The organism is Rhizobium sp. 01T444, assembly GCF_056398305.1.
The window spans coordinates 56342-114012 of record NZ_JBFTPD010000025.1 but is presented as its reverse complement, the minus strand read 5'-3'; the positions used below and the strand labels follow the sequence as shown (position 1 = coordinate 114012).

48 protein-coding genes and 5 pseudogenes (2 of these 53 running past the window's edge) are annotated in these 57671 nt (G+C 58.8%); 34 read left to right on the top strand and 19 right to left on the bottom strand.

Translation table 11 applies throughout. The features are described from left to right. Nucleotides 1-16, bottom strand: partial view of an aspartate aminotransferase family protein gene (locus AC1DTN_RS27430; RefSeq protein WP_477923418.1) — the 5' portion only. 1370 nt of this gene lie to the left of the window's left edge; only the first 16 of its 1386 coding nucleotides appear in the window; the start codon lies at nt 14-16; its stop codon lies beyond the left edge, outside the window. A gap of 437 nt (nt 17-453) precedes the next feature. On the opposite strand from AC1DTN_RS27430, the gene AC1DTN_RS27425 reads away from it, so the two are divergent. Continuing rightward, nucleotides 454-1128, top strand: coding sequence for a GntR family transcriptional regulator (locus AC1DTN_RS27425; protein ID WP_477923417.1), 675 nt, complete (start codon nt 454-456; stop codon nt 1126-1128). 256 nt (nt 1129-1384) lie between these two features. Here AC1DTN_RS27425 and AC1DTN_RS27420 read toward each other — a convergent pair. From AC1DTN_RS27420 to AC1DTN_RS27405, 4 genes and pseudogenes are all read right to left on the bottom strand, one after another. Next, nucleotides 1385-2424 (bottom strand): annotated as a pseudogene (locus tag AC1DTN_RS27420) (IS3 family transposase). Between the two features lie 782 nt (nt 2425-3206). After that, complete coding sequence (locus AC1DTN_RS27415) at nt 3207-4136, bottom strand: electron transfer flavoprotein subunit alpha/FixB family protein (protein ID WP_477923416.1); 930 nt, start codon at nt 4134-4136, stop codon at nt 3207-3209. 27 nt (nt 4137-4163) lie between these two features. Next, entirely contained in the window at nt 4164-4913 is a 750-nt protein-coding gene (locus AC1DTN_RS27410) for an electron transfer flavoprotein subunit beta/FixA family protein (RefSeq protein WP_477923415.1), read from the bottom strand. 35 nt (nt 4914-4948) lie between these two features. Further along, complete coding sequence (locus tag AC1DTN_RS27405) at nt 4949-7390, bottom strand: GcvT family protein (RefSeq protein ID WP_477923414.1); 2442 nt, start codon at nt 7388-7390, stop codon at nt 4949-4951. Between the two features lie 95 nt (nt 7391-7485). Between AC1DTN_RS27405 and AC1DTN_RS27400 the strand changes: the two genes are divergently transcribed. Continuing rightward, nucleotides 7486-8421: a LysR substrate-binding domain-containing protein gene (locus AC1DTN_RS27400; protein WP_477923412.1), complete on the top strand. Its 936-nt coding sequence runs from the start codon at nt 7486-7488 to the stop codon at nt 8419-8421. Nucleotides 8422-8433: 12 nt separating this feature from the next. On the opposite strand, the pseudogene AC1DTN_RS27395 reads toward AC1DTN_RS27400, so the two are convergent. Then, a pseudogene (locus AC1DTN_RS27395) lies at nt 8434-9492 on the bottom strand (NAD(P)/FAD-dependent oxidoreductase); the annotation flags it as partial. A 113-nt stretch (nt 9493-9605) separates the two neighbouring features. Between AC1DTN_RS27395 and istA the strand changes: the two are divergent. The 3 genes and pseudogenes from istA to AC1DTN_RS27380 form a co-directional block, all read left to right on the top strand. Then, on the top strand, nt 9606-11126 hold the full coding sequence (gene istA, locus AC1DTN_RS27390; protein WP_477923410.1) for an IS21 family transposase: 1521 nt from the start codon (nt 9606-9608) through the stop codon (nt 11124-11126). Further along, nucleotides 11116-11769, top strand: a complete 654-nt coding sequence (locus tag AC1DTN_RS27385; protein ID WP_477923409.1) for an ATP-binding protein — start codon at nt 11116-11118, stop codon at nt 11767-11769. The genes istA and AC1DTN_RS27385 overlap by 11 nt, the downstream gene beginning before the upstream one ends. Nucleotides 11770-11853: 84 nt before the next feature. Further along, nucleotides 11854-12411: pseudogene (locus tag AC1DTN_RS27380) on the top strand (SAVED domain-containing protein); the annotation flags it as partial. 51 nt (nt 12412-12462) lie between these two features. Here AC1DTN_RS27380 and AC1DTN_RS27375 read toward each other — a convergent pair. After that, entirely contained in the window at nt 12463-13602 is a 1140-nt protein-coding gene (locus AC1DTN_RS27375) for an RHE_PE00001 family protein (protein WP_477923408.1), read from the bottom strand. Between the two features lie 188 nt (nt 13603-13790). Between AC1DTN_RS27375 and AC1DTN_RS27370 the strand changes: the two genes are divergently transcribed. Further along, nucleotides 13791-14939 (top strand): site-specific integrase, encoded by a 1149-nt coding sequence (locus AC1DTN_RS27370; protein WP_477923406.1) that lies wholly within the window; start codon nt 13791-13793, stop codon nt 14937-14939. 31 nt (nt 14940-14970) lie between these two features. Here the strand turns inward: AC1DTN_RS27370 and AC1DTN_RS27365 are convergent. Then, nucleotides 14971-15137, bottom strand: a pseudogene (locus AC1DTN_RS27365) (VOC family protein); the annotation flags it as partial. A 253-nt stretch (nt 15138-15390) separates the two neighbouring features. On the opposite strand from AC1DTN_RS27365, the gene AC1DTN_RS27360 reads away from it, so the two are divergent. Together AC1DTN_RS27360 and AC1DTN_RS27355 are read left to right on the top strand one after the other, a co-directional pair. Beyond that, nucleotides 15391-16833: a DUF7125 family protein gene (locus tag AC1DTN_RS27360; protein ID WP_477923405.1), complete on the top strand. Its 1443-nt coding sequence runs from the start codon at nt 15391-15393 to the stop codon at nt 16831-16833. Between the two features lie 37 nt (nt 16834-16870). Continuing rightward, complete coding sequence (locus AC1DTN_RS27355; protein WP_113325381.1) at nt 16871-17236, top strand: response regulator; 366 nt, start codon at nt 16871-16873, stop codon at nt 17234-17236. A gap of 360 nt (nt 17237-17596) precedes the next feature. On the opposite strand, the pseudogene AC1DTN_RS27350 reads toward AC1DTN_RS27355, so the two are convergent. Continuing rightward, nucleotides 17597-17855, bottom strand: a pseudogene (locus tag AC1DTN_RS27350) (hypothetical protein). A gap of 1026 nt (nt 17856-18881) precedes the next feature. Between AC1DTN_RS27350 and repA (AC1DTN_RS27345) the strand changes: the two are divergent. The 5 genes from repA (AC1DTN_RS27345) to AC1DTN_RS27325 all read left to right on the top strand — a co-directional run bounded on the left by repA (AC1DTN_RS27345) (nt 18882) and on the right by AC1DTN_RS27325 (nt 23836). After that, the gene (gene repA / locus AC1DTN_RS27345) at nt 18882-20084 is read left to right on the top strand and encodes a plasmid partitioning protein RepA (protein WP_113323008.1); all 1203 of its coding nucleotides are present in this window, start codon (nt 18882-18884) and stop codon (nt 20082-20084) included. 78 nt (nt 20085-20162) lie between these two features. Next, entirely contained in the window at nt 20163-21158 is a 996-nt protein-coding gene (repB, locus tag AC1DTN_RS27340) for a plasmid partitioning protein RepB (RefSeq protein ID WP_477923403.1), read from the top strand. Nucleotides 21159-21311: 153 nt separating this feature from the next. Next, nucleotides 21312-22559 carry a plasmid replication protein RepC gene (gene repC, locus AC1DTN_RS27335; RefSeq protein WP_477923401.1) on the top strand — a complete coding sequence of 416 codons (1248 nt, stop codon included), beginning with the start codon at nt 21312-21314 and terminating at the stop codon, nt 22557-22559. A 529-nt stretch (nt 22560-23088) separates the two neighbouring features. Then, on the top strand, nt 23089-23571 hold the full coding sequence (locus AC1DTN_RS27330) for a hypothetical protein (protein ID WP_477923399.1): 483 nt from the start codon (nt 23089-23091) through the stop codon (nt 23569-23571). Between the two features lie 61 nt (nt 23572-23632). Further along, nucleotides 23633-23836 (top strand): cold-shock protein, encoded by a 204-nt coding sequence (locus tag AC1DTN_RS27325; RefSeq protein ID WP_113184684.1) that lies wholly within the window; start codon nt 23633-23635, stop codon nt 23834-23836. Between the two features lie 145 nt (nt 23837-23981). Here the strand turns inward: AC1DTN_RS27325 and AC1DTN_RS27320 are convergent, their stop codons facing one another. The 4 genes from AC1DTN_RS27320 to repA (AC1DTN_RS27305) all read right to left on the bottom strand — a co-directional run bounded on the left by AC1DTN_RS27320 (nt 23982) and on the right by repA (AC1DTN_RS27305) (nt 28411). Continuing rightward, on the bottom strand, nt 23982-24248 hold the full coding sequence (locus AC1DTN_RS27320) for a DUF2934 domain-containing protein (RefSeq protein WP_477923397.1): 267 nt from the start codon (nt 24246-24248) through the stop codon (nt 23982-23984). 527 nt (nt 24249-24775) lie between these two features. Continuing rightward, complete coding sequence (gene repC, locus AC1DTN_RS27315; protein ID WP_477923394.1) at nt 24776-25996, bottom strand: plasmid replication protein RepC; 1221 nt, start codon at nt 25994-25996, stop codon at nt 24776-24778. Nucleotides 25997-26153: 157 nt separating this feature from the next. Next, nucleotides 26154-27131, bottom strand: a complete 978-nt coding sequence (gene repB, locus AC1DTN_RS27310) for a plasmid partitioning protein RepB (RefSeq protein ID WP_477923393.1) — start codon at nt 27129-27131, stop codon at nt 26154-26156. Nucleotides 27132-27202: 71 nt separating this feature from the next. Further along, nucleotides 27203-28411 carry a plasmid partitioning protein RepA gene (gene repA, locus AC1DTN_RS27305; RefSeq protein WP_113325036.1) on the bottom strand — a complete coding sequence of 403 codons (1209 nt, stop codon included), beginning with the start codon at nt 28409-28411 and terminating at the stop codon, nt 27203-27205. Between the two features lie 326 nt (nt 28412-28737). On the opposite strand from repA (AC1DTN_RS27305), the gene AC1DTN_RS27300 reads away from it, so the two are divergent. From AC1DTN_RS27300 to trbI, 11 genes are read left to right on the top strand one after another with little or no spacing between them, the layout of a single operon-like run. Beyond that, entirely contained in the window at nt 28738-29400 is a 663-nt protein-coding gene (locus tag AC1DTN_RS27300) for an acyl-homoserine-lactone synthase (RefSeq protein ID WP_477923390.1), read from the top strand. A 9-nt stretch (nt 29401-29409) separates the two neighbouring features. Beyond that, nucleotides 29410-30369 (top strand): P-type conjugative transfer ATPase TrbB, encoded by a 960-nt coding sequence (gene trbB, locus AC1DTN_RS27295; protein WP_113325034.1) that lies wholly within the window; start codon nt 29410-29412, stop codon nt 30367-30369. After that, nucleotides 30359-30724, top strand: a complete 366-nt coding sequence (locus tag AC1DTN_RS27290; protein WP_477923389.1) for a TrbC/VirB2 family protein — start codon at nt 30359-30361, stop codon at nt 30722-30724. The genes trbB and AC1DTN_RS27290 overlap by 11 nt, the downstream gene beginning before the upstream one ends. Then, the gene (locus AC1DTN_RS27285) at nt 30724-31023 is read left to right on the top strand and encodes a conjugal transfer protein TrbD (protein ID WP_477923438.1); all 300 of its coding nucleotides are present in this window, start codon (nt 30724-30726) and stop codon (nt 31021-31023) included. The genes AC1DTN_RS27290 and AC1DTN_RS27285 overlap by 1 nt, the downstream gene beginning before the upstream one ends. Nucleotides 31024-31030: 7 nt before the next feature. Next, nucleotides 31031-33460: a conjugal transfer protein TrbE gene (locus tag AC1DTN_RS27280; protein ID WP_477923387.1), complete on the top strand. Its 2430-nt coding sequence runs from the start codon at nt 31031-31033 to the stop codon at nt 33458-33460. Then, a complete protein-coding gene (gene trbJ / locus AC1DTN_RS27275) occupies nt 33447-34241 on the top strand; it encodes a P-type conjugative transfer protein TrbJ (protein ID WP_477923385.1) in 795 nt (264 codons plus the stop codon). The genes AC1DTN_RS27280 and trbJ overlap by 14 nt, the downstream gene beginning before the upstream one ends. Before the next feature lie 56 nt (nt 34242-34297). Next, on the top strand, nt 34298-35464 hold the full coding sequence (gene trbL / locus AC1DTN_RS27270; protein WP_477923383.1) for a P-type conjugative transfer protein TrbL: 1167 nt from the start codon (nt 34298-34300) through the stop codon (nt 35462-35464). 11 nt (nt 35465-35475) lie between these two features. Continuing rightward, on the top strand, nt 35476-36132 hold the full coding sequence (gene trbF, locus AC1DTN_RS27265; protein WP_113184696.1) for a conjugal transfer protein TrbF: 657 nt from the start codon (nt 35476-35478) through the stop codon (nt 36130-36132). 14 nt (nt 36133-36146) lie between these two features. Then, the gene (gene trbG / locus AC1DTN_RS27260; protein WP_113325028.1) at nt 36147-36977 is read left to right on the top strand and encodes a P-type conjugative transfer protein TrbG; all 831 of its coding nucleotides are present in this window, start codon (nt 36147-36149) and stop codon (nt 36975-36977) included. A 1-nt stretch (nt 36978) separates the two neighbouring features. Continuing rightward, nucleotides 36979-37410, top strand: a complete 432-nt coding sequence (locus AC1DTN_RS27255) for a conjugal transfer protein TrbH (RefSeq protein WP_477923380.1) — start codon at nt 36979-36981, stop codon at nt 37408-37410. Nucleotides 37411-37421: 11 nt separating this feature from the next. Next, a complete protein-coding gene (gene trbI, locus AC1DTN_RS27250) occupies nt 37422-38711 on the top strand; it encodes an IncP-type conjugal transfer protein TrbI (RefSeq protein ID WP_477923378.1) in 1290 nt (429 codons plus the stop codon). 1182 nt (nt 38712-39893) lie between these two features. On the opposite strand, the gene AC1DTN_RS27245 is transcribed toward trbI, so the two are convergent. From AC1DTN_RS27245 to AC1DTN_RS27235, 3 genes are all read right to left on the bottom strand, one after another. Continuing rightward, nucleotides 39894-40283 (bottom strand): hypothetical protein, encoded by a 390-nt coding sequence (locus tag AC1DTN_RS27245; RefSeq protein ID WP_162748140.1) that lies wholly within the window; start codon nt 40281-40283, stop codon nt 39894-39896. A 161-nt stretch (nt 40284-40444) separates the two neighbouring features. Next, nucleotides 40445-41149: an autoinducer binding domain-containing protein gene (locus AC1DTN_RS27240; RefSeq protein ID WP_162736584.1), complete on the bottom strand. Its 705-nt coding sequence runs from the start codon at nt 41147-41149 to the stop codon at nt 40445-40447. A gap of 117 nt (nt 41150-41266) precedes the next feature. Further along, nucleotides 41267-41947 (bottom strand): response regulator transcription factor, encoded by a 681-nt coding sequence (locus AC1DTN_RS27235; RefSeq protein ID WP_162748139.1) that lies wholly within the window; start codon nt 41945-41947, stop codon nt 41267-41269. Nucleotides 41948-41992: 45 nt separating this feature from the next. Here AC1DTN_RS27235 and AC1DTN_RS27230 point away from each other — a divergent pair, with 45 nt between their 5' ends. Continuing rightward, the gene (locus tag AC1DTN_RS27230) at nt 41993-42862 is read left to right on the top strand and encodes a winged helix-turn-helix transcriptional regulator (protein WP_477923376.1); all 870 of its coding nucleotides are present in this window, start codon (nt 41993-41995) and stop codon (nt 42860-42862) included. 14 nt (nt 42863-42876) lie between these two features. Continuing rightward, on the top strand, nt 42877-44280 hold the full coding sequence (locus tag AC1DTN_RS27225) for an amidohydrolase family protein (protein ID WP_477923375.1): 1404 nt from the start codon (nt 42877-42879) through the stop codon (nt 44278-44280). 14 nt (nt 44281-44294) lie between these two features. Here the strand turns inward: AC1DTN_RS27225 and AC1DTN_RS27220 are convergent, their stop codons facing one another. The 3 genes from AC1DTN_RS27220 to AC1DTN_RS27210 form a co-directional block, all read right to left on the bottom strand. Next, nucleotides 44295-45641 carry an MmgE/PrpD family protein gene (locus tag AC1DTN_RS27220; RefSeq protein ID WP_477923373.1) on the bottom strand — a complete coding sequence of 449 codons (1347 nt, stop codon included), beginning with the start codon at nt 45639-45641 and terminating at the stop codon, nt 44295-44297. Then, on the bottom strand, nt 45629-46708 hold the full coding sequence (locus AC1DTN_RS27215) for a Rossmann-fold NAD(P)-binding domain-containing protein (protein ID WP_113184706.1): 1080 nt from the start codon (nt 46706-46708) through the stop codon (nt 45629-45631). Before AC1DTN_RS27215 ends, AC1DTN_RS27220 begins: the two co-directional genes overlap by 13 nt. 401 nt (nt 46709-47109) lie before the next feature. Beyond that, nucleotides 47110-47505 (bottom strand): helix-turn-helix domain-containing protein, encoded by a 396-nt coding sequence (locus AC1DTN_RS27210; protein WP_113184707.1) that lies wholly within the window; start codon nt 47503-47505, stop codon nt 47110-47112. A gap of 750 nt (nt 47506-48255) precedes the next feature. Between AC1DTN_RS27210 and AC1DTN_RS27205 the strand changes: the two genes are divergently transcribed. From AC1DTN_RS27205 to AC1DTN_RS27170, 8 genes are all read left to right on the top strand, one after another. Then, nucleotides 48256-49011: an ImuA family protein gene (locus AC1DTN_RS27205; RefSeq protein WP_113184708.1), complete on the top strand. Its 756-nt coding sequence runs from the start codon at nt 48256-48258 to the stop codon at nt 49009-49011. After that, nucleotides 48932-50446, top strand: a complete 1515-nt coding sequence (locus AC1DTN_RS27200) for a DUF6504 family protein (RefSeq protein ID WP_477923371.1) — start codon at nt 48932-48934, stop codon at nt 50444-50446. The genes AC1DTN_RS27205 and AC1DTN_RS27200 overlap by 80 nt, the downstream gene beginning before the upstream one ends. Continuing rightward, nucleotides 50443-53742, top strand: a complete 3300-nt coding sequence (locus AC1DTN_RS27195) for an error-prone DNA polymerase (protein WP_477923370.1) — start codon at nt 50443-50445, stop codon at nt 53740-53742. Before AC1DTN_RS27200 ends, AC1DTN_RS27195 begins: the two co-directional genes overlap by 4 nt. A gap of 65 nt (nt 53743-53807) precedes the next feature. Next, nucleotides 53808-55040, top strand: coding sequence for a tyrosine-type recombinase/integrase (locus AC1DTN_RS27190; RefSeq protein ID WP_003551148.1), 1233 nt, complete (start codon nt 53808-53810; stop codon nt 55038-55040). After that, complete coding sequence (locus tag AC1DTN_RS27185) at nt 55037-55957, top strand: tyrosine-type recombinase/integrase (RefSeq protein WP_477923368.1); 921 nt, start codon at nt 55037-55039, stop codon at nt 55955-55957. Before AC1DTN_RS27190 ends, AC1DTN_RS27185 begins: the two co-directional genes overlap by 4 nt. Next, nucleotides 55954-56949: a tyrosine-type recombinase/integrase gene (locus tag AC1DTN_RS27180; protein WP_003551142.1), complete on the top strand. Its 996-nt coding sequence runs from the start codon at nt 55954-55956 to the stop codon at nt 56947-56949. Before AC1DTN_RS27185 ends, AC1DTN_RS27180 begins: the two co-directional genes overlap by 4 nt. 409 nt (nt 56950-57358) lie before the next feature. Continuing rightward, the gene (locus AC1DTN_RS27175; RefSeq protein WP_003551140.1) at nt 57359-57562 is read left to right on the top strand and encodes an OB-fold nucleic acid binding domain-containing protein; all 204 of its coding nucleotides are present in this window, start codon (nt 57359-57361) and stop codon (nt 57560-57562) included. Then, nucleotides 57559-57671, top strand: the 5' end (the start) of a protein-coding gene (locus AC1DTN_RS27170; RefSeq protein WP_003551138.1) for a GNAT family N-acetyltransferase. It continues 340 nt past the right edge of the window; the window shows 113 of its 453 coding nt (coding positions 1-113); its start codon is at nt 57559-57561; the stop codon falls past the right edge of the window. The genes AC1DTN_RS27175 and AC1DTN_RS27170 overlap by 4 nt, the downstream gene beginning before the upstream one ends.

Below are 57671 nucleotides of genomic sequence, written 5' to 3'. Positions count from 1 at the left end.
AGAGCTCTGCGCTCATGGTCTTGTTTCTCCTTCGGGATTTTCCGCAACGCTGCGGAGCCGGGAGCAGCAGATGCGAGCATCCGCTGCAAGCATGTTTGTGATGATAACCACCGCGAACGAGGGTAATGCTAGAGGCGACGATGGCGACTGCGTTTCGCGTTCGATGTCGTGAGCTCAGCACCGGTGGCAATCCGGCATGATGGCCTGGACGAACGCAAATCGAAGCCGATTTCAGCAACCCGTCGGTGCGGTTCCGATCTATCGCGACGGTGCGAATGGACAAAGGCAATCACCTTCAGACGCTCTAAGGGGACCCTGTTAACGCAAGAGCATCCGCCGGGGGAGCGGAAGTATTTGTTCGGTGTTATAACAATCTAGCAATGCCCCGTCATCTTTTTGCTGTCAAGGCACTTGTTTGATGATATGACAAAATCCGTGCAGTCGGAGAGTCCCTTGGCTACCTATGAAGTTTCGTCCAGAGGAGCGCGCACGCCCGATCTCTCGCCCGTGTCGCGAGAAATGCTGCACGAACAGATTTACGTCATGCTGAAACGCAACCTCATGATGGGGCGCTTCACACCGGGCCAGAAGCTTCCCCTGCGCGGACTGGCCAAGAGCCTCGGCACGAGCCTGATGCCGGTTCGTGATGCACTGCAAAGACTAGAAAGCGTCGGAAGTGTGGTTTCCATGCCGAACCGCACAATGATGGTCCCGACGTTCAGCAGTAAGCAATTGAGCGATATCTGCACGCTGCGCACGATCCTCGAAAGTGCCACTGTGGAACGCGCCTGTGGCAGTCGCACCGACGAGGAACTCGCCCAGTTGCAGGTACATGTCGCCGATATTTGCCGGTCTGCGGAAACCAACGATATCGACCTCTTCCTGGAGGCCAACTACCATTTCCACATGTTGATTGCCGCCATGAGCCGTCTGTCATTTATCGGACAGCTGCTCGAACCGCTCTGGATGCAGATCGGGCCATCGGTTCGCCACTCCGTACCTGACCAAACCCTTTTCCAGAGCGCTGCCCAGAACCACAAGAATGTTTACGACGCGATCGTTTCCCGAAACACAAAAGTCGCCGTTAAAGCGATGAAGAAAGACATATCAGAAGGGTACAGCTTCTAGTGGCGTGAACCCTCGGACTGGGCAAAGCCCTGGGCATGAGAGGGGCGGAGCAAAAGTCGGCCACGGTAGTGGCGGGATAATTCTGCTGCGGGCGGAGTAAAATCCGGCCACATATTTCTCTTCTGCAATGAACGCAGGAGGGATGGGGACGGAACAAGAGCTGCTCTAAATCGTACGGTAGGGTTGAACGGAGCGTGAACTTTCGTCGCGGACCCGCGGTAATCGCCCCGTTTTTAACGGGTCCGATCAGTAGAATTTACGCTGCCATTTTCAGTTTCTGCCTCGGCGTGATGCCGCCAATAGCCATATTGGGTCGGTCATTGTTGTATGTCCAGAGCCAGCGTGTGGCGTGATCCTGCACCTCCTTGATGGTATCGAATATCAAGCATCCCAGCCATTCATGCCGAACCGTGCGGTTGTAGCGCTCGATGTAGGCGTTTTGCTGCGGCTTGCCCGGCTGGATATGGGCGATGGTAATGTTTCGCTTCTCGGCCCACGCCACAAGCGTGCCGCTATATATTCCGGGCCGTTATCGACACGAATTATATCCGGCTTGCCTGGCAACGAGAAATCGACCTCGATGCCAAGCCCCTCACGGTTGAAGTCATCGATGACGTTCAAGGTCCGGAACGAGCGGCCGTCGGCAAGCTGATCGGCCATGAAATCCATCGACCAGGTCCGGTTTGGGTGTTCCGGCACGGCCAGCGGTTCGGGACGCTCTCGAACCAAACGCTTCCTGGGCTTGATCCGAAGGTTCAATTCCAGTTCGCGATAGATGCGGTAAACCCGCTTGTGATTCCAGGTGAAGCCCTTGATGTTACGAAGATAAAGGAAACACAGGCCGAAACCCATGTCTTCCTGGCTGTCGTCAGACGCAGCAACCAGTCGGCAATGTCTTCGTTCTCGCTGTCGAGCTTGCGTCCATATCGATAGCACGTCTCGCTGATCGAGAACGTCCGGCACGCGAGGGCCACTTTGATATTATGCTTCTGGACCGCTTGCATGGCCATCTCCTTGCGTTGAGACGGCCTCAGAGCTTTTTTCCGAGAGCTTCCTTCAAAAGATCGTTCTGCATGCTCAGTTCCGCATACATCTTCTTCAGTCGCCGGTTCTCGTCTTCCATGCTCCTCATTTGGCTGACCATGGACGCATCCATGCCGCCTAACCGGGCCCGCCACTTGTAAAGCTGGCATCGCTCATGCCATGCTCCCGGCAAAGCTGTGCAACCGGAATGCCGTCCTCTGCCTGCTTCAGGATTGCCATGATTTGCGCGTCGCTGAATCGTGAAGTCTTCATCGGAATCTTCTCCAAAATCTTTGTGAGAAAATTCTACTTTTAAGCCCGTTTAGTTTGCGGGGGGATTACCCCGCCTCATGGTCTGGCGGCTTGTAGCAAGCTTCCTGGCGACGGCTGAAACGCTTAGCCCGGCGGTGAGTTCGGCGCGCGCGTCCTGTTTCTGCTTTCCGAGACTGCCAGCATCGGATGATTTGAACCGAGTGCTCAGCGTTTCCTCAGAAACGAACGTCGTAGAGAATTGGCCTTTCCTCATTTCGCGCAATAGTGCTCGGCCATCGTGAAACGGTCGTTACGCCTCAGCGGGTAACGGGCCAACACCTTCGCGACTATCATATTGGCTTGCACTATCTTATCGTAGTCGACTCGGATCATGATTGGAAAGCAAGTGCGCACCCATAAACCATCGATGATTTATTGATCCCAAAAACTGTAGAGTGGTTCAACTCCCATTTCTAAAGTTTGCGGCGGCTTGCTAGCTTCGCGGTGGTAGCGCAGCGACCATAGATCTACTGCCTACCACTGGCTCGATTTAGTCGCTCCGCTAGTCTTGAAACATATGCCGAGCGACGGGGAAGCCTATTGGTCTTATTCACCCGTCATAAATAAATGGTGCTTTGGGGCGCTGATGAGGCCGCATACTCATTTTGAAACATTGATGTGAGTTTGATGAACGCCTTGAACGGAATCGAACGATCGACCGTCCGTATAGCGTTCACCTTTGAAAAGCTTGTGAAATAACGGCGGCGGACGTTGCACGGCCTTTGGTTACATTGCCAAAAAGCTTAGAGCGCTTTTTCGAGTTCCGGCAGGATATCGAAGAGATCGCCCACCAGGCCGTAATCCGCCACCTGGAAGATCGGGGCTTCCTCGTCCTTGTTGATCGCGACGATGACCTTTGAGTCCTTCATACCGGCCAGATGCTGGATGGCGCCGGAGATGCCGACCGCGATGTAAAGCTGCGGAGCGACGACCTTGCCGGTCTGGCCGACCTGCCAGTCGTTCGGGGCATAACCAGCATCGACGGCAGCGCGCGATGCGCCGACGGCAGCACCCAGCTTGTCGGCCACCGGCAGGATGACTTCCTGGAATTTTTCCGACGAGCCGAGCGCCCGGCCGCCGGAGATGATGATCCTGGCCGAGGTCAGTTCGGGACGATCCGACGAGGACAGCGCGTCCTTGACGAAGGTCGAGAGGCCGGGGTTTGCGGCAGCGGAGATCGTTTCGACGGATGCCGAGCCGCCCTCGGCAGCCGAGGCGAAGGATGCCGTGCGCACGGTGATCACCTTTTTCGCTTCACCCGACTGTACCGTCTGGATCGCATTGCCGGCATAGATCGGCCGCTTGAACGTATCGGCCGAGACGACTTCGGTGATTTCCGAGATCTGGGCGATGTCGAGCAATGCTGCAACGCGCGGCAGAACGTTCTTGCCGGTCGAGGTGGCAGCCGAAATGATCGTGTCGTAGCTGCCTACGAGGGAAACGATCAGCGCGGCCAGCGGTTCAGCCAGGTTATTGGCAAGGTCGTCGCTTTCGGCGAGCAGAACCTTGGAAACGCCGGACAGTTTTGCAGCGGCGTCGGCCGCAGCCTTTGCACCCTTGCCGGCCACCAGCACATGCACGTCGTCGCCGATCTTGGAGGCAGCCGTCAGCGCCTTGGCGGTCTGGTCGGAAAGCGTTGCGTTGTCGTGGTCAGCCAGAAGAAGAATGGCCATGATGTTAGTCTCCTTATTCTGGGGCTTTTAGAGGACGCCGGCTTCGTTTTTCAGCTTGTCGACGAGTTCGGCGACCGTCTTGACCTTGATGCCGGCCTTGCGGCCCGAGGGCTCTTCAGTCTTCAGAACTTTCAGGCGCGGTGCGGTGTCCACGCCGAAATCGGTCGGGCTCTTCTTGTCGAGCGGCTTCTTCTTKGCCTTCATGATGTTGGGCAGCGAGGCATAGCGCGGCTCGTTCAAACGCAGGTCGGTGGTGACGACTGCCGGCAGCTTGATCTCGATGGTCTGCAGGCCGCCATCGACTTCGCGGGTGACAGAGGCCTTGCCGTCGCCGATCTCGATCTTCGAGGCAAACGTGCCCTGCGCCCAGCCCAGGAGGGCGGACAGCATCTGGCCGGTCTGGTTCGAATCGTCGTCGATCGCCTGCTTGCCGACGATGACCAGGCCGGGCTGTTCGACTTCCGCCACTTGCCTGATGATCTTGGCAACGGCCAGCGGCTCGACCTGATCCTCGGTCTCGACCAGGATCGCCCGGTCGGCGCCCATGGCCAGCGCCGTGCGCAGCGTCTCCTCGGCCTTGGCCGGGCCAACGGAGACGACCACGACTTCCGAAGCCTTGCCGGCTTCCTTCAGGCGCAAACCCTCTTCCACCGAAATCTCGTCGAACGGGTTCATCGACATCTTCACATTGGCAAGCTCGACACCGGAACCATCCGGCTTAACCCGGATCTTCACGTTGTAATCGACGACACGCTTGACGGTGACCAGAACTTTCATGGCAGCATACCTTTCCCTTGGCCGCTTCGGGCAACTTACATGCGACCGCGAAGAGCCTTCGGATCGTAGGGCGATTCCTCAATGACGCGCGCCTTACGCATTTCGCCAAGAATCGGGACGTCAAGCTCTGTTCCCGCAACACCCAGTTCGACCGGCAGCAGCGCGAATGCGACGTCATGACCGAGTGTGTAGGCATAACCGCCCGAGGTAATGCGCCCGACGAGTTTGCCTTGATGATAAACCGCTTCATGCGTCATCGAACTTGCTCCGTCGGTTTCGATCGCGATCGTGAACGAGCGGCGAGCAATGCCCTTTTCCTGCTCACGCAGTAGCGCATCGCGGCCGATGAATTCCCCCTTGTCGAGGCGGATGAAGCGGTCGAGACAGCTTTCGAAGGCTGTCAGCTCCGGATTCATGTCGCGATACATTGCCCGGTAAGACTTTTCGAGGCGTAGGGATTCCAGTGCCTGCAGGCCGATCAGTCGCAGCCCATGCGCCTCGCCCGACGTCAGAACAGCATCGAGCAAGGACCGTTGGTAGCAAAGCGGGTGATAGATCTCCCAGCCGAGTTCACCCTCATAGTTCACGCGAAGCAGCCTGACGTCGCTGGCAAGCCCTACATTGCCTGTTCGGACGCTGAACCATGGGAATGCTTCGTTCGACAGATTGATCTCCGTCAGCGATTGCAGAACCTCGCGCGCCTTCGGCCCCACGATTGTGAAGCAACCCCGTTCATTGGTGACATTGCGCAGTTGCACGCTGCCATCCTTCGGCAGAAGCTTCGAGAGGTCGTCGAAATTCCAGCGTTCGGCACGCGGTGTTGAGATCATGTAGAATGTTCCGTCAGCCAGGCGGCAGACGACGTATTCGGCCTGAACAGTTCCCTTGGATGTCAGGTGATGGCTGAGATTGACGCGGCCGGTTGCCGGCAGGCGATTGGCAAGAATGCCGTCGAGCCAACGTTCGGCTCCCGGACCGGCGACCTCAAATTTCGTCATCGGCGTCATTTCGACGAGGCCGACGGCATTGCGGACCGCATGGACTTCCTCGCCGACATATTTGCCCTTTTCCGTCCAGCGCCAGCTGTTCTGGTCTTTGGCCTCCACCCCCGCCGGCGCAAACCAGCTGGGCATTTCCCAGCCGTTCAGCACGGCCCAGACGGCGCCGCGTTCGCTCAGGCGGTCATAGGAGGGAGCGGTTTTCTGCGGCCTGGCCGCGGGGCGTTCCTCACCGGGGTAGTGCTGCTCGGCATGGGTGCCCCAGGCTTCACGGACCTTTTCGCGCGTCCAGTTCTTGTTGGCATAGTCGCCGAAACGGCGGGGATCGAGTTCCGACGTATCGACGCTGTTTGCGCCTTCGACAATGCGTTCCGAGAGGTAATAGCCGATTGCACCGCCCCAGAGGATGCCACCGGGTACGCCTTCGGCGATCCAGACATTCTCAAGTCCCCATGCTGGGCCCATGAGTGGCAATTCGTCTGCCGTCATCTGGAAAGGCCCGCGCACATTCGCCTTGATACCGACACGACCGAGCGCCGGCACCATTTCGATCGCACGCTCCCAGTTCCAGGCGACGGAATCGAAGTCCTCTTCAAGAAGGTCGGCACCGAACCATTCGGGAACGCCGTTCTCGGCGAACAGCTTGAGATGCTCGGTGCGCTCGTAGGGGCCGAACATTAGTCCATCGCCCTCTTCGCGCAGGTAGCCTTCGAACCCCTCTTCCCGTAGGATCGGCATTTCCGGCAATCCCTGACGCTTGCGCTCCACCACTTCTGGAACGGCATCGGTGATCCAATACTGATGAACGATGGGAATAGCGGGAATCTCCAGACCCAGCATCGCACCGGTCTGGCGCGCGTAATTGCCGGTTGCCGAAATGATGTGTTCGCAGATGATTTCGCCCTGATTGGTGATGATCTTCCACTCGCCACCCGGCAGCCGCTCGAACCCCCGAACCTCAGTATTGAGATGGATTTTCGCGCCCCGATCGCGTGCGCCCTTGGCCATGGCCTGCGTCACATCGGCCGGTGCGATATGGCCATCGTCGGGATGGTATAGAGCTGCCAGCATGTTTTTGTTCTCTTCAAGCAATGGCCACAGCGCTTGCGCTTCCGCCGGCGTGACCAGCTCGGCGCGAATGCCCTGTACGGCGGCAACGCTCATGTAGCTCTTGTACTCGTCAAGACGGTCCCGCGTGTTGGCGATGCGCAGCTGTCCGCATTTATGCCAACCGACATGCTGCCCCGTTTCAGCCTCAAGCCCTTCATAGATTTCTATCGTCTTGGAAATCATCCGGCCGATGTTGATGCTGCGCGCATAGGACGGGATCAGGCCTGCGGCATGCCAGGTCGATCCGGCCGTCAACTGCGTCCGTTCCAGCAGCGCAACGTCCGTCCAGCCACGTTTTGTGAGACCGTAAAGAATGGCAGCACCGACACAACCGCCGCCGATCACGACAGCCCGAGCATGAGTTTGCATGAAAGATGTTCCCTTGACTGAATTTATCCGACCCTACAAATGCGCGAAGCCATTGTATGCTTGCTAAAAATTGCTTCAGGGCATAACTTCAGATTATGCACCGACTCCGTTCCCTTGTGCCTTCGGCCAACTATCTGTTCGCCTTCGAGGCCGCCGCACGCCGCAAGAGCTTCACAGCCGCGGCTCAGGAATTAAATGTGAGCCAGCCGGCCGTCAGCAAGACAATCAGGCTGCTTGAGGAAGCCACCGGTCTGAAGCTGTTTCGGCGGGAGCACACACGCCTCGAACTGACCGCCGAAGGGCAAAGGCTCTATAAGGAAGTTCAAGAGTCCTTCGACCATCTTCACATGGTGATTTCCTCGTTGCAGCGGAAACATTCCAGCGACATTGTCCGCGTCTCCTTCTCGACTTCCTTCGTTCAGCTTTGGCTTCTACCGCGGCTGAAGGATTTCAAGGCACAACATCCCCATGTCTCACTCCGCATTGAGGAAAGCAGTCGCGATGATCAGGACCTGATCGAGGAGGATATCGATGTGTCGGCGCGGCTCGGAAACGGCAAATGGCCCGGCATCCTCGCGTGGCATTTTGTGACCGAGGAAGTCTGGCCGGTCTGCAGTCCGGCCTACCTGGCAGAGCACGGTCCGATCGAACACCCATCGCAACTGCTCGGCCATACTCTGCTGCATTTCGAGGAACGGCATCGCTCCAGGCTTGGCTGGCACGAGTGGCTGGAACGTCAGGCCGTTCCGGTCGGCAAGCTCAAACAGGATTTCGTGTTTACCGATGCCGTCAGCTCGATCGAGGCCGCCGTGTTCGGCCAGGGCATTGCCCTTGGCTGGAAGCATCTCGTTCACGATCACATCAAGGCCGGACGCCTGATCTGCGTGCTGCCTGAGAACTACCGCTCCGGTCAGTCCATCCACATCATCATGCCGGCGCAACGCCCCCCGAAGCGAGGCGCCGAGCTTTTCCGCGACTGGTTGATGGAACAGGGCGCCGACGATGCCGTCTTTACCGATCGAGCAATGTGAAGCGGTGCAATCTCAAAACCGCTCCCCGGCGAAATGCGCGATCTGCGCGCCCGTTTCGTAGTAGGCTTCCTTCATTCCACGAAACGAAGGTTCCCTGATATCGGACACCGGGAGAGGCAGCTCGTCTTCGCCGATTTCCCTCAGGATAAGCTGCGCCAGCGTACGCCCGAACACAGTACCCGGTGCTATGCCACGGCCATTGTAACCGGAAAAGCCGACCACATTCGGGGCGAACCGGTGAAAACGCGGTAGGGCGTTGTCGGTCATGCCGATCTTGCCATACCATTCGCACTCGAATTCCACCTTGCCGAGTTGAGGGAAAAGCCGGGCAAGAGAACGTCTCGCCCATGCCTTGTGGACGGCCACGCCGCCGTGGCGCAGGGCGCCCACGCTGCCGAACACCAGCCGGCCAGTCTGGTCCCTGCGGAACGAGGAGAGAATTTCCTTCGTATCCCAAACGCCCTCGCGGCCCGGGAGAATGCTGTCCAATACTTTCGTCGGCAATGGCCGTGTGGCGAGGTTAAAATAGGGCAGATGCACCTGTTCGCGCCGCACGCTTTCCCAGGGACCGGTGCTGTAGGCATCGGTGGCCACCACGACCCAGTCCGCGGTAACGGACGCTTTCGCAGTCGCGACCGTCCATCCGCCTCCCACGCGCCTAACGGAAACGACGCGTGACGAGGCGTGCAGGATCGCACCCGCCCGAACGGCGGCATGGGCCAGCCCGCGGACATAGGCAAGTGGCTGCAGCGTTCCTGCGCGCTTGTCGAGCAACGACCCGGAATAGGCGGCACTGCCGACCCGGGCGGCGGTTTCAGCAGCGCTCAATAGCGTCACGGCTGCGCCGCGCTTTTGCCACTGGCTGGCGCGAGCGATGATTTCCTTCAGACCCGCCTTGCCCACGGCACAGTGCAAGGTGCCGTTGCGCTCGAGCTCGCAAGCGATGCCATGCCTGTCGATCAATTCCATCACGACTTGCGGGCCGTTCCCGAGAAGGTTCAGCAGCCTTTCGCCATGCACCTCGCCCAGTTCTCCTGGAAGATCGTCCGGCATCACCCACATGCCGGCATTGTGTTGGTTTCCACGCAGAACTGAGCCGGTTAGGCGCATAATTTCCATTGAGAATTGAGCCATGTGAACCTTCCCCCAACGCGGTGAGCGACGGGGGCAACGGAGTGAACCACATGGGACTTTTAAACATCATCCGTCGGATGAAGCTGCGCGAGAAGCAGTCGATCCGCGAGATCAGTCGGCATACCGGTTTGTCGCGTAACACGATTGCGAAGTATTTGAACGCTGGCACGATCGAGCCGACGTTCACGGTACCGGAGCGACCGAGCAAGCTTGATCCTTTTGCCGACAAACTGGCGGCCTGGCTGAAGACCGAGGCCGGGAGGTCGCGCAAGCAGCGCCGAACGCTGAAGCAGCTTCATGCCGATCTGGTGGTTCTCGGCTTTACCGGCTCCTATGGTCGGGTTGCCGCCTTTGCCCGTGAGTGGCGGGTTGAGCAGCAGACGACTGGCCGCGGCATATTCGTTCCGCTGTCTTTCCGTGCAGGCGAAGCATTCCAATTCGATTGGAGTGAAGATTATGCCGTGATCGGCGGCGAGCGCACCAAGCTTCAGGTCGCACACATCAAGCTATCGCACAGTCGGGCGTTTCTGGTCAGAGCTTACCTGCTGCAGACGCACGAGATGCTGTTCGATGCCCACTGGCACGGGTTCCGGGTATTCGGCGGCGTACCTGGTCGCGGCATCTACGACAACATGAAGACGGCGGTCGACCGCGTCGGTCGCGGCAAGGAGCGGCAGGTTAACGTCCGCTTCCAGGCGATGACGAACCACTACGTTTTTGCGCCAGAGTTCTGCAACCCGGCTGCAGGATGGGAGAAGGGCCAGGTCGAGAAGAACGTTCAGGATGCCCGACCACGGCTGTGGCAACAGATGCCGGACTTCCCAGATCTGGCGGCGTTGAATGATTGGCTGGAACAGCATTGCCAGGACCTGTGGCGAGAGACGGCGCATGGCACCTTGTTCGGCACGATCGCAGATGTCTGGGCTGATGAGCGGGCAGCGTTGATGGCGTTGCCTACGGCATTTGACGGCTTCGTCGAGCAGAGCAAGCGCGTCTCGCCGACATGCCTGATCACCTTTGAGCGCAATCGTTACAGCGTGCCTGCTTCTTTTGCGAACCGACCCGTCAGCCTGAGGATTTATCCCGAGCGACTGGTCGTTGCGGCCGAGGGCAATATCCTTTGCGAACATGTGCGGATCATAGAACGCAGCCACGACAAGCCACCACGAACGATCTACGACTGGCGGCATTACCTTGCCGTCATCCAGCGCAAGCCCGGTGCTTTGCGCAATGGCGCACCTTTCCTGGAATTGCCACTGGCCTTTCGGCAACTGCAGGACCAGATGCTCCGCCGCCCCGGCGGTGATCGCGAGATGGCCGACATCCTCGCTTTGGTGCTTCATCACGACGAACAGGTTGTCGTCAGGGCTGTGGAACTGGCTCTGGATCAAGGCGTGGCGACCAAGACGCATGTGCTGAACCTGCTGCATCGGTTGATCGACGGCAAGACGACCGACGGTCCCGATATCGACACGCCACAGGCGCTAACCTTGCTGCATGAACCCAAGGCCAATGTAGAGCGCTATGACGGTCTGCGGGTCCGGATCGTAGGAGGTCGTCATGCGTCATGATCCTGCCAGCGCCGCCGTCGTCATCATGCTGCGTAGCCTGAAGATGTATGGCATGTCTCAAGCCGTCACGGACCTGATCGAGCAAGGTGCTCCGGCTTTTGACGCGGCCGTGCCGATCCTGTCCCAGTTGCTGAAAGCCGAGATGGCCGAGCGTGAGGTCCGGTCCATCGCCTATCACATGAAGGCTGCTCGCTTCCCGGCCTACAAGGACATCTCCGGATACGACTTCGCCGCCAGCGAAATCAACGAAGCGACGGTGCGCCAATTGCACAGATGCGAGTTCATCGACGGGGCGCAGAATATAGTGCTTGTCGGCGGACCGGGCACAGGAAAAACACATGTCGCGACCGCCCTCGGTGTCCAGGCGATCGAGCATCACCGCCGCAAGGTCCGCTTCTTCTCGACCATCGAACTGGTCAACGCGCTCGAGCAGGAGAAGGCTAAAGGCAAGGCAGGCCAGATCGCTGACAGCGAATGGGCAACGGTCTTCGGCGACGCCAAGATGACGACGGCTCTTCTCGACCGTCTCACCCACCGTTGCCACATCCTTGAAACCGGGAACGACAGCTTCCGCTTCAAAGCCAGCTCGGCCGCCGCAGCGCAAAAGAGAGGAGAAAAAGCCAGTCACTTGACCAGAGCCTGATCAAAAAACCATACTTAGAGGTGGCTCACTTCTCGGTGGAAAAACCGGCTCAGTTCCGCGTGAAAACCAACAGCCCAGGACGTCACGCTCGTTTACGGCGGCCTGACGCCTGTCCCGCTCACATTCCTCACCGGGATCATGTTCGACGACGAGGGCCGAATTGTCGTCATGGACTGGGACAGGGCCGCCGAAGCATGGCGAAGCCTTGACGGTGCGGACGATGGTCAGCGGTTCCACCTCGAAGGCGTCGATGGCGTCGGGAATGCGACTGAAGTCGTTCTTGCAGTCTCCGTTTCTTACCAGATTCGGTCGGAGAACATTGCCACGACATTCACTCATCCTGTGGTGAGGTTGTCGATCCCCGATCTGAATTCGCCACACTGGTCTCAGGCAAAGCAGAGCGCCTTGGCTAGCCAGTTTCTCGAAGCGGCGAAGGCACTCGAAGCGCGCGGAGTGACCACCATCCATCTTCTGCTCGCGGCACAGAACAGTGTGGTCTTCAATCTGGGCCGCCGCTATGACAAGAGAAACCTCCCAAGCCTGATTGCATACCAGTATGAGGCAGGTAACGAGAAGAAGTATCCATGGGGGGTTCGGATGCCCATCGGTGGTGAACCGCTGCCATCTATCGTGAAAACTTAGGTGACATAGCGCAGCGCCTACAAGACGCGCTATCCGTCAGAAGATGTATGTTTAGACAATCCCCCATGCCCGAAACCTCCCCCTCCCTGTCATCTCCCGCAAACCGAGCTCCAAAACAATCCGCCGCGCCGCCTGTGGCGTCATCTCGAGCGTCCTCGCTACCATTTTTGCCGACACCAATGGCTTCGCCATCACCAGCTCAACCAGTTCCGGCAATTTCGAAGACGTACGGCGCCCGTCCAGCTTCCGCTCCATCATCTTTTTGGCCAGCGCCAACCGGTCATGTTCTTTCATGCCGATCTCTGCGGCCGCGATCAGTCCGTGGGCGATGGCGAGCAGCCTCGTCTCCCTATCCCGATGACGGCGCCGATCGACGGGAATGGTTTTGAGGCCAAGATTGATTGCCGCAAGATGCGCTCCTGAGGTGACACCGGCCTGGCGCAGGATCGACGCGGCCAGTAGCCGGCCGAGCCAGGGCGCGTGCTGCAGCACCGACAGATCGTTCCAGGCATCCAGGGCGACGATGGCCTGCAACACCGCCGGCAAATTTTCGGCCTGACGCAACACAGCGCGCCATTCCTCGAGCCGCGCGTCCTCATCCCAGTCGAGATCGTAGATCATCGGATCTTTCTCTTGGCCGCCGCCACGGCCGAGCCGCGTTGCGTTCTCGATCGCAGCTTCGGAACGGGCCAGGACAGCATCAATGGCGGCATAGTCGACGCCGGGTAAATTCTCCGCGTCATCACCATCGTCCCCCTCCCCTTCCGGATCGATGGCGACCGCTGGCCGAACGACGCCGGCCCGCTCCTCCACCTCCGCGCCGACCGGATTGATGTCCGACGTCTGTCGCAAAGTTCGGATACCCTCTGCCGATAACGCCCAGCCGGGGAGATGGGCGGCAATGCGCCGGCGGCTGCGCAGAACGTCACGGGCGATTGTCAGCTCGTGGGTGGGTGTGCGAATATCGCGGGTGTCATCATGGAGGACGAGGTCTTCGAGATGGACGAGTTCGCCGTCGATCCACAGCGAGGCGCAGGCGTCGGTGAATTGGGATCGCTCGATCCAGCCTGCGCCGACAGGCGAGCGGGCGACGCGCTCATCGAGACGCGTCAATTCGATACCGGCGTCGAAAGCCGGCCGCATCAAGGCTGCCATGCTGATTTTATCGAGATCGTAAGCCATTGAAATCATGGTAAATGATTTCTTACGCGAACGCTATCTTACTATTAGGGTTCCCCACATGATATGATGGCGGGTTCGCGTTCTAACCATCGATAACCAACCTTTATCGATGGTAGTTGATCTGGAGTCGCAAATCAGCAAGAATCGGGGCAAATCACGGTCTCAGAGGCCGCCGAAACCGTCTTTTTGGAGCGCTTGTGGCCAAAGCGAAGACTTCACTGACCGCCGTCGAGCGCCGCGCCGAAGAACTCGACACCATTGCCGCCATGCTGCCAATGGAGCGCCGCGACGAACTGGCCGAGCTGCTCACCGACCAGGATGTGGAAACACTGCGCCATCTCGTCAACCAGGGCATGGGCGACAACACGCTGCGCGCCCTGACTTCGGATCTCGCCTATCTCGAAGCCTGGGGCATGGCCGCCACCGGACGCTCCCTGCCTTGGCCGGCGCCGGAGGCGCTGCTTTTGAAATTCGTCGCCCACCATCTCTGGGACCCGCAGCGGCGTGAGACCGATGCCGATCACGGCATGCCGGCCGACGTCGCCGAGAACCTTCGGCGCCAGGGTTTTCTCAAATCCGCTGGTCCGCACGCGCCGGCGACGGTGCGCCGGCGGCTGGCGAACTGGTCGACGCTGACCAAATGGCGCGGGCTCGATGCCGCCTTCGCCTCCCCTGCCCTCAAATCCGCCATCCGCCTGGCCGTGCGCGCGGTCCCCCGGACCCGGCGCCGCAAGAGCGCGAAAGCCGTGACCGGCGATATTTTGGCAAAGCTTCTCGCCACCTGCTCAACCGACAGCCTGCGTGATGTCAGGGATCGCGCCATCCTGATGGTCGCCTTTGCCTCCGGCGGCCGGCGGCGCAGCGAGATTGCCGGACTGCGACGCGAACAGCTGACCGACGAGCCACCGATCGAGGTGCCCGACGGCCCTCCCCTCCCCTCTATGGCCATCCATCTCGGCCGTACCAAGACCACGACCGGCGAGCAGGACGACGTCGTCTATCTCACCGGCCGACCAGTTGAGGCATTGAATGCCTGGCTGGTGGCGGCGAAGATCGACAGGGGGAGCGTGTTTCGGGCGATCGGGCGGTGGGGCACTGTGTCGCGGCGCCAGATCGATCCGCAGTCGGTCAATGCGATCCTGAAGCAGCGGGCGGAGATGGCAGGGTTGGACAGTGGGGATTTTTCTGCGCACGGACTACGATCGGGGTATCTGACAGAGGCCGCCAACCGCGGTATTCCGCTCCCCGAAGCGATGGAGCAGTCCCGTCATCGATCGGTTCAGCAGGCTTCCAGTTACTACAACAGCGCCGCGCGCCGGACCGGCAAGGCCGCGCGGATGCTGTAAGGCCATACTTCGATAAAGGTGTTAATCACACTCATTTCGTCGGTTGTGTCCGTGCGGTGAGTCTGTTCCCGTTCGGATCGCAAAAGTAGGCGACAAAGGCGCCGTTCGGACGTTCCGCAGGCGGGCTCTTGATCGCTGTGCCGCAACACGTGACACCAGCCTTGTGAACGCTAAAACATGATCCTGGCTCGCCGCGGCGCGTCGGCTTATCCGCTGCTGCGACAGCATCAGGCACCTGGAAGCGTTCGTTTCCATCGCTATCGCCGCTATTGGTTCTGTCTGTCATCGGCGGTACGTATCCTGGTATGTCATAAAATTAAGCTAACCCAGCTACAACGGAAACTCGCTCCCCACCTCGAGAAATAAACCCTTTTGTGGGGGCCCGACTGTTGCAAAATGGCGTGACGGTTTTACGCTGCGGCCGACCTTCACATCCTGGACGACCATCGCGATGAACGAACTTCCGAGACTATCAACCGGCATTTCCGGTCTGGACACCATCCTTGGAGGCGGCCTTGTCGAGGGCGCGTCCTACATCATCCAGGGCCATCCCGGTGCGGGCAAAACCATCTTCGCCAACCAGACTGCCTTTGCCAACCTTTCGCGAGGCGGCAAGGTGCTTTACGTGACACTTCTGGCCGAAACCCACGATCGGCTGTTTCAGTCGCTCGGGACGCTCGAGTTCTTCGACACCGCCCAGCTCGGGACCTCAATCACTTATATCAGCGTCTTCCAGACGCTCAGGGATGAAGGCCTGTCTGCCGTCGTGAGCCTGATCCGCCAGGAAATCGCCAGAAAAAAAGCCACGCTGCTCGTTTTTGACGGCCTTTTGAGCGCCCGCGATCGCGCCGATACACAGCTTGACGTCAAAACCTTCATCGCCGAAGTCCAGACCCAGGCAGCATTCGTCGGATGCACCGTGCTTTTCCTCACCAGCACCCGGATTACGGAAGATAGCCCCGAACACACCATGGTCGACGGCGTCATAGAGCTCAAGGATGAGCTATCTGGTGTCAGAGCCGCACGTCGGCTGCAGGTCAAGAAGTCGAGAGGAAGTGCCGCTCTCGGCGGCTACCACCAGTTCGAGATCACCTCGGCCGGCATGACCGCATATCCACGCATGGAAGCAATGCTTGCACCGATGGTTGCTGCGGATGATCATGGCTCTCCCCCTCCCCTCTCGAGCGGCACAAATGGGCTGGATCGGTTGATGGGTGGCGGCCTGCCTCGGAGCTCAGTCACGCTTATGTTCGGTCCTTCCGGCTGCGGAAAGACCGCAATGGGCCTCAACTTCTTAAGCCAGGCAAGCAACGAAGAGCCTGGACTACACTTTGGTTTCTACGAAACGCCGGAACGCCTGCGGGCCAAAGCCAGTGCCTTGGGCGTCGATCTCGATACGCCCCTTAAGTCCGGCGCCTTGGAAGTGATCTGGAACCCGATGACCGAGAACCTGCTCGACAAGCTCGGGCACCGTCTCCTCGATGCGATCTGGAGGCGCGGCGTCAAGCGCCTGGTGATCGATGGTTTGGGCGGCTTCGAGCGCGCCGCCGTCTATCAACCGCGGCTCGTTGAATTCTTTGCAGCGCTTATGAACGAGATACGCAGGCTTGGAGTTACCACTATTGCGACCTGGGAACTTCGGGATTTGTTTGGCCCGACTGTGGCGGTCCCGGGCTCGGACATTTCAAGCCTCCTGGATAATCTGGTGATGCTGCGCCATGTAGAGATCGACTCGCGGTACAAGCGCACCATATCGGTGCTCAAGGTCAGGGATAGTGCCTATGAGCCGGTCATTCGGGAGATCGAGTTTGGACCACATGGGATAGCGGTTTCCGCACCGCTCGAGGCCGTGACTGGCGCAGCCACCGGCGTGGCGACACCCTCACGGAATTGATTTTGACGTTTGGCTGAAAGAGCATGAGCAGCAGCAGATGCCATTGATCGTAATCGCCGAGGACGAGTTTCTGATCGCTGACGTTCTGGCCATCATGCTGGAAGATGCCGGTTACGAAGTCGCCACGGCATCACACGGCAGGTCAGCCCTGGCTCTCGTTCGCGAAAAGCGTCCTTCGCTGGTAATTACAGATTTCATGATGCCGTTGATGACCGGGCTTGAACTGGCTCACGCAATGCGTGGGGATCGGGAGCTCGCGCACATTCCGATCATCCTGACGAGTGGAGCACAGGGAAGCATCGGTCGCGCCAATCCAGACGTCTTCGATGTCGTCCTCGACAAGCCCTACAACGAGAAGAAGTTGATCGCAGCAGTGAAAGCGCTCCTGACGGAACCAGATTGATCAGGAGCAAGATGCGGATTTTGCATCAGAAGGCGGAACAGGTTCCCCTGCCGGGTGTTGTGAGCCTATGACACAGGAAACTGAAAGAGACTTAGCAAAGATCATCGGGCGCTATGCACGCGATCCCGTTGCCGCGCGGCAACTGCAAAGGCTTAGCGTCTTCTCGCTTCCCGCGGACTCGACGGCGATGTTTCAAGGATTGCTGAAGAAGTTGGAACAGAGGGAGCGAGCTCAGTCGGGTGCTTCTACCTGACGTCATGCGCTCTGCGGCCTCCACGCAACCGAAGAGCAGAGCAGCGCGCCGCCATCAGGACTGGCTGTCAGCGGGCACAGATTGAGGCTCGTGTACCCGCCAGTCCCTCACACCAAACGCCTGATCGGAAACCTGTCCTCGCCGTAGTGATGAAGCCGAGTATGATGGCGCCTGCATTAACCACCGTACTCTCAAAGGCTCGTCCTTTTGATCGTGATGGGCGTCAACCGCCCTAACGCCGCAAACGTCGCGGGTTTCCTTGTCGAGTTCGCCTTCCTTGAGGGCCCGCTGCACAGCGAGGTGCGCTTCGTACTTGCCAGGGTTGACTCGGCGCCAGTTCGCCTGCCGGGTGTCGGTTTTCAGCATTGTACAAACGCCCTTTGTCAGTCCTTGCAAACTCTGCACCACAAGGTGGCCCGTTTCAAAAAGCGGCACGGGCAAGCCGAGAGGCGGACCCAATTTTATCGCTTTATTATCCCCGGTCTCGGTGTGTAGCTCTTAAACATTGTCATCACCCGATCCCGGGACACGATGGACGGCCGGAGCATGCTATGATCCCTCTATTCCCTTGATCTTCCCGTACTGCGCGGAGGAAAGCCCAACCGATCGCGACGATAGCTGCAACGCGATGGTGGGACGTCGACTGAGTTCCTATCCCACCATTCACCGAAGCCGCATCCAGGTCCCACGGTATAAGCCAGCGCTCGTCCTTCGCATGGTCCTCGGCAAAATCCAGGAGCAAAGGCTGACGGAAAGCATCAAGGCGTCGCTAGACATCCTCTCTGCCACAGCCATACGACTCGGTCGCTGATACCATTTCTCCAGAACTGAACGGAGACGATCGTTTGCTGCAGAGTCGCCACTATTCGCGCTCTGGCGCGGGTCCGCAACAATCGTTCGATCATGTCGTCAGCCGCCCATGGCGAGAAATCCTTCCAAGGAGGGCCGCCTCGCTAGCAATCACTGTCCTCTATCTGGCAGCCAATGCCACGCCCATTGCCCCGATAAGACGATCATCAAAAAATATGAGATCGGTGGGTCTTGAGCCATCCCGACGAGACAAGACCGCGAACGACAAAGCTCAATGCGGTGAGAGTGTAAAAAGTGACATTCTCGGCCATTGTCTTAACGCCGCCAGCGGTTTCCCTGAGGCCTTCCCCACTGGCGAAGGCTGGCTGTACCTTCCGAGTCCAACTTGACAGCCGTGCAAAATTGCACTTTTCCACGCGAAATCAGAGGGATACGCCGAGCCAAGGTCGTTTTTTCGTGGCCTCAATTCGCCGTTAAGGCTCTGTTAACTAAAAACAGTTTGCCGAACAGGTAGAATCGCCGGTATTAATAACGCTTATTGAGCTGCGTTTGAGCTAAAAGCGTTATTCTGGAATCGGCTGTATGAACATGGAAATCAACATCGAGGCATCGGATTTCGATCAGGAAATTCTCCAGCAGGGAGAATTGATTTCTGACAATTTGAACATGCTCCGATTGGAGCAATATCCGCCAGACGCAGAAAAAGGTCTACGCTCTTTCTCGCTGGCTGAAGTCGCAGATTATCTCGGCGTCACTCAAAACCACATTAAGAAGCTCCACCTCGAAGGCAAGGGGCCAGTTCCTGCGACAACCTCGTCCGGCCGCAGAACCTACACTGCCGTGCAGATGCTGGAACTGCGCCACTTCCTCGACAAGAACGGGCGCAGCGATTTCAAGCGCTATGTGCCTCATCGCAGGGCAGGGGAGCCGTTGCAGATCGTCTCGGTCGTCAATTTCAAAGGCGGCTCCGGCAAGACAACAACGACTGCCCACCTCGCTCAATATCTGGCTCTTACCGGTCATCGTGTTCTTGCCATCGATCTCGATCCCCAGGCATCGCTGACTTCACTTCACGGCATTCAGCCTGAGCTCGACAAAAATCCGTCTCTCTTCGAAACGCTCCGTTACGACGACCAGCGCAAGTCGATCAAGGAAATCATCCAACCGACGAACTTTCCCGGGCTCGACATTATCCCGGCAAATCTTGAGCTGCAGGAATACGAGTATCAGACGCCACTTGCGGCATCGAACAAATCGTCCCCGGAGGGGAGGTTGTTTTTCACGCGCATTTCCAGCGCCCTCAAAGAAGTCGATGATCGTTACGATGTGGTTGTGATCGACTGCCCTCCGCAACTCGGTTATCTTACCCTGACCGCGCTGACGGCCTCGACCTCCGTCCTCATTACCGTCCATCCGCAGATGCTTGACATCATGTCGATGAGCCAATTCCTTCTCATGCTAGGCGGGATCCTTGAATCGATCAAAGGAGCAGGTGCACGCGTCAGGCTGAACTGGTTCAGGTACCTGGTCACACGATATGAACCGACCGATGGCCCCCAAGCTCAGATGGTCGGTTTCATGCAGGCCATGTTCTCGAAGCGCATGCTGCAGAACCACATGCTGAAATCCACCGCCATTAGCGATGCCGGCATTACGAAGCAGACGCTTTACGAGGTGGAAAAGAATCAGTTCACGCGATCGACCTACGACCGCGCGCTTGAGTGTCTGAATGCGGTCAATGGCGAAGTCACAAGCCTCATCCACAAGGCATGGGGGCGCAAATGACGGGACCTTTTGACAGCCGTGCAGAAGCGTTAAATCTATCAGCAAATCATCGACTTGAAGGCGTTAGGGAGGCAAACAATGGCTAGAAACCATTCTTTGGCAAAGTTCGTGCAGCCAACGGCCGAAGAGCACCAGCGGACGGCTGACACTCGCGCGGAGTATACCCGCCGTGGTGCTTCACGTTCCATGATGCAGTCGCTCGACGAGCTGGCCGAGACTTCGATTCGCATGCTCGAAGGCGAGACGGTGGTCCCACTCGATCCAGAGTTGCTCGAAGGTTCATTCGTTGCCGACCGCATCGGCGATGATCAAGAAGACTATGTCCAGCTTCGCGAAGCCATTCGTCAGTCGGGCCAGTCAACCCCGATCCTCGTACGTCCCCATCCTGACGCCGAGGGGCGATATATGATCGTCTTTGGGCATCGTCGTGCCCGCGCCGCGCGGGACCTTCAGATCCCAGTCCGGGCCGTGATCAAGCCCCTGGAAGACATCGCCCATGTGATAGCCCAGGGTCAAGAAAACACCGCCCGCTCCGACCTGACCTTCATCGAGAAGGCACTCTTTGCCAGAAAGCTCGTCGCCAATGGCATGAGCAAAGATGTCGTGAAAATCGCCCTAACGATCGACGATACCCTGCTTTCAAGAATGCTGGCTGTCGCTGAGTCCATTCCCGAGTCCGTCCTTGACGCTGTCGGCGCTGCAAAAGGCGTCGGACGCGATCGCTGGGAAGAATTGAAAAAGCTTGTTCAGGTTCCAGCCAATGCTGACAGGGCGTGTGCATTTATTCTCGCAGCCGATTTCCGTCACACTGCAGAGGCCGAGCGATTCAACGCACTTCTAGGCGAACTTAAAACAGCAAAGAAGCCGAAGAAAAAGAAGGACGCGTCTCCGTCCGTCCGTCAGTTTGAGGTTGCCGCGAAATCCGTTGCGGTGACGACCAAGTCGTCCGGAAGAACATTTACGCTCGCGCTGACATCAAAAGATGCGTCAAAATTCGGAGCGTTTCTATCAGACCAGCTGGAGTCGCTCTATCAGACGTTCCAGCGTGAAGTACAGACTGAAGCAGGAGATTAACCGCAAAAGAAAAAGGCCCCCCAAACGTTGCCGTCGTGGAAGCCTTCCTCTGTATGTAGCAACCAGAGAATCGCATTTTCACGAATCCCCGTCAAGAGTCTTGGCACCGTTTCGGTGAACGAATTTCTTTTGCCTACGTAAAGGTGGAAGAACATGGATGCCGCATGCATAACGACGCCCTTTGGGCGGCGGGCGATGACGTTTGCCTTGCTGACAAAGCATAGGCAAGCCGAGAAAGCCTCGCCAGACATCAAGCGTAACAAGTGGAAGCTCTTTCGAGCCGTCTGCGAGGCTCGCCATGACCTTCACGTCAGTGACCGCTCTCTAACGGTCCTGGACGCGTTGCTGTCATTTTATCCTTCGGACGAGCTCTCCGCCTCGAACAGCATGATCGTGTTTCCGTCCAACGCTCAGCTTTCTATCCGGGCGCGCGGCATGACTGCTGCGACGCTCAGACGGCATCTAGCCGCGCTCGTCGATGCGGGCCTCATCCTGCGCAAGGACAGCCCCAACGGAAAGCGTTATGCTCGCAGGGGGAGGGCAGGGGACGTCAGAGAAGCCTTCGGGTTCAGCCTAGCGCCGCTTTTGTCTCGTGCGCAGGAGATTGAGACAATTGCCGGCCGCATCGCCGCCGATCGTGAACTTCTCCATTCCACTCGAGAGAAAATTAGTCTTTGCCGGCGTGAGATCACCAAGCTCATTCAGCTAGCACGGGCAGGTACTGTCGAAGGTGACTGGGCAGAGCTTCACGACCTCTTTCGCTCGTTCTTGTCATCCCTTCCTCGGCGCCCGTTGCTTGATCAGCTTCAGGCGGTGCTGATGCAATTGACAGGACTCCGTATGCGGATCATCAACTTGTTGGAAGAACACGATAAATCACAAAAAATGTGCGCCAATGAATCTCAGAATGAGCGCCACATACAGGATTCACATACATATTCCCATTTTGAATCTGAAAACGATGATGAAGTCTCAAGCAACCGGGCTTCATCTTCGAGATCTGAGTTTAATGATGCCTTCGGATGCCACGAGAAGCGCCACCCAACCAGCAAAGATAACGTTGAGCCATGTGTTTCGTTAGATATGGTGCTGCGGGCTTGCCCAGAAATCACACACTTTGGGCCAGGAGGTTCTATCAAAAGCTGGAGAGAGCTTGTGGCAGCAAGCTCGATCCTTGGTTCCATGCTCCAGATCAACCAGCCCGCCTTTCAAACCGCGTGCCGGACTATGGGCCCGGAGAATGCAGCCGTCGTTATCGCGTGCATTTACGAGAGGGGAGGGGGCATCAACTCAGCCGGAGCTTATCTCAGGGACTTGAGCCGGCGGGCGGCCGTCGGTCAGTTTTCCGTCGGGCCGATGCTCCTGGCACTTGTTCGGACAAGACCAGGCGCGATAGTCTGAGAACGGAAAGTCAGACTGTTTTCAGACCCTGTTAGCGTAAAATCTACCCAGGCCTGCACTTCAGCAGGCCGTGCAGCCGGCGGGGTGTTGGGTAGGTGTGATTTTTGCGTGTTGCAGTCTGGGCCCAGGTTCTCAGGTACAGATCCCTGTTGGCAAACGAGGGTATATCGTTTGAGAAGCGACTGGGGTGGCGCTCGACTTCGGCTCAAGACGCGGTGGCTGACGTGTGCTGCATTTTTCTGCGGCCGAGAACGCTCGCACGGATCTGCTCCTGCTCCTGCTTTTGTCGTTCCTGCCGTCGAGGAGGGGGAGGGTGAAGACGGTTCTGAGTTTCGCTCACCGCCTGTTGCCTTGCTTTAGACTTAGAAAACGGTTCGGCGCTGTCATGCGATCTTCTTCTCAGGCTCCAGCGGCCTACCCTCGGCTTCCAAGTCTATTTCTGCGACGCCTTCCGCCTTGAGACGGGAATAAAGCTTGAAGCTGGCTCTCCCTCAGCGCGTCCGCTCTCAAAGGCTGATGAGTCGCTACCGTGCGCCTGACTACCCGTCGCTGGTTCGGCATTGAGATCGTCGAGACCGGGATCCATTTCCGAGGCTTCGATATGCACGACATCCGTATTCGAAAAGATTTCCAGTCAAATAAACTCGGCGCTGACGGTGGCTCATGGGCACGCTCCGTTTTCGTCAAATCCAGGTTTCAAGAACGCCATGCCATAGGCATAGGCGGCCGGCTACTACTACGTTCGGCCAGGCGCAGCGGTCAGGCGGCGCGATTGTTTTCGAAGGAGGGTATAACGCCGCCTTCGCTGCTCTGGCGGAATCTGAAGAGACTAAAATGCGATTATCCGCTGGAGCGTTGGGTTATAGAGAAGGTGGCTATAATTCGTGTCCTGGAATTTCTCACAGGCAGTTCGCCTGATTTCTTCTACGACATCGTTCCAATCGCGTGGGACAACGTAGCCGCGCGGACGCGCCATTTGACGACGCCGCCCCGAAGGCACGGCGTGGGTTGATCTGGCAGAATGTGAAGGCTAGGCTGCCGCTCCACAGCAAGTGCAAACACACGAGGATGTCATGCCGACTGGCAAGGTTAAGTTTTTCAATCAGGACAAGGGCTTCGGCTTCATCACGCCGGAAAGCGGAGGACCCGATGTCTTCGTCCATGTCTCCGCGCTCCAATATGGCGACGCATTGAAGGAAGGTCAGAGCGTCTCCTACGATCTCGGCCAGGATCGGAAGACCGGCAAGTCGAAGGCGGAAAACGTCAGACCACTCTGATCTGCACGAGAGATATATTATCGCAAGACACAACTGATCGCGGGGGGCCCACCAAGGCGTCCCGTTTTTCTAAGACCTATAGGCCTGGCGACCGAACTGCCGCTCGCACTCAAACCCGTCAGTGGTTGGTGACGCTCGCGACAGGCTAGGCAGCTTTCGGCGGAGGGTTTGTCGTTTGAACCCTCTGGGCGCCGCCTTTGGATCTGCTTGCGACCTTTGGCTTTACTGCCTTGTCGGCGCTGGTGGCCTTCTTCGCGCGCGGCTTCTTGGCCGGCTTGCTGGTGGCGTCAGCACTCGCGGCGATTTCCTGAAATGCCTGAAGCCAGTGCCTCATATCCTCGCCATGAGGCCGGCCTTCCCGCTCCCAGATCTCATAGGCGCGCCGTCTGATACGGTCTTCCTCGACTGACATCGTCGTCCTCCACTTGCTCATCCTGTCCGGATGAGACAGATGGCACTGCAGCCCGCGGTGACAACGGCGCCAATGGTTTTCTCGGCTCGGCCGCCATCACGAAATCGCGATTTTCGGCTCCATCCTGACGTTTGCTCCGACCCTATGTCGGTCAACCCCCTCCCTTCCTCAGGTCTCGGCCCGCCTTGGGCGAGCTCGATCGTTTCAGGCATGGTTAACCATGTTTGCGAAGCACATGGCTTTTGGAGAATTCCAGGTGACCGCCGGTCGACGACCGAAGCTCGAAAAGTAGGCTGATCCCCATGCCCTTTCGGCCTGCCCAGGCACTCTGGTCATTGGGAACTCCTGACTGGCTTGCGCATTATCGTGCTGCTGCAACAAGGACAGTCTCATGGACCATCAGACGCTACTCGCAACCACTTTCGCCTTCGCATCCTTCGCGCTTGTCTGGTGGCAAACGAGAGCCTGATGGCTCACACCTGGCGGCGGAAAGGTCGCTGGCCGTCCATCACTGCGGCCGGACCGTCCTAGCCTTTCCCGGCATGCCTGCTCGCGCTGCCATTGCTGCGATAAAGCGCCATCAGCATCGGTCCAAGCGAGAATTCACCGCGTGCAGTCTTCGCCGTCAGATCCCTGAGATAGCCACCCGCCGAATTTATGTGCCCGGCCCGTTCCAAAATACAGGCAATCGCGACGGCGGCATTCTCCGCCCCCATGACCTCGCAGGCCTCCTGATAGGCCGACGGGCTGACACCCAGCATCGAGCGGACGGTGATCGCAGCACTCATCAATTCGCGCCAGCTGCCGATGCTTCCACCCTGGCCATAGTCGGCAATCGCCGGGCAAGCCTGCAGGACCATGCCCAAAGGGAATGCCTTTATCGGTTCGGCAACCGGCCTGATCTTGTAACCCGGCTTTTCGCCCTGCTCTTTTTCGGAGCGAGGTTCAAGTTCATTGATAGATTCGGTATGTGAATTCTGTATGTGACGTTCAAAATGGACATCATTGCCGTCTGAATTTTGATGATTTTGCTGGAAATCCAGCTGGTTGATGACTTCTTCGTGCAGCATCTCCATCTCTTCAAGGATCGGGGCGATGTCTGCAATGGCGGGCGTGCGTGGAATCCGCGCGAGAAGTGCCACGAACTGGCTCTCGATGTAGCTCCAATTCCCCGGGGCGCCCTCTGCCATCGCTGCGGAGATCAGCTTGCGAATATCGCGCCGGCAGAGCGAAAGGTTCTCCTTGACGATCTGGAAACGTCGGCGCTCGGCCGCCACGCTTTGGGCAAGTGAAGCCAGTTCCTCCGATCGGGAGAGCAGCGGCGCAACGGAGAAGCCGAAGACCTGTTTTAGTTCGCCTGCTCCGTCACGGCGTGCGTAGCGCTTGCCGTTTGGGCTATCCTTGCGCACGATCAGTCCGGCATCGACGAGCGCGGCCAAGTGGCGGCGCAGCGTCGTGCCGGCAATGCCATGGGCGCGCACGCTGAGCTGCGCATTCGACGGGAATACGACGAGACCGATCTCCTCGGAAAGCTCATTGCTTGGCAGGAAGGTCAGGAGCGCGTCAAGGACGGCGAGCGCGCGATCCTGGACATCAAGCAGCGAACGGGCCTCGCAGACGTCGCGAAACACCTTCCATTTGTCGACCGACTTGCCTGGTTTGATCGTAGCAGCGTCCAGCTGCCCTTTCACCAAGGCAAGCGACATCGGCCGCCGCCCAAAGGGCGTCGTTACCTTATGCGTTTGCATTTTTCTCTCACCTTCTGTCGGGCAAAAGAAATCCGCTCACCAAAATTCGGTGCCAAAGACTCTTGACTGTGATTCGGGGAAGTGCGATTCTCTGGGTGCTTAGATCAGAGGAAGGCTTCCACGACGGCAACGTTTGGGGGCCTTTTTCTTTTGCGGTTCAGTCTCCTTTGTTTCCCTCCTCGGCGAGGAACTGCTCATAGAGCGCGTCCAGCCGGTTGGAGAGGAATTCACCGAAACGGCCGGCATTCTTTGCCTTCATCGACATCGAAAACGCCTTGCCGGTATTCTTGATCTCGGCCTGCACCGCCTTGTCGCGCGGCTGCCAGGTCGCCTTGCCAGCTCCCGCCTCGACCTTTCGGACGGGCCTGGCCGATTTGTTGAGGGCACCGTAAAGCCGCGAGAATCGCTCGTCGGATGGCAATTCGCCAAAACCGGACGACTGCAGGACCTCGGAGACCTTCGCCTCATTGGAGGCCTTGCCGACGAGAAGAGACAGCTCGAGCCAACGTTCGCGTCCGACGCCCGGAGCAGAACCCAGCTGCTGGATCGTCGAAGCCGAGATCCGTTCGGTCACCGACATCATCTTGGAGATCGATGCAGCATTGGCGGCAAGGGCCGCTGCAATCACATCTCGATCGTAACCGAGATCCTCCAGCCGGCGGGCAAACAGCGCGCGCTCGATGAAGGTGAGGTTGGCGCGGGCGGAATTTTCCTGACCCTGGGCAATGACATGGGTACGGTCGTCGATCGGCTTGACGACAGCCCTGACTTTGCGTCCGAGCTCGCGCGCAGCCCTGAGGCGCCGATGGCCGAAGACGACCTGATAACGACCTTCTGCCGACCTGTGGGGGCGCACCAGAATAGGGGTATCCTGACCGCGAACGCGGATTGCTTCTTTGAGGTCATCGAACTCGGCATCGTCCTCCGAGATCCGGTCCTGGACGAAGGAGGCATCGACCTGATCCGGATCGAGCTCGAAGATCGCCTCGCCCTCCAAAAACTTGTCGGCCTGCTTTGCCAAATCGTCCAGAGAACGCACCAGCGACTTGCCGGCGCCGCGCATCGGGTAGTTTGTGACAGTTGGCGGATCATTCGGGAGATCGACCAGGCCCTGAAGCAGGTTCTTGCGCGCCATCTCAATGCCTCCAATCGGCAACTAGCGAATTGAATTTGCGAGCGAAATCCTCGTTTTTGTCAGCTGACAAATCAGCGCCCCCATGATTGATGCACGAGAGCGGCGATTTCAGCGTTGACGGCATCCAGAGATTCCACGGCTCGATCATAGGTTCCTCGGTTCATCGAAGCCCGCTCGACCTCATAAAGCGTCTGCTTGGTAATGCCGGCATCGGAGACCGCGGTCGACTTCAGCATCTGATGTTTCAGCATGAACTCGTGAAACATGGTCTGCATGAAACCCACCATCTGCGCCTGGGGCACGTCGGTCGGCTCATAGCGGGTGATCAGATATCGGTACCAGGACAGATTGACCTCGGCGCCTGCGGCCCGGATCGGTTTGAGAATGCCGCCGAGCATCAGCAGGAACTGCCCCATAGACATGACATCGAGCATCTGCGGGTGGATGGTGATCATGACGCTCGTTGCCGCCGTCAGCGCTGTCAGCGTCAGGTAGCCGAGTTGAGGGGGGCAATCGACCACGACGACATCGTATCTGTCATCCACTTCGGCAAGCGCCCGTGAGATGCGGGTGAAGAAGGTCTTGCCCTCATTCGACGACTTGTCGGCCATTGCAAGCGGCGTGTCGTACTCATATTCCTGCAGGTCGAGATTGGCAGGCACGATATCGAGACCGGGGAAGTTCGTCTGCCGGATGATATCGGACAAAGGCATCTTGTTGCCATCGTAGCGAATGGCGTCATAAATCGATGATATCTGATCGAGTTCCGGCTGAAAGCCATGCAGCGAAGACATCGAGGCCTGCGGGTCGAGGTCGACGGCAAGCACGCGATGACCCGTCAACGCTAGATATTGCGCCAGGTGGGCGGCCGTCGTGGTTTTGCCAGAGCCGCCCTTGAAGTTCACTACAGCAATCACCTGCAGCTTCTCCCCGGGGCGCCGATGCGGGACAAACATCCGGCTCTCGGATCGTCCATGCGCGTCGAGATACTGCCTAAGTTCGAGCATCTGCTCGGCCGTATAGGAGCGACGGCCCGAAGAGGACGTCTGCGGGGAGGGGCCTTTTCCCTCGAGATGCAGCTTCTTCAAGGTGCTTTGCGAGACGCCGACATAATTGGCGACTTCGGCGAGCGAAAAGCTTCGCAGAGTCTTCTTGGCGTTCGGCGGAAATCGCTGCACGCTCAGAAGATGGAGCTTCTGTGAGATCAGATCGCCCTGTTCGAGGATCTGATCCTCAAAGTTCATGGGCCTGCTCACGGAAGGCTTCGAATTAGCGTTCATCACGATCGATCGTCCAGATAACGATTTTGAGGCTAAAAACCCGTTTGAACCGTTATTATGGCCGATTCTATCGTGGCGGCAAGGCGATTAGGGTTACCAGGTTGTGAATCAAACTTCAGCCATTGATGGCACCCAGCAATTTCAGGCGGGCGATTCATTCACCTTTCCAGTAACTTAACCTTGATGCCCGTTGAAAGCCATAGTGAAATTTAGCTCACCACATGTGGCAGGATAAAAAGCCCGTTTTCGTCGGATCGGGCAACAGTGCTGCGACTCACTCCCCCTCGCATGTGAGGGTCTGACATTCACCGCCGATCGTGATCTCAATGCCTTGTCTCAACTGGCACGGAGGATCGAGTATGTATGTGAGGGCGATAGGACCGGATGACGCAGCATCACAGTCATCTCTTCTCGACAGTATGTTCCGTCTCAGAGCCCGGGTCTTCCACGCGCGGCTCGGTTGGCAGGTCAAGGTCGAGGAGGGGAGGGAACACGACCTCTTTGACACACTCGGCCCTGTCTATATCGTGGTCGCCGACGATGGAAACGCCGCGATTGCTTCGGCGCGTCTCCTTCCGGCCGTAGGACCGACGATGCTCGCCGACGTCTTCTCGACGCTTCTGGGCGGCAAGCCGTTTCCCGCTCATGCAAGGATGGTCGAGAGCTCCCGCTTCTGCGTCGACACGCACGCGGATGCCGAGACATGTGGTCGTTTCGGATTGAACGGCGCGACGGTCTTCCTGTTTGCCGGTATCCTTGAGTGGTGTCTGATCAGTGGTGTCAGCGAGATCGCCACCGTGACTGATATCCGGTTCGAACGTATCCTGAAGCGAGCTTCCTGGCCGCTTGCGCGCTACGGCGAACCGCAATTGATCGGCGACGTGCGAAGCGTTGCCGGAAGCCTGCCGGTGACGCGGTCGCATTTCGAGGCGATAAGGCCTCCATCCTATCGATCGGTATTTTCCGCGAGCCTTTGCAACGCGGCCTAGGCGCTTTGGATGGAAACCCGCTCCTTATCGCGGCTGGTCCGCAAGCTCGAAGATGCGCTCGGCCCCGTCGTCTGCCGCGCGCTCGCCGATCCAATGGTGAGCGAGATCATGCTCAACCCGGACGGACATTTATTCATCGAGCGGCTCGGCGAGGGCATCGCCGCCGTGGGTATCATGGAACAGGGTGCGGCCGAGATCGTCATTGGCGCCGTCGCCCATATGCTGAATTCGCAGGTCGACACGACGCGGCCGATCGTCTCGGGCGAACTGCCGGTCGGCGGACATCGCTTCGAGGGAATCCTGCCGCCAGTCGTGACCGCGCCTGCCTTCTCGATCCGCAGGCGAGGCTCCCGGCTGATCGGTCTGGACGACTACGTCAGTTCGGGCGCAATGACCGCCTGGCAAGCGCGTAGCCTGCGCGAGGCCGTCCGGTCGAGGCGCAACATCGTCGTTTCCGGCGGCACCGGCTCCGGCAAGACGACGCTTGCCAATGCGGTCATCGCCGAGATCGCGACAAGTGCACCGGGCGATCGCCTCGTCATTCTCGAGGACACGTGCGAACTCCAGTGCGTCGCCGCAAACGCGTTGTCGCTGCACACCAGCGATCATGTCGACATGGCAAGGCTCCTCAAAAGCACGATGCGCCTGCGACCCGACCGCATCATCGTCGGAGAAGTGCGCGATGGGGCAGCCCTCACTCTTTTGAAGGCATGGAATACCGGCCATCCAGGCGGCGTTACCACGCTTCATGCCAATACGGCATGTTCGGCCCTTCAGCGCCTCGAACAGCTCACCGCCGAAGTCAGTCGCCAGCCCATGCAGGCTGTGATCGGCGACGCAGTCGACCTGGTCGTCTCGATCGAACGGACACCGACCGGCCGACGCATCAAGGATCTTCTGCACGTAAAGGGCTTTGCCGACGATCACTACCATATCGATTTCAATCCGGAGGAACGACATGCAGCTTAGGACCCGCGCCTACCTCATCGTACCGGCATTTCTCGTCCTCCTAGCCGTCGGCCAGCCGGCCTTGGCGGGATCGGCAGGCGGCCTGCCCTGGGAGGCGCCGCTCGAGCAAATCCAGCAATCGATCACCGGGCCGGTTGCCGGTTTTATCGCGCTTGCCGCTGTCGCAGTTGCCGGCGGCATGCTGATCTTCGGCGGAGAACTTAACGATTTCGCGCGGCGCCTCATGTATGTCGTCCTCGTAGCCGGCGTCCTGTTGGGCGCGACCCAGATCGTCGGCCTTTTCAATGCGACCGGCGCTTCGATCGGGTTTTCGCAGGACAAGCCTTTCCAACAGGGCAGGGGAGGGGAGGCGTGATGACGGCACCCATTTCAGGCCTGCAGGCGAACCGCATCCATCGCGCGCTGTCGAGGCCGAACCTCTTGATGGGCGCCGACCGCGAACTGGTCCTTATCGCCGGGCTCGCGGCGATCATCCTCATCTTCGTCGTCCTGACAGTCTATTCGATTCTGATCGGGATCACGATCTGGATCGCCCTCGTCGGCCTGCTGCGGCAAATGGCAAAGGCCGACCCGATGATGCGCAAGGTGTATTTACGCCATCTCCGCTACCGACCCCATTACCGGGCGACGTCGACGCCCTGGCGCCGAGGGTGAGGCGACCATGGTAGATCTTCGCTTTTACCGCCACGCTGGACCATCCTTTGCCGATCTGCTTCCTTATGCAGGTCTCGTCGACGAGGGCGTCCTTCTCCTAAAGGACGGATCATTGATGGCAGGCTGGTATTTTGCCGGGCCGGACTCCGAAAGTTCGACCGATGCCGAGCGCAACGACGTGGCACACCAGATCAATCATGTTCTGGCGCGTCTTGGATCAGGCTGGATGATCCAGGTCGAGGCGGTCCGTGTGCAGACCGCCAACTATGCTGCACCAGAGCGCTCGCATTTTCCCGATCGCGTGACGCGTGCGATTGATGAGGAGCGAAGGCGCCATTTCGAAGCAGAACGCAATCACTTCGAAAGCCATCATGCCATCGTCCTCACCTATAAGGCGCTCGAGCCCCGCCGATCGGTCCTCAGCAAATATATCTATTCCGACGCCGACAGCCGAAAACAGAGCCACGCCGACGTCGCGCTGACATACTTCAACCGAGCCGTCCGCGAGATCGAGCAATATCTGGCAAGCAGCCTGTCGATCCGCAGAATGCGGACACGTCGACCATCGACATCTGAGCGGAGCCAGGCCCGCTACGATGAACTTCTGCAATTTGTCCGTTTCTGCATGACGGGCGACAATCACCCCGTCCGGCTGCCAGATATACCCATGTATCTGGACTGCATCATAACGGCCGAACTCCAGCACGGTCTGACGCCCAAGATCGACAATCGCTTCGTGTCCGTCGTTGCAATCGACGGACTGCCGGCGGAAAGCTGGCCAGGCATCCTCAACCGCCTCGATTTGATGCCTCTTAGCTATCGCTGGTCATCCCGCTTCATCTTTCTCGACGCCGAAGAAGCAAGAGACAGGCTGGAGCGAACCAGAAAAAAGTGGCAGCAGAAGGTGAGGCCATTCTTTGACCAGCTGTTCCAGACACAGAGCCGTGCTGTCGACCAGCACGCCCTCTCGATGGTTGCGGAGGTGGAAGATGCGATCGCCGAGGCCTCATCCGAGCTGGTATCCTACGGCTATTACACCCCCGTCATCCTGCTTTTCGATGAGGAGCAGGATCGCCTGGAAGGCCATTCAGAAGTGGTGCGCCGCCTGATCCAGGCCGAAGGCTTCGGAGCCCGGATCGAAACGCTCAATGCAACGGAGGCCTATCTCGRCAGTCTGCCTGGCAATTGGTACTGCAATGTGCGCGAGCCGCTGATCACAACCCGTAACCTGTCCGACCTCGTACCGCTGAATTCAGTCTGGACGGGAAGCGCCACCGCACCCTGTCCTTTCTATGAACCGGATGCACCCCCGCTCATGCAGGTGGCGTCCGGTTCGACGCCATTTCACCTCAACCTTCACGTCGATGACGTGGGGCACACGTTAATCTTCGGTCCGACAGGCTCTGGCAAGTCGACGCTTCTTGCGCTGATCGCAGCCCAGTTTCTTCGCTACAGGGAAGCGCAGCTTTTCGTCTTCGACAAGGGCTCGTCGATGCTGCCGCTGACACTTGCTGCGGGTGGCGATCACTACGAAATTGGTGGAGAAGAGGCAAAGGAGCTCTCGTTCTGCCCGCTCGCTTCGCTTTCCAGCGAGACCGATCGCGCCTGGGCAGCCGAATGGATCGAAACGCTGGTCGGCCTGCAGGGCATCAGGGTCACGCCGGATCATCGCAACGCCATTTCAAGACAGGTCGCACTGATGGCTCATTCACCGGGCCGTTCGCTCTCGGATTTCGTTAGCGGTGTGCAGATACGTGATCTGAAAGAGGCGCTTCGGCATTTCACGGTGGACGGACCGATGGGCCAACTTATCGACGCCGAAAGTGACGGTCTGACGCTCGGGCGTTTCCAGACATTCGAGATCGAACACTTGATGATGATGGGCGAGCGCACGCTGCTGCCGGTTCTGACCTATCTGTTCCGGCGTATCGAAAAGCGGCTGACCGGTGCCCCAAGCCTCATCATTCTCGACGAGGCCTGGCTGGTGCTTGGCCATCCGGTTTTCCGGGAAAAGATCCGCGAGTGGCTGAAGGTCCTTCGCAAGGCCAACTGCGTCGTCGTCCTTGCCACGCAATCGATCTCGGACGCCGAGCGCTCCGGCATTGTCGACGTCTTGAAGGAGAGTTGTCCGACAAAGATCTTTCTGCCCAACGGGTCGGCCCGCCAACAGGGGGCGCGGGAATTCTACGAGCGGATCGGATTCAACGACCGCCAGATCGAAATCGTCGCCACTGCGATTCCGAAGCGGGACTATTATGTCGTCTCCCCGGAAGGCAGGCGCCTGTTCGACATGGCGCTCGGCCCGCTGGCGCTCTCTTTCGTTGGCGCGTCGAGCAAGGAGGATCTGAAGCGTATCCGGTCGCTCAGCAGAGAAGTCGCAAGCGAATGGCCGCAAACCTGGCTCAAAGAGAGAGGGGTGACCAATGGTGCGATCTAGATCCCGATACCTTGCAATCACAATTGCCATCTCAGCCGCAGCCGTTCGCCCCCATCCTGCGATCGCCGGCGCGGCTACGGGTGCAGCGACCGAATTCACGCAACTGGCAAACAATGGCGAGCTCATCAAGCTGCTCGAAAGTTCTGGCATTCAGGTCGACAACCAGCTGACCCAGATCACTCAACTCGCCGAGCAGATCCAGAACCAACTGAATATCTATCAGAACATGCTGCAGAACACGGCACAGCTCCCCGCCCATATCTGGGGCGAGGTAGCCGGTGATCTCAATGACCTGAGATCGATCGTCTCTCAGGGCCAAGCCATCGCATTTTCCATGAGCAATGCCGATGATGTGCTGGGTCAGCGCTTTTCGAGCTATGCGGCGCTGAGGTCGCACCTTCCGGAGGGCGACAGTTTCTCGTCCACGTATCAGACCTGGTCGGACACCAACCGAGACACGATTGCCGGGACGCTTCGCGCAGCTGGTCTGACGGCCAGGCAATTCGAAAGCGAGGAGGCGACGATGGAAACGATACGGGCCATGTCGGTCGGTGCGGACGGCCAGATGAAGGCGCTCCAGGTCGGCCATGAGATTGCCGCCCAACAGGTCTCCCAAATGCAAAAGCTGCGTGGCCTCGTCGCCCAGCAGATGACGATGATGGGAACCTGGCTCCAGACAAATCAGACCGACCGGGACCTCGCCCAGGCCCGGCGGGAACAGTTTTTCCGCGCGACGATTCCGCCCATGACGGGCGGCCGGACGATGGAGCCGCGGTGGTGATCAACAGCACGACAGTGGGGGCGTTTCGAGGCAACAGCGGGCGAGGTAAAGTCGTGATGTTGGCAAGACGTGCCGGGCTGGCGGCGATCTTCATGCTGATCCTGGTCATTCCTGCTCATGCGCAGGAGGGCTCATTGATCAACTCGCTGCAGGACGAGATCAATAACGCGGCTCGAGGCTGGGAGCAGACCGTCTCGAACGCTGCCCGATCACTCTTCTGGATCCTGGCCTCGATCGAAATCGGCCTCGCCGCGATCTGGCTCGCCCTGCAGGCGCCATCGCTTCAAGAATGGTTCGCCGAGCTTGCGCGGCGCATCATGTTCATCGGCTTTTTCGCTCTCGTTCTCGACAAGGGTCCGGGCTTTGCGAAAGCGGTCGTCGACAGTCTTTTCCAGGTCGGTGCATCCGGGGGCGACGCATCTCCGACCGATATCTTCAACGCCGGTCTGACGGTGGCGGCCAAGATGGCCGAGAAGATCCGTTTTGGCCTTCTGGAAGACAATCTGCTCGCGGTCTGTGCTGCATTCGCTACGATCGTGACGGTCATTGCCTTTTCCCTCGTCGCGGCCATTTTCGTTTCGGTCATGGCCGAAATGTATATTGGACTTCTCGCCGGCATGATCATGCTCGGCCTTGGAGGGTCGTCCTTTACCAAGGACTTCGCCGTCAAATATCTGGTCTATGCCTTCAGCGTCGGAATGAAGCTGATGGCGCTCGTCATGATCGCTCGCATCGGATCCGAGGTTCTCATCGGCCTTGCGAACAGGCCTGAAATCGGCGAGCAATTCCAGACCCTGCTGGCAATCGCCGGCATCGCGATCGTGGTCTTCATCATCGCGACTTACGTCCCCAACATTATTCAGGGCGTCATTCAAGGCGTATCGGTGGCCAGCGGCACTGAGGTCATCTCCCATGGTGGGCAGGCCGCGTCTTCCGCCCTCGGCGCAACCTTTCTTGCGGCGGGCATGGCGTCCGCCGCCTTGTCGGGCGCAAGATCCGCACGGGCAGGCGGGGCCTCGATGGCCGGTGCGGTGCTGCGCGGCATGGCCGAAGGCGTAGGCGCGGCCGGCGCGGCGTCCGCATCTGCAATGAAGGACAAGGCGATCGGGGCACCCGGAGCACATGCCAGTTCGCTGCTCGGCCTTGCAAATGCCAAGCTCGATCAGGGTCGGTCCCCGCCAGCCAAACGTTCATCGCCATCAGGCCAGCCGGGCAAACAGTAGGAGCCGATGAAATGTCGAGCCACGTGGAGAACCCTTATCTCGCTGCCCGTATCGAGTGGAATGAACGCTACGGCTCCTACGTCAGAGCAGCGGCTGCCTGGCGCATCGTTGCGATCCTCGCCTTGTCGATCGCAATCATTGGATTCGGTTATGCGCTCTATCTGAGCGCCCAGGTCAAGCTCGTGCCCTATATTGTGGAGGTGGACAGGCTGGGCACACCGGTGTCGGCGGGATTTCCCGAACATATAGAATATGCCGATGCGCGGGTCGTGCGTGCCACGCTTGGTGGCTTCGTATCGAGCTTCCGATCGGTGACGCCGGATGCCGTCGTGCAGAAGCAGTATATCGACCACACCTACGCCCTACTCAGGACCTCGGATCCCTCGACAGAGAAAATCAACGCCTGGTTTCGTAGCAATTCTCCATTCGAGAAGGCCCGGCTCGCGACCGTCGCCGTTGAGGTCAACAATATCGTGGCGCTTTCGAAACAGTCCTATCAGATCGACTGGACCGAATTCGAACGCGATCGGCGCGGCAAGGAAACCGCCACCCGCCGCTTCCGGGCCATCGCCACGGTGACAATCACCGCGCCGCAGGACGAGGCAACAATTCGGCTCAACCCGATCGGGCTTTATCTGAAAGACCTCGACTGGACCGCACAGCTTTAAAACGAGGAAAGCCTATGCAAAACCGCAGGAAACTCTCCGTTGCCTTCTGCTTGGCCATCCTTGCGATCACAGTTGGTGTCGCACAATCGGCAAGCTCTCAGACCATGACGCCGAATGAGGCAAAAGGGACGGGCCTATCGTCCACATGGCGCGACGCCCCAGGTCTCGTCACAAAAGGCGCCGACGGCAAGGTCATCTTCCTCTTCGGCGAAACCCAGCCTTCCGTCGTCTGCTCGCCGCTGCAGGTCTGCGATATCGAACTCGAAGCGGGCGAGGTCGTTCGCGACGTGCTGGTCGGCGACACGGTGCGATGGAAGATAGAGCCTGCGACGTCAGGGGCAGTCGGGGGGCAAGCGATCCATCTGATCGTCAAACCGGCCGAACCCGGGCTTTTGACCTCCATGGTCGTCACCACATCACGGCGCACCTATCACATCCAGCTCAAGTCCCATCCGATCCAATACATGGCACGGGTGGGCTTTTCGTACCCCGAAGATGTTTCCGACAAGCTCGCCGACGTCAATGCCCGCCTCGAAGCCAAAGGTGGACCGGGAGGGGGCGTTTCTGCCGACCAGCTGAACTTCTCCTATACGGTTCGTGGCAACGCGCCATGGAGGCCGACGCGGGTCTATTCGGATGGCCAGAAGACCTACATCCAATTTCCGCCTTCACTCGCCGGACAGGATGCGCCCGTCCTTTTCGTCGTTTCTGGCGGACAAAACCGCATCGTCAACTATCGTATGTCGAACAATTTGATGGTCGTTGACTACAACATCGAGCGCGCCGTGCTTGTCTCCGGGGTCGGCTGGAAGAAACAGCAGGTCACAATCCGGCGGGCGGGCTGACATGCGCCGCGTTCTTCTCGCTTCGCTGGGCTGTTGGCTTGCACTTGCCGGCTGCCAGGCCCCTTCCGGCAGGAGGGATCCACGCGAAGACCTTGCGCCGCTCTCCCTGGGTGCTGCCGCCATGATTGCCGGCGACATGGCAAACCGGTTTTCCGAACAATTCCCTACTGCAGCCGGTACCCTTGCCCTGCCGGACGCCCCCTCGCCCTTTGGCACTGCGCTTGAGGCTTCGCTCAAGGGATCCGGCTACGCCGTCGTGTCAGGTCCTAAACACGACAGCAATGCAATCGCACTTTCCTATGCGCTCGACAGGTCTGAAGAGGGGGTCCTCGCCAGCCTTTCAACGCGGAACCTGCGTATTGCTCGCCTCTACGCCCTGTCGAATTCGGGGGCCGTTCCGACGAGCCCGGTGTCGGTGATGGCGGTCAAATAGGAAAGAAGAGCATGGTCCAGTCCCTACAGCTTGGCGACCCAAGCAGCCTTCAGTCGAAGGCAATCAGGCGGCTCAACAAGCTGCCGGTACTCCTCGTCATAGGCCTTGCCATCGTCTTCTTCGGCGTCATCATCTTCGGTCTCTCCTCCAGGGGCCTTTATCCCAGGCAGACCGAACGGGATGATAGCGCAGGCGTTCCCGCAGCAAATTATGCCGACCAGCTGAAGCGCGGCATTCAAGACGGGATCATCGGCGAGCCTGAGCTGGTCGAGCCGCTCCTGCCCCCTCCGGTCAGTGACAAAGCGCCGAAATCTGTCGAGGACAAGCCTGTTCCAGAAACCCCGCAACCGGCGTTCAGGGGTCCTGTGCCGGAGACCCCTGACGACTTCGAGGCCCGGCTGGTGCGCGAAGGGCGCGAGCGCTATCTGCGCGAGATCCAGCGCCGGAAATTGGCTCGAATGCAGGCTGACGAAGCCGCACGCGCTTCACCTTTGCAGGTCGACATCAGCCAAGCTCGTCTACCCGAAAGATCGGCCGATCCGCCGGCCCGCGACGGTGCAAAGGCATCCGACCCCGTCGACCTCTATCAGGCCGCTCTCCAAGCCGGGCTCGCCGGGCGGGACGCAGATCAAAACAAGCAGGGTTCCAAAGAGGATTTCTTCAATGCCGACATCAAGGCGTTCGGCTACTTACCGAACAAGGTCGTTCCGCAACTGTCGCGCTATGAGCTGAAACGTGGTTCCGTCATTCCGGCAATACTGATCACCGGCATCAATTCCGACCTGCCCGGGCGTATCAGCGCCCAGGTGAGCCAGGCCGTCTATGACAGCGCCACCGGCCATCAACTGCTCATTCCGCAAGGAGCAAAGCTCTTCGGGCGCTATGATTCCAAGGTCGCCTTCGGTCAGGCGCGGGTGCTTGTCGTCTGGACAGACATCATTTTCCCAAATGGATCGACGCTGCAGATCGGGGGAATGGCCGGCACGGATGCGCAGGGCTACGGCGGCTTCGAGGATCGCGTCAACAATCACACGGTCAGGACATTCGCCTCGGCTGCCCTGATCGCCCTCATCGGGACGGGAATAGACGCTTCTATGCCAGAAAGTTCGACGCGGGACACGCAGGATACGGCATCGGATGCAGCGCGGCGCAATTTTGCGGAGAGCTTCGGGCGGGTGGCGGAAAGATCGATCGACAAGGGCCTCAACCTTCAGCCGACCCTTAAAATTCGCCCCGGATACATGTTCAGCGTGCTCGTCGATCAGGACATCGTATTTCCCGGCGCCTATGTGGCCCGTTGATTTCAACCGGCAAGAGCCTCCCGCTGTCCAGCTCTCACAGCTATTGGCATAGCGACATCGCTGCTTCGTTGGTGCCGCAAGGACGCGCACACGCTACAAATTTGTCAGTCGAGCGCATTGACCATGCCGCGGAACGTCGGGATCCGGTGCGGCTGCCGGTGGGCTATTTTGGCGAGAAGCAGCTGCCGAATGAGAATCACGGCCATGCATGGATCTGACGGGCAAAAAGGCGCCCGCCGGAGCGGGCAGGAGTAGAGGGAGTGGAAAATTGGACCGCACAAACGATTCGCTAAAGGCTGGAAGACAAACATGTCGTCAGGCGGTCCATTAGAAAAACCGAAAGTATGAAAGAAAGTTCCAGCTGATCGGCAAAAAATCGATTGCTGGCGAAAGGTCGAGCGCGAAAATGAGAGGTGCGGATGCATCCAGCAAACCAAAAGCCTTGATCCGCGTTACTTCGTCCAGCAACGTCAGCTTGAGCACGAGGATGGTCGCCGGGGGAGGAAAAAAACGCCTAAGGGATCTCGGAGAAGTTCCGTGGGTCGATCGTTTGCGACCGCGGTTCTTCCGGCTTCATCGCCTTGCCCAGGCTCTTCTGGCGTGGCTTGTATTTGCCATCTTGGCGGCGCTCGTTTTTGCCACAGCAACAATAGTGATTTGGTGGCCACGATGAGGAAGGAGTCAGCCGGATCCTGGGCAAGAGACCCTGCCGGTCGCGGCCAGCTCTGTAGGAGTGGTGGGATCGCACGGGTCGACACAGAGGGCAGTAAGGGTGGACAACACCCGCCGCACGATCCCAATGCCCATACTTGGAAAGCGGCCCTTTGTTCCCTCAGTCTAAATTATTGGCCAAAGCCTTGCCCTGCCGACTGGCCCACAGCCAGTTAGGCTGGGTGTGGGCTGTGCTACTGCATCCCTTCGGCCTTTAATCTGCGCACGTGGACCTCCCATGAAAATCGAGGTAAGCACTCACGTTGCTTATTTCGGAATTTGAGGACGCCCGGCAGGAGGCGCCACGTTGTATTGCAGGGACAGCGCCGGACAAAGAGCGTTGCCCCAACATCCCGCGCCTCCTCCAAGGACCAGCGCGAGAGTTTTGGGAGCGGTTCATTTCCGGCATTGCTAGTTCTGCCCGATGGCGTCATCGACAGGCAGAAGTCCGCAAGTCGGAGCCGCCGAATATTACGGCAGATAGCCGCTTTCTTTGACCCGGTCATGCAGCGCCTTGAAAGCTTCGTCAGTGTCGCCATCGAAGGCAAACCACATCGGCTCCTTGATGCCGACCTCGCCGCGGTCGCTAAAAATGCCAACGGCTCGGCCGCCAGCTTCGTCAGCCGAAACCACGAAGGTCCCGACCGGAGCGCATGTTTCCATATCAAAGGCATGGGCAAGGAGGATCTCGAATTGATCAACCCTGTCGCAGCGGGTTTCGATAGCCTGCGACACCGCGGCACGAAGCTTAGGTTCCAGCTCATAAATGCTCAGGGGCGCAGGAGGCGTCCAATAGGTGCCTTGAGGCACCCTATCGAGGTCTGCTTCTTGCCATAACGTATCGTTCGGCAAATTGCTCATCGCCGTCATCCTTCCTTTTGGGTGGTGATGTTCTTATTATGTTCTCATTTTTGATCGAGTCAAGGATGAAGATTCGGAAATGCTAAAATGCCATCGCGTCTCTGTCGTCGGCCGTCCAGCCGGGAGCAAGACATCAGCAGGGCGTCTTTTGCAGCGCCAGATCAAATAAGCCCCAATCGAGTGGCTACATGGACTGCATTTATCGTGTTGTCGGCGCCGAGCTTGCCTCGGGCCAACTTGAGATAATGGCGCACGGTGTCTTTCTTGATCTCGAGAATATCGGCGGTGAGCGATAAGGATTTTCCCACTGCGAGCCAATACAGACATTGCTTCTCTCTGACGGTGAGATGGATCTGGGGCTCCGCCATTGTCGATGGATCACGTCTCTTCAGGAGCGCATATAAGAGCGTCGTTGCGGTGATCGCCTGTATGTCGTCGAGCTTGCCCTCTCCCTTAAAGTCCGGCAGGTGGGATGCAAGTGTCAGGACTGCAGTGCGGCCGAGTGCGACGCCGATTGGGATCGACAAGCCGGAAACGATACCGAACTGACGTGCATGAGCGTAAAATCTCCGCTCCGCCGCTGTCGAGGCCCGATGCAGCGGCAGCGATGACCAATAAAAAGGTCTTCGCATGCGCTTGGCGGAGGCAATAACGGGATCGATCCTCTGGTACCGATTGGCAAAATAGATATCCGTCCATTTCCTGGGATAATCGGTGAAGACTTCGGGAAGGCTCGGGCGAATATTGACATAGGCATAATGCTCGAACCCACATTGCTGTGCAAATTTGTGCAATGCGAGTTGCTTGGATTGGTCGTCGTCCGAAAGGCTCAAAACATCAATCAAGGTATCCAGATTTTTCTTCACGGCGCATCGCTCCTTAGCCGGCCAAGCGAGGCTGCTAGATCGCCGGCCGAGATTTAACCGCAATTGAAGTATCCTGCAGCGATTAAACACTCATGAGACGATTTTTTGAATCCTTACTTATTCAGGGTTGATCGAGGAAATAAGGGCATAGCCGCCGAGCCGCACGGTCTGGATAAGTTCGCCAGCATTGGCCTGCGCCTTGGAAAGGCTGCGCCGAAGCCGACAGATATGAACGTCGATGCTGCGCTCGAGCGGCCTGCCAAGGCCTATATGCGTTGCGTCGAGCAAAGTGGCGCGAGACAGAACGGTGCCCGGATGGCGGCATAAGGCGAGCAGGATTTCGAACTCGGCTCCGAGAAGTTTGACGATCGAACCATCGGGCGCAAACAACTGACGCCGGTCCATATCAATGCGAAAGCCATCGAAACGCAGACTTCGTCCGCCTTTTCTGGAGGCCGGCCCCGATCGCCGCAGCAGCGCGCGAACATGCGTCATCAGTCGCTTTGGATCGCTGTCAAGCGGCAGGCAGAAGTCGGCTCCGGCTTCAATACCATCGAGATGCCGTTCCGGTGGAAGCAAAAGGATGATCGGAATACCGCTTTGATTTTTCACCTGCTCGCACAAGGCAACGCCAACGTGGCTTTCAACGACGATCGCGACGATGAGGAGCCGAAACTCGTGGTGAGTTAAACCCTGGTGCAGGACGCGCTCGGGCGACATCTCCGTGGTTGCCAGCTCGTCTTCCCTGAGGATGTGAGCGATCTGTTGCGCGAGCGTGAGGTCGTCGGACGCGATCAAGATTTCTGCCGGCTTTGATGGTTCCATCAGCCAAGAAGAGCATAGATGCGTGGGGATTCAACTCACAGATTTGAAGGCCTGCGGGCAATCGCAAAGCACTGCGAGACCTTGAAACATCATTTAATATCAAAGCGTTTGCCGAGTCCGACCGTTCGTGACATCGTTGATGCAAGACGTGTCGAACTTGAGAGAGCGTCTCGATTTCTCGCGGGTTCTATTGTGCAATCCAGAGTCGTCATAAGTTCGCTTGATACCGACTTCTGCCTTTCGGTTCGCCACATTCTCGCAGTGGATGGATTTGCGACCGAGCTGGCGATGGGCCCGGCCGAAACAATTGCCGCTATCAAGGAGAGAACGAATGTTGGGCTCCTTGTCGACGGACAGCCTGATTTTGCGCTCGGCCTCTGCAGAGTGCTGAAGGAGGACAGCTCAACCCGCCATGTACGCATTGTCACCCTTCTCGCAGCCGAACAATCGCATCGCTTCGCGCAATTCCTGGATGTCGGCGTCGAAGAGGCATTCATGCGACCGCTCGAACCCGATCGATATCTTCGCGCCTTAAAACGTTTGGTCGGCAACCATCACTCTTCCCCGGCATCGGCCGGGCTGGAGCGGCTCAATCATTCGGGTCTCATCGTCGATGCGCGGACGCACCGGATTCTCTTTGACGGGCATGACATTCATCTTGGCCCGGTCGAGTTCGAATTGCTGCGTGTGATGATTAGCGATCCCGGACGAGTGTTCAAACGAGATGAACTGGCGTCCGGGGCATGGCCGAAAGGTGTCTTCGTCGATCCGCGGACCGTCAACGTCCATATCGGCAGGCTTCGCAAGGCGCTAACGCCAATCATGAAGCTTGACGTCGTCCGAACTGTCCGAGGCATCGGATACGCACTGGAGTCCAATCCATTCTGAAAGGAAGGGACATCGTGAGCCCGCATCGCCCTATTGCGATCGTCAATGCAAGCGTCCTTACGGGCGACGGCATCCAGTTTCTCGAGAAGGCGAGCGTGCTCGTGTCCGACCAAATGATCGAGGCCGTCGCGCGAACGGACGAGACCGCATTGGCGGACGACTATGATGTGATCGACGCCAGTGGGTGCACGGTCCTTCCTGGCGTCATTAATGCCCATGCGCATGGATGCATCTGCGGCCCATCAATGCCGAGCGGATCGTTGCCACTTGACCCTTACGACGTCGATTATCAGCGCAACCGCCACCTCCTGTCCGGTACGACCACACTTTTAAACGTCTGCGGACTTGCCCTGCCAGACGAAATTGACGTTGGGCCAGGTCAGTCCCATCCGCTCGATATTCATGTCAGCACCGCCCATACGCCCTCTAGCATCGCGGCAGCTGTAGCCGCCGACGGGGCGGGTCTTGCAGGGCGCCATCTGACGGCGACAATCGACGAGATGCTCGCCCGCGGCGCCAAAGCGCTGGGCGAAGCTGGCGGCGGCCAGACACTCGGCGGCGGGGCGCAGGACTATCGTTTCCTGCCTAACGCCATCGAGAATGCATCAGGCCTTGCTGTCCATCCAAGGCTGGCCCGCCAACTCAAGGAGGCCGTGCTCGGCAGCAGGCTCGACAAGAAACACGACCGGAACAATGACGTGTTGTCACGGCTGATCGAGGAGAATGGGCTTTCGGTTAATTTCACGCCGGAAGGCTTGAGTAGATTGATACGTGATACCGTGATGCCATCGGTCGGGATTGCCCGTCGCGGTCTTGATGAAATCGCCGCACAAGCCGCTCGCACCGGGATGCCGGCAATCTTTCATAATGCCGCGCCGACGGCCGAACAGCTGATCGGACTTGCAAGAATCCATCCGAAGGCGCGTATCATAGCCGGCCACAGCAATCATTCTTCGTTCACGACAGAAGAAGCGCTGGTAACGGCCAAGGCGCTTCGCGATCTGGGTGCTGCTGTCGATGTGTCGACGCTCGACTGCATTTCCACGCGCTGGCGCAACGGCCCGGACAACTTCGATGCATTGATCAACGCGGGTCTCGTCGATACGCTTTCGACCGATTACGCGGGCGGCGACTGGGATGGCATTCTGCAAGCCATTCATCGGGTAGTACAAAAGAAGTTCATGTCGCCCGCAGCAGCGATCGCGCTGGCGACGGGTAACGTCGCCAGAATCTTTCCGGAACTGGCTGGCGATCGGGGATCGATCGCCAAGGGAAAACGCGGCGATGTCATCATCAGCGAGACTAACAATCTCGGCCGTGTCCGCCACGTTCTCGTCGCCGGCAGGATGGTCGTTTTCAACGGAAGCCTCGTCTGCCAGCCAACTGCTGCCGGTCACCGCTCTTTGCCGATCGACTGAACAGCTTCCGTCGATCAAAGGGGGTGGCGCACCGCCTGGAGGATCCGTGTGATCGCCTGAGGATCGCCGTCTGGCAAGATGGCAACGGCGTCGACTATGTCCTGCTGCTCGTCCTCGCGCAGCCGGTGGCGCGTCAGATAGCGAAATTTCTCGACGATAGCCTGCCAGTTCATCGGCCGCGCCTTGTCACCGGCCGGACTATGGACTTTAGAGGTCAACTCGAGCGTTCTGGTACGCAGGATCACACGCGAAAGGGTCTGCGTCGGAAAGGGTCGGTCGAGATCGGTATCAATGCTCAGGCGAACCTTCTGCGCAAAGCGGCTGAGGTCGCTTCGACCAAGAGCATCTGCCCCGATCGGTGCGAGCGCTTGCTTGCCGTCGATGGCGAGGATCGCCATGCAATAGGGCAGGCTGTACTGCATGTCGACCATGCTTTCCGGCGCATTCCTGTTGGCAAGCTTCAAGGCCCATGCAAAGGTTCGGACCTCGACCTCGACAATGTCTTCGGGGCTGATCGTATCTTCGTCGGCGAGCTCGCTATAGGCATCAAGTGCCGGGTGAATATAGCGACAACAGGCGTAGGGCTTGAAATAGGTGTCGGCGATTTCCCAATGGCGACCGAGCCCACCGAGAATGCGGCTGCCGTCGTAATAGTCCGGGTGATCGAGAAGGTCCTCAGGCCCTGTAAAACCGGCAGCCGCGAGATGGGCCGCCGTCATGCCGAGCAGGCTGCTCCATGCGATACCTTCCTTGACATCGTTGCCTGTCAGCCGTGAGTAGCCGGAACTGCCATTGGCAAGCTGGTTCGGCGCCATCACGCCCGAAATGGCGAGAGCATGCGAAAGCCGGACAGGCTCCAGCTGCAACAGGCGGCCGGCTGTCGCGGCCGAAGCGAAGGCTGCCCAGCGACCGGACTGGCGTGTGCGAATTCCGTCCGTCGTCTGCGAGGCGGCGATGCGGGCGCCGACATCATAGCCGCAGATGATCGCGCTGATCAGTTCACGTCCCGTCGCTCCGGTCTGGCCAGCTATCAACAACGCCGCGGGGATGACGCATGCCCCCGGATGTCCGCGAGCCGCGCGATTGCCGTCGTCGATGTCGAGCGCGGACGCGGCAGTGACATTGCAGAAAAGGGCCCCCGCCGGCGCGCACCTGCCGGCGCACCAAATCGGCGCCTCGCCGCTGCCAAAGACCGGTCCGGCCATGGTGCGCGCAGCTACCGCACTCGGCATGGCTACGCCTGCGATAGCAGCGCCCAGCAGATCCAGGATACAGCGTCGGGCGACGTCAGCGATGTCAGGACAATATTCTGTCGGTGCCGCCCGCACATGCTCGGCCAGAATGCGGGTCAGATAGGACATGTCCGGTCCACCTCCGACCCTGCATGTGCACGGCAATATTTATCGAAGCTCGCCTGGGCGACGAAGAGATCGAGCATTGGCAGGCCGACACAGGTAACGCAGGTCGGTCCGGCATTGTCTTCGTACCAGGGTGCTGGATTTGCGAGTTCGCGTATGCCGATGAGCGGTCCAATCGTTTCCAGCGACAGGCCTCGGCTGGAAAAATGCAGGGCGATGCTTTGCGAATTGCGCCTCGAAACGGTCTGGAGATCGTCGCAAACCATGAGGCCGGTTCGAAACACCCGTTTCAGATAATCGTCCGGCGCCTCGTTGCCCCCAAGATGGAGCGTGGTCGCCTCTTGCGCCAGATCCTCGTCCGCAAAGACTGGTTCGCGGGCATTGGACGCGGTGACGACCAGGGAGCAGCAGCGCATGGTCCGGTTGTCATCGACAGGGACGAGCGGGATCTTGACTTCGCCCGAGAGCGCAATTGCAAGCGCGCGGGCGTTTTCCAATCTGCGGGCGCGGACGAAGATCTGCTCGATCCTGTCCGCGCAGGAAAAGGCAAGCGACCGGATGACGCTCTGCGCAACCGGCCCGGCTCCAACCAGAAAGACGCAGGAGGCAGTGCCACGGGCAAGACATGCTTCTGCGACGAGTGAGGCATAGGTTCCGGTCCGGTCTGCCGAAAGCGCCGTCTCGTCGAGGATCGCAATCGGGCGAAGTGTGAACTTGTCGAGCAGGATGAAGGTCGATGTTGATCTCGGAAGCCCGAGGCTGCGATTGAAGGCATTGGCGCCGATGATCTTCACCCCGCCATGCGTCGAGCTGACGCTATAGAGAGATGACAGCTTCCAGCCGAGACGTTCTTCGGCAAAATCAGGCTTGAAGGCGGTAAAATCGGGGACCGACCAAAACTCGTCTTCGGGCAAGGACAGGACCGCCTTGCCGCCGCGCGCCGCCCCGGACCGGATTTCGGCCCAGGCTCGCGCTACGGCCTCGTGCACGTCCTTGGTCGTCAGCGCGCAGCCTCTCGTGGCGAGGTCCGACCTTGTCAAAAATGCAATTCCGCTCAACGCGTCTGTCATCGTCTCCTCCCTTTCTAGAGCTGACGAGTGCAGAGCCAGTTTAGAGGTTTCGCCTCATGTGGGAGGTGAAGGTTTCAACAAGATTGATGCTCAAGGGTGGTCGCTCGGCATCGCCTGGGAAACATTTCCGTAAACTTTGCACGGACGCCGTCAGCAGGTTCAGCGGCTGCTGCATATCGCGTTCACCTGTTCAGCTATAATCTGAATGTGGGGGACGTCCTTGGAGAGCACGTCGTCTCGCAACAATGACGGCGACCTCGCTGCCAATTGCCGCGGCACAACCGGTGCCGCAGGCCCTTGTCCGTCAGTACTGTCATTGTGAATACGCTTGGGCAGAACAGCGAGCACATGGTTGCTTCGGCTAAAGCCCGATTGAGTAAACGACGACCCAGGTCGCAACGCTATTGCGCGATTTCCGCTCCGACCTCATTTTGCGTGCCCGGCCCGGCTACCAGCGTGATGAGACTCCGCATCGCCTCGCGAATGGCAGGGTTCTGGATCTGATCGATTTCTGTCGGTCGTCGTCCGGCGAGGTTTGGCTCTCGCGTCGGATCGTTGCTGACAATCTGTTCGGCCCCGCTGAACAAGTCATCCAGTGACACCCCGAGGGCGCGCGCCATTTCGTAAAGCGCACTGGCGCTGACGCGATTGATGCCTGTCTCGTATTTCTGGATCTGCGGGAAGGAAATGCCGAGCGCCTCACCAAGTGCGGTTTGGCTAATTCCTCTGCTTTTTCGAATGCGCTGCAGGTTTTGTCCAACGACAGCGTCGATCGGATTGCCTTTTGGACGGGCCAATTCATTCTCCTGGTTTTGTGTTCTTTTGCGCTGAACGAGGCAGCTGGCGGGGATAGAGACGACAGGATTTCAAAGGCGGGATATAAGCATGATCATTGGCATTTGGCCGTGCAATCAAGCTTCGGTCCGACCAGGCGTGTTCACTGCTGAGCACGCCGCAGACGAGATCGAGCGGCGCATTCGTCAATGACCCTCTCTTATAATTGCAGATGTCGAGCGGGGGTCGACCAGATGACGACCGAATGGATTGATCGCGACAAGCGCAACCAAAATTGCGAGCGCGGAGACAGTAAAAATGGGTGTTTGGACGCGCATCGTTCTTCCAGCCATCAGCTTCGGCCAACTATCTGCCGCGTTCTAACGTCAGACCAAACCAAAAGTTCCCTGTTTTTCACAAGGCAAAAGCTTGCCATCCGGTCAGGAGCCGGGCGGCCCGTCGGGCGACTGGGTCGATCATCGCCGCGGCGGCAAGGATTTCCTGGATCTGCCTGCAGACGGGCATGGCGAGCTGAGGCAAGGGGCCAGCAAACAATAGGTATTTTTTCTTATGCCGACATTTTTCAAGTTCGTTCGAATCCGTTCATTTGGTTGAACTAATTCTATTTTTTTGCCATTCCGTGGTGCGGATAGCGCCCGGTTAGGAATATTCACCTCAACAGCTACGTTGACTCACGTTTGAATTAGGAACAAATAAAGAACATATCCGCTTTCCTGCGGTGTGGATACGTTTAACATGATGAAGACCGGACAATGGCTCGGCCAGGCGCAAACCGAATTATCTATGAGCTTCGAGAGCGTATCCAGCATCTCGAAGGGGCGGCCGCCCGGCCGAAGGCGGTCTTGCCCTTCGGTGTCGGCGAAATCGACGAGAAGCTTCCCGGCGGGGGCCTTGCCTATGGCGCGATCCACGAATTCGCCGGAGGCGGGGCCGGCGCCGTCAACGGCGCTGCTGCTGCCTTGTTTGTCGCAGGCATAGCGGCCCGCACCAAGGGCACGGTCGTGTGGTGCCTGGCGCGTCCCGATCTCTTCGCACCGGCGCTCGCGCAGACCGGCCTTCATCCGGATCGCGTGATCTATGTCGAGGCGGTTCACGAGGAATATGTGCTTGAGGCCTGTGAGGAGGCCTTGCGCTTCGGCGGGCTTGGCGCGGTCGTGGCCGAAACGGTGCGCTTGCCAATGGTCGTTTCACGCCGTCTGCAACTGGCCGCGGAGGGATCCGGAACGCTCGGGCTGATCATCCGGCGCTGGCGACGCCAGACGGAGGCAAGTGATTTCGGGCATCCGACGGCCGCTGCCTCGCGCTGGCGCGTTTCGGTCTTGCCGTCCGAGCCGCTGCCCGTTCCCGGCATCGGTAGAGCCAGGTGGCTCGCCGAATTGATCAGGATCAAGGCCGGAGAAAGTACAGATTTCATCGTCGAGGCATGTGATGGCCAGGGTCGTCTCCGTATATCTTCCGACGCTGCGGACAGATCGGATCAGACGCGCCGATCCGTCCCTTCCGGCTGACGCACCGCTTGTCGTGGTCGCAAAGAGCGGGTCGAAGCGATGGCTGTCGGCGGTCGACGCAAACGCCGCAAAGCTTGGCCTGACTATCGGCATGCCGGCCGCCAAGGCGCAGGCATTCGTGCGGGGACTTAACATGGTCGATGCCGATCCTGCAGGCGATCTTGCGGTATTGGAGCGCATCACCCTTTGGGCGCTTACCCGATATTCGCCTGTCGTTGCCTTGGACCCACCTGACGGCATCGTCATGGACACCGAGGGTGCCGACCATCTGCAGGGCGGGGAGGGGCCTATGCTGTCAGGCCTGGTCAACAGCTTCCGCGCCAAAGGTCTGGCGGCACGGGCAGCGGTCGCAGACAGCTGGGGAGCAGCCCATGCGCTGGCGCGCTCGATCGGCAACGAGACAAGCGTGGTGGCACCAGGCCGGACAGTCGATGCCGTGACCGATCTGCCGATTGCCTCGCTTCGTCTCAACGCGGAGGTCGTGACAGGTTTGCGTATCCTCGGGTTTCGCACCGTCGGTGAACTGGCGGCAACGCCAAGAGCACCGCTGACCCTGCGCTTTGGCCCGGAGATCACGCGCAGGCTCGACCAGATGTTTGGCCGGGTAGCCGAGCCCATCGATCCAATCCGCTCGCCCGACTTCGTCGAAGTGTCACGGTCCTTCGCAGATCCGATCGGCGCTGCGGAGACGATCGCCAAATATGTCTCGCTGCTGGTGCACAGGCTCTGCCGTGTCCTTCAGGCAAGGGGCCTTGGCGTACGCCGCACGGACCTCATCGTCCACCGGGTCGACAATACGGTCCAGGCGCTGAGGGCCGGAACTGCAAAGCCTGTCCGCGACATTGCCTGGCTGACCAAACTCCTGCACGATCGGATCGAACGCATCGATCCGGGCTTCGGCATCGAGAAGCTCAGCCTTGCTGCCATCATGGTCGAGCCGCTTGAAGACAGGCAGTTTGCTTCCGCCCTGATCGAAGAGGCCAAGGTCGATATCGGCGCTTTCGTCGACATTCTCGGCAATCGTGGAAAATTCCGTCTCTACCGCGTCGCGCCGGTGGCCAGCGACGTTGCGGAGCGATCACTGCAAAGCATCTCGCCTGTCGCCGAAGAGCAGGGACAGAGCTGGCCGTTGAACTGGCCGCGCCCGGTCCGGCTGATGGATCGCCCGGAACCGATCGAGGTCATGGCGCTGCTGCCCGACCACCCTCCCGTGTGGTTCACCTGGCGCGGTAAGCGATACCGGGTGAAACAGGCCGACGGCCCCGAGCGCATCTTCGGCGAATGGTGGCAGCGATCGTCGGAATGGGTCGCCGTGCGCGACTATTTCACCGTCGCGGACGAGACCGGTGAACGCTACTGGATTTATCGCGCTGGCGACGGTGTCGACCCCGAGACCGGATCGCATCGTTGGTTCATGCATGGAACCTTCACATGAGCTATGCCGAGCTGCAGGTCACGACGCATTTTTCTTTTTTGCGCGGCGCATCCTCGGCCGACGAACTGTTTGCGACCGCCAAGGCCATCGGCATAGAGGCTCTCGGCATTGTCGACCGCAATTCGCTAGCGGGTATCGTGCGGGCACTGGAGGCATCGCGAGCCACCGGTCTTCGCCTGGTCGTCGGCTGTCGTCTCGACCTGACGGACGGCATGTCGATCCTCGTCTACCCGACAGACCGTGCGGCCTACTCGCGGCTGACACGATTGCTGACGCTCGGAAAGAGCAGGGGCGGGAAGGCCAAATGCATCCTGACGCTCGACGACGTCGCTCTCTATGCGGAAGGGCTGATCGCCATCCTGGTGCCGGATCTCGCCGATGAGACATGCGCCCTCCAGCTCAGAAAGACGGCGGAGATTTTCCAAAACAGAGCCTATGTAGCTTTGAGCCTCAGACGCCGGCCGAACGATCAGCTCCGGCTGCACGAAATTGCCGTGATGGCTGCCAGCCACAAGGTCAAAACCGTCGTCACCAATGACGTGCTCTTTCACGAGCCCGCCCGGCGGCAGTTGCAGGACGTGGTGACCTGCATTCGAAACCGCACGACGATCGACGATGTCGGTTTCGAGCGCGAACGCCATGCCGACCGGTACCTCAAGTCGCCGGAGGAAATGCAGCGGCTGTTTGCACGCTATCCGCAAGCGCTTGCGCGGACGATGGAGATTGTCGCGCGCTGCACGTTCTCCATGGAAGAACTGACCTATCAGTACCCTGAGGAAGCAATTGTTGCCGGCATGGACGCGCAGCAGTCGCTTGAACACTATGTCCGGGAACACATCCCGGCGCGATATCCCGATGGCTTGCCGCAGAAGGTGCTTCGCTCCATCCGCCACGAGCTCGATCTCGTCAAGGAAATGCGCTACGCGCCTTACTTCCTGACGGTGTTTTCGATCGTTCGTTACGCCCGCAGCCAGGGCATCCTTTGTCAGGGGAGGGGCTCGGCCGCCAATAGTGCCATCTGCTACATTCTCGGCATTACCAGCATCGACCCTGACACCAACGACCTTTTGTTTGAACGTTTCGTCAGCCGGGAACGCGACGAGCCGCCCGACATCGATGTCGACTTTGAACACGAACGGCGCGAGGAGGTCATCCAGTGGATCTACAGGACGTACGGGCGCCATAAGGCGGCACTCTGCGCCACTGTCACGCGCTACCGGACGAAGGGCGCCATCCGTGACGTCGGCAAGGCGCTCGGACTGCCCGAGGATTTGATCAAGGCACTTTCATCGGGGGTGTGGGCCTGGAGCGAGGCCGTCGGTGAACAACATGTCCGGGACCTAAACCTCAATCCCGACGACCGCCGGCTTGCACTCACCCTCCGCCTTGCCCAGCAGCTGATGGGTGCGCCACGCCATCTCGGCCAGCATCCGGGCGGCTTCGTGTTGACCCATGACCGGCTCGACGATCTGGTGCCGATCGAGCCGGCCTCCATGGTCGATCGGCAGGTGATCGAGTGGGACAAGGATGACGTCGAGGCACTCAAATTCATGAAGGTCGACGTACTGGCGCTCGGCATGCTGACATGCATGGCCAAGAGCTTTGCCTTGCTGCGCGAGGAGAAGAATGTAGATCTCGATCTTGCGACCATCCCGCAGGAAGATGCGAAGACTTATGCAATGATCCGCAAGGCCGATACGTTGGGCACCTTCCAGATCGAGAGCCGCGCGCAAATGTCGATGCTGCCACGCCTCAAGCCCGAAACCTTCTATGATCTCGTCATCCAGGTCGCGATCGTCCGCCCCGGTCCAATCCAGGGCGACATGGTGCATCCCTATCTCCGTCGCCGGGAGGGCAAGGAGAAGCCCGAATATCCGACGCCCGAGCTGGAATCCGTTCTCGCCAAGACGCTCGGCGTACCGCTGTTTCAAGAAAGCGCCATGAAGGTCGCCATGGTCTGCGCGGGCTTCACCGGCGGTGAGGCCGATCAGCTCAGAAAAAGCATGGCGACCTTCAAATTCACCGGCGGGGTGAGCCGCTTCAAGGACAAGCTGATCTCCGGAATGATCCGCAACGGCTATGAGCCCGAATTTGCCGAAAAGACATTCAGTCAGCTCGAAGGGTTCGGTTCCTATGGTTTTCCGGAAAGCCATGCCGCAAGCTTTGCGCTGATTGCCTATGCCTCGAACTGGATGAAGTGCCACCATCCGGATGTCTTCTGTGCGGCATTGTTGAACAGCCAGCCGATGGGTTTTTATGCGCCGGCCCAAATCGTGCGCGACGCAAGGGAACACGGCGTCGCCATCCGGCCCGTCTGCGTCAACCGGTCCCGCTGGGATTGCACGCTGGAACCGGTCGCGGGTTCCAACCGGCTCGCAGTTCGGCTCGGCATGCGCATGGTACGTGGTCTGGCAACGGCTGATGCCGCCCGGATCGTCGCTGCAAGAGCCGATCAACCCTTCGACAGTGTCGACGACATGTGGCGTCGTTCCGGTGTTCCCGCCGCCTGCCTGGTGGAACTTGCCGAGGCGGATGCTTTCCGACCCTCCTTCCGCCTCGAGCGTCGCGATGCCCTATGGGCGATCAAGGCGCTAAGAGATGAGCCATTGCCGCTCTTTGCGGCGGCCGCCGCAGGGGAGGAAAGGACGGTCGGAGAGCAACAGGAGCCAGCCGTCGACCTCCGGCCGATGGCTGAGGGTCATAACGTCGTCCTCGACTACGGGCATACAGGACTGACGCTTCGGGACCATCCGGTCAGTTTCCTACGTCGAGAGCTTACCGAGCGCCGCATCGTCACCTGTTCGGAGGCAATGTCGGCCTCCGACGGCCGATGGTTGATGGCGGCCGGACTGGTCCTGGTGCGTCAGCGGCCGGGCTCGGCAAAGGGTGTGATTTTCCTGACGGTGGAAGACGAGACAGGGGTTGCCAATGTCGTCATCTGGCCCAAGCTCTTTGAGCGGTCGAGACGGATTGCGCTCGGCGCCTCGATGATGGCGATCAACGGGCGCATCCAGCGGGAGGGCGATGTCGTTCATCTCGTTGCCCAGCAACTCTTCGACATGTCGAGCAGCCTGAACGATCTTGCTGACCGGGATGTGGAATTCCGCCTGGCGACGGGAAGGGGAGACGAGTTTGCCCATGGTTCTCCCCAAAGAGCCGATCCGCGCGAAACGGCGGCGGCGGCGATGAAGTCGCGCGACATTTTGATCCCGTTATGCCGAGTTCGGCATAAGGGCGTTTATCCCGAGCCGGATACTATGCCGAGCTCATTCCCTAAAGCCCGAGATTTCCGGTAAACCAAGCTCAATGGCTCGGCATAGTAGCTTGTCTCTGCAACTTCAACTTAGCGGAGACGACATAAATGACCGTACCTTCTTTCGCGGGGATGCAGTGCTGGAAGCTGATCGAGGATTGGCCGCATCGGCAAAGCGTGGATGCCCTCGTCCTATCAATGGTGGACAAGGGCTACACTAAGGAGTCCATCATTCGATCCGTCCGGCTTGTTGGCGCATTCATCAAGTTCCAGATCGATCACCACGAGGCAGAGCCTGGAAGGATGGAGCCTGCCGACTTCGGACGTTTTATCGCTAGACGAGAGGCAGACGGCAAACTTCAGAATGGCAATCGAGCGACGCTGAGACGGCTGCAGGTCGAGCTTATCGCCGCTGGTGCCCTATGCCCAACGACTGAGCCAGTCCACCAGGCTGAGGCCGTCTTGGCACTTTACGGCGCGGAACTCCGCCGCAGAGGCTATTCGAAGCAATCGATTTCCGGACATATGTGGTGTGTTCGTCGCTTTCTTCTGGGGGTCTGGGACGATTATTCAGGTATCTCCCGGCTCACTCACGTCGAGGTGCGGGCCTATCTGACCAAAAGCTTCGCGGGCTACTCAAGCAACAGCCTCGGAACCTGGTTCGGGCATATCCGGGTTCTGCTTCGATTCTTGCACGCTTCAGGACACATCAAGCAAAACCTATCTCCGGCGGTGCCAAGTCCGAGGAACCTGCGTTTCTCGGCGTTGCCTGCATATATGAGCGTCGCGCAACTCGATGCCGTTTTGAAGAACTGCGATCTTTCCACGGTATCTGGACGCAGAGACCATGCCGTTGTCCTGCTGTTATCGAGGCTTGGCTTGCGTGCAAGCGAGGTGGCCCTTTTGTCGCTCGATGACATCAATTGGCAGTCGGGGCTCCTTCGTGTCCATGGCAAGGGCGGCAGGGTTGTGACCATGCCTTTACCGAATGATGTCGGAGCGGCAATCGCGGACTACGTTCTGAATGGGCGGCCGATATCCGGGTCTCGGACGATATTTCACAGGGTCTTGACCCCATGTACGCCGTTCACGACGGCGACGCCGGTCATTCTGATAGCTGGCAGGGCCCTGAAGCGGGCGGAGGTTACGGGCACCAGGTCTCATCATGCCCACATCTTCCGACACACCTTTGCTACTGTGGCCATCAGGTCCGGCGTTGGTATGACTGAACTTGCTCAACTCCTTCGCCACAAGGACCCTGACACCACCAGGATATATGCCAAATTCGATATCGAGCGCCTTCGATCTCTTTCACGGTCATGGGCAGGAGAAGTGCTATGATGGAGATGGCCGAAGCCCTTGAACAATACCTGACCCTGCGACGCTCGCTTGGGTTCAAGCTCCGGAGCCAGGAAAGCCGACTTCGCAATTTCGTGCGATATGCGGCAGCTCATGGGGAGCAGCGGATCACCGCAAAGATTGCCGTCGATTGGGCAGGCCACCAGTGTGGACCTGCGACGTGGTCATCGCGCCTGTCGACCGTCAGATCATTTGCCCGCCATGTTCAGGTGGTCGACCCCCTGACAGAGATACCGCCCTCCCAAATCTTTCCCCCACAACGAAGGCCCCGCCCATTCGTCTATTCTGACGAACAGATCGCTGATCTGATGAAGTCAATGATCGACCTACATCCCGGAAGCTTCCGGGGGCCGACATATCACTATTTCTTCGGTTTGCTGGCTTCGACCGGGCTTCGGTTCTCCGAGGCGACGCGGTTGCTCCGGACGGACGCTGATCTGGAAACGGGCACGTTGACGATCCGCGCGACGAAGTTCGGGAAGACCCGTATCGTCCCGTTGCACCCGAGCACGACGTTGGCGCTTCAACGATATGCGTCTATGCGAGACGAACAGCCGATCAGGCAGGCGAGCGACTACTTTTTCGTGGGAGATCGCGGGAAAGCTCTGATCCATGCCAACCCGCACTTTTCTTTCATCCTATGGACGCGTCGGGCGGGCCTGCGACAGGCGCACGAGCGTAACGGCCCCCGAATACATGACCTTCGGCACACCTTCGCCGTTCGGACATTGCTGGCCTGGTATCAGGCGGACGAGGACATCGACCGACGCTTGCCAGAGCTATCGACTTATCTCGGGCACAATCATTCCGACGCGACCTACTGGTATCTGAGCGCCCATCCCGATCTCCTAGATGAGGCAAAGCGTCGACTGGAAGCCAAGTGGGAGGCCGCCCAATGACAAATCCTCTGCCAAGGCTGATCGAACGCTTTTTTACCCAGCGTCTTGCCCGCCAACGTAATGTCAGCCCACACACAATCGCCTCCTATCGGGATACATTCAAACTCTTCCTGAAGTTCACCCATCGTCGAACCGGCAGGTATCCGTCCGATCTGCAATTGGATGACTTCGATGCAGAGCTGGTGGTGGCGTTCCTCGACGAGTTGGACCTGGAGCGCCATGCCAGTCCGGCGACCTTCAATCTTCGGCTGACGGCAATCCGGTGCTTCTTTCGCTTCCTGGCGTTCGAGGAGCCAGCCTATAGCGGCCAAATCCAGCGTGTCCTCGCGATACCAGGCAAGATCGGAGCGAAACGCGAGGTCCAGTTTCTCACGAGGACAGAGATCGACGCAATTCTCGCTGCCCCAGACCGGAAGACCTGGCTCGGTCGCAGAGACCACCTCCTGCTGCTGACTGCCCTGCAAACAGGAATGCGCCTGTCCGAGCTGGTCGGGCTTGACCGGGCTGCGATCACGGTCGGGACAGCGGGATATATCCGCTGCTTTGGGAAGGGTCGTAAGGAGCGATGCACCCCGATCACCAAAGTCTTGAATGCCACAATCACAAGGTGGTTGGATGAGCCGCCCATCGCAAATGGAATGATCCTGTTTCCGACCATTCACGGTGGCCGGATGAGCCCGGATGCAGTCCAATACCTTTTGGCGAAGTACGTACTGGCTGCGTCGAAGACCTGCACCTCGCTTCGCGCAAAAAGAATATCGCCCCATGTTCTTCGACACAGTGCGGCAATGGCACTGCTCGATGCGGGCGTCGACAGCACGGTTATCTCCTTGTGGCTCGGGCACGAATCCACCAAGTCGACACAGCCATATCTACACGCGCATCTGGCTATCAAGGAGGCCGCGCTCGCGAAGATCGAGCCTTTCCAGGATTGTTCACCAGGTCGGTTCAGGGCCGGAGACGACCTGCTCTCCTTCCTGGAGAAGCTTTGACCTCTATTTGCTGTTAGTGACCCGCAAGCACGCTTCCGAGGCTGGAGAACGTAGGATGTTACTGATTTTCAGGAGACCCCTGCAGCGTCGATGGCAAGAATGCGCCAAAAGACGACATGTTCATGAGCATCGAAAAAGGTTGTTTTGATCCTCGTTTCTGGCGTTCGGGAACTTTTCTCTTTCCGAAAATCGGATACTTGCGCCGCTCAGTAATTTACATTGGCCTGCCGTTATGCATAGATCACGAACATGAGCACGCAGCGTAACATCGCCGTCAATAATAATGGCCCCCTTGGGGTCGTGGACGGCGTGTGCGCATTTTAGCGTAGCTCACTGATCATCACAGCCCTGCCGGTTTCGGAAGGGCTTCAGGTTTTGGCTTTTCCTCCCGGCTTTTCCGGAGAAAGTCATGTCTGATACCTTATCGTTAAGCCATCCAGCCATTGCCGATCTGTCCCATTGCATTGGGCATCGCGTTACAATTCATGGATTTGTCGACGCCATTCGCGACCAAAAGCGGATGCGCTTTATCGTTCTGCGCGACAAGACAGGAAAGGTTCAGCTCGCTCAAAACAAAGAAGGTTCAGCGCTGACAGAGGTGGAATTCGGATGATGGGCGACCGTGATGCTGTTGTGGTTAGGCAGATTGTAGAGCTGCCCGACCAGCTTGATCAATTGCTGCTAGAGGCGGAGGCAGAAGGCTTCGAGATGATTTCTGTGCT

Coding starts and splice junctions, on each gene's coding strand:
- AC1DTN_RS27415 (WP_477923416.1), bottom strand. CDS start 4,136: ATGGCCATTCTTCTTCTGGCTGACCACGACAACGCAACGCTTTCCGAC.
- AC1DTN_RS27405 (WP_477923414.1), bottom strand. CDS start 7,390: ATGCAAACTCATGCTCGGGCTGTCGTGATCGGCGGCGGTTGTGTCGGT.
- AC1DTN_RS27400 (WP_477923412.1), top strand. CDS start 7,486: ATGCACCGACTCCGTTCCCTTGTGCCTTCGGCCAACTATCTGTTCGCC.
- istA (WP_477923410.1), top strand. CDS start 9,606: ATGGGACTTTTAAACATCATCCGTCGGATGAAGCTGCGCGAGAAGCAG.
- AC1DTN_RS27385 (WP_477923409.1), top strand. CDS start 11,116: ATGCGTCATGATCCTGCCAGCGCCGCCGTCGTCATCATGCTGCGTAGC.
- AC1DTN_RS27375 (WP_477923408.1), bottom strand. CDS start 13,602: ATGATTTCAATGGCTTACGATCTCGATAAAATCAGCATGGCAGCCTTG.
- AC1DTN_RS27360 (WP_477923405.1), top strand. CDS start 15,391: ATGAACGAACTTCCGAGACTATCAACCGGCATTTCCGGTCTGGACACC.
- AC1DTN_RS27355 (WP_113325381.1), top strand. CDS start 16,871: ATGCCATTGATCGTAATCGCCGAGGACGAGTTTCTGATCGCTGACGTT.
- repA (WP_113323008.1), top strand. CDS start 18,882: ATGAACATGGAAATCAACATCGAGGCATCGGATTTCGATCAGGAAATT.
- repB (WP_477923403.1), top strand. CDS start 20,163: ATGGCTAGAAACCATTCTTTGGCAAAGTTCGTGCAGCCAACGGCCGAA.
- repC (WP_477923401.1), top strand. CDS start 21,312: ATGGATGCCGCATGCATAACGACGCCCTTTGGGCGGCGGGCGATGACG.
- AC1DTN_RS27325 (WP_113184684.1), top strand. CDS start 23,633: ATGCCGACTGGCAAGGTTAAGTTTTTCAATCAGGACAAGGGCTTCGGC.
- AC1DTN_RS27320 (WP_477923397.1), bottom strand. CDS start 24,248: ATGTCAGTCGAGGAAGACCGTATCAGACGGCGCGCCTATGAGATCTGG.
- repC (WP_477923394.1), bottom strand. CDS start 25,996: ATGCAAACGCATAAGGTAACGACGCCCTTTGGGCGGCGGCCGATGTCG.
- repB (WP_477923393.1), bottom strand. CDS start 27,131: ATGGCGCGCAAGAACCTGCTTCAGGGCCTGGTCGATCTCCCGAATGAT.
- repA (WP_113325036.1), bottom strand. CDS start 28,411: ATGAACGCTAATTCGAAGCCTTCCGTGAGCAGGCCCATGAACTTTGAG.
- AC1DTN_RS27300 (WP_477923390.1), top strand. CDS start 28,738: ATGCCTTGTCTCAACTGGCACGGAGGATCGAGTATGTATGTGAGGGCG.
- trbB (WP_113325034.1), top strand. CDS start 29,410: ATGGAAACCCGCTCCTTATCGCGGCTGGTCCGCAAGCTCGAAGATGCG.
- AC1DTN_RS27290 (WP_477923389.1), top strand. CDS start 30,359: ATGCAGCTTAGGACCCGCGCCTACCTCATCGTACCGGCATTTCTCGTC.
- AC1DTN_RS27285 (WP_477923438.1), top strand. CDS start 30,724: ATGACGGCACCCATTTCAGGCCTGCAGGCGAACCGCATCCATCGCGCG.
- trbJ (WP_477923385.1), top strand. CDS start 33,447: ATGGTGCGATCTAGATCCCGATACCTTGCAATCACAATTGCCATCTCA.
- trbL (WP_477923383.1), top strand. CDS start 34,298: ATGTTGGCAAGACGTGCCGGGCTGGCGGCGATCTTCATGCTGATCCTG.
- trbF (WP_113184696.1), top strand. CDS start 35,476: ATGTCGAGCCACGTGGAGAACCCTTATCTCGCTGCCCGTATCGAGTGG.
- trbG (WP_113325028.1), top strand. CDS start 36,147: ATGCAAAACCGCAGGAAACTCTCCGTTGCCTTCTGCTTGGCCATCCTT.
- AC1DTN_RS27255 (WP_477923380.1), top strand. CDS start 36,979: ATGCGCCGCGTTCTTCTCGCTTCGCTGGGCTGTTGGCTTGCACTTGCC.
- trbI (WP_477923378.1), top strand. CDS start 37,422: ATGGTCCAGTCCCTACAGCTTGGCGACCCAAGCAGCCTTCAGTCGAAG.
- AC1DTN_RS27245 (WP_162748140.1), bottom strand. CDS start 40,283: ATGAGCAATTTGCCGAACGATACGTTATGGCAAGAAGCAGACCTCGAT.
- AC1DTN_RS27230 (WP_477923376.1), top strand. CDS start 41,993: ATGCGTGGGGATTCAACTCACAGATTTGAAGGCCTGCGGGCAATCGCA.
- AC1DTN_RS27220 (WP_477923373.1), bottom strand. CDS start 45,641: ATGTCCTATCTGACCCGCATTCTGGCCGAGCATGTGCGGGCGGCACCG.
- AC1DTN_RS27215 (WP_113184706.1), bottom strand. CDS start 46,708: ATGACAGACGCGTTGAGCGGAATTGCATTTTTGACAAGGTCGGACCTC.
- AC1DTN_RS27205 (WP_113184708.1), top strand. CDS start 48,256: ATGGCTCGGCCAGGCGCAAACCGAATTATCTATGAGCTTCGAGAGCGT.
- AC1DTN_RS27200 (WP_477923371.1), top strand. CDS start 48,932: ATGGCCAGGGTCGTCTCCGTATATCTTCCGACGCTGCGGACAGATCGG.
- AC1DTN_RS27195 (WP_477923370.1), top strand. CDS start 50,443: ATGAGCTATGCCGAGCTGCAGGTCACGACGCATTTTTCTTTTTTGCGC.
- AC1DTN_RS27190 (WP_003551148.1), top strand. CDS start 53,808: ATGACCGTACCTTCTTTCGCGGGGATGCAGTGCTGGAAGCTGATCGAG.
- AC1DTN_RS27185 (WP_477923368.1), top strand. CDS start 55,037: ATGATGGAGATGGCCGAAGCCCTTGAACAATACCTGACCCTGCGACGC.
- AC1DTN_RS27180 (WP_003551142.1), top strand. CDS start 55,954: ATGACAAATCCTCTGCCAAGGCTGATCGAACGCTTTTTTACCCAGCGT.
- AC1DTN_RS27175 (WP_003551140.1), top strand. CDS start 57,359: ATGTCTGATACCTTATCGTTAAGCCATCCAGCCATTGCCGATCTGTCC.